52 protein-coding genes and 1 tRNA gene (2 of these 53 cut by a window edge) are annotated in these 57,050 nt (G+C 62.8%); 32 read left to right on the forward strand and 21 right to left on the reverse strand.

Features of this window, described 5'->3' with window-relative positions; all coding sequences use genetic code 11:
- A protein-coding gene (murJ, locus tag ACXAF5_RS15195; RefSeq protein ID WP_474947236.1) for a murein biosynthesis integral membrane protein MurJ crosses the window boundary here: on the forward strand, positions 1-843 show its 3' portion. The gene continues 705 nt to the left of window position 1, outside the view; 843 of the gene's 1,548 nt are visible here — the last part of the coding sequence; its start codon lies off the left edge, out of view; the stop codon is at positions 841-843.
- A gap of 18 nt (positions 844-861) precedes the next feature.
- On the opposite strand, the gene ACXAF5_RS15200 is transcribed toward murJ, so the two are convergent.
- On the reverse strand, positions 862-1,548 hold the full coding sequence (locus tag ACXAF5_RS15200; protein WP_474947237.1) for a rhomboid family intramembrane serine protease: 687 nt from the start codon (positions 1,546-1,548) through the stop codon (positions 862-864).
- A gap of 114 nt (positions 1,549-1,662) precedes the next feature.
- On the opposite strand from ACXAF5_RS15200, the gene trpS reads away from it, so the two are divergent.
- Together trpS and ACXAF5_RS15210 are read left to right on the forward strand one after the other, a co-directional pair.
- Positions 1,663-2,691: a tryptophan--tRNA ligase gene (gene trpS, locus ACXAF5_RS15205; RefSeq protein WP_239322775.1), complete on the forward strand. Its 1,029-nt coding sequence runs from the start codon at positions 1,663-1,665 to the stop codon at positions 2,689-2,691.
- A gap of 132 nt (positions 2,692-2,823) precedes the next feature.
- The gene (locus ACXAF5_RS15210; RefSeq protein ID WP_474947238.1) at positions 2,824-4,638 is read left to right on the forward strand and encodes an OmpA family protein; all 1,815 of its coding nucleotides are present in this window, start codon (positions 2,824-2,826) and stop codon (positions 4,636-4,638) included.
- A gap of 159 nt (positions 4,639-4,797) precedes the next feature.
- On the opposite strand, the gene ACXAF5_RS15215 is transcribed toward ACXAF5_RS15210, so the two are convergent.
- From ACXAF5_RS15215 to paaG, 5 genes are all read right to left on the reverse strand, one after another.
- Positions 4,798-5,058, reverse strand: coding sequence for a glycine zipper 2TM domain-containing protein (locus ACXAF5_RS15215; RefSeq protein WP_239322773.1), 261 nt, complete (start codon positions 5,056-5,058; stop codon positions 4,798-4,800).
- A gap of 199 nt (positions 5,059-5,257) precedes the next feature.
- Positions 5,258-5,854: a TetR/AcrR family transcriptional regulator gene (locus tag ACXAF5_RS15220; RefSeq protein WP_474947239.1), complete on the reverse strand. Its 597-nt coding sequence runs from the start codon at positions 5,852-5,854 to the stop codon at positions 5,258-5,260.
- Between the two features lie 6 nt (positions 5,855-5,860).
- Positions 5,861-7,171, reverse strand: a complete 1,311-nt coding sequence (gene paaK / locus ACXAF5_RS15225) for a phenylacetate--CoA ligase PaaK (protein WP_474947240.1) — start codon at positions 7,169-7,171, stop codon at positions 5,861-5,863.
- Positions 7,172-7,206: 35 nt separating this feature from the next.
- Complete coding sequence (paaI, locus tag ACXAF5_RS15230; RefSeq protein ID WP_474947840.1) at positions 7,207-7,656, reverse strand: hydroxyphenylacetyl-CoA thioesterase PaaI; 450 nt, start codon at positions 7,654-7,656, stop codon at positions 7,207-7,209.
- 9 nt (positions 7,657-7,665) lie between these two features.
- Positions 7,666-8,451, reverse strand: a complete 786-nt coding sequence (paaG, locus tag ACXAF5_RS15235) for a 2-(1,2-epoxy-1,2-dihydrophenyl)acetyl-CoA isomerase PaaG (protein ID WP_474947241.1) — start codon at positions 8,449-8,451, stop codon at positions 7,666-7,668.
- 158 nt (positions 8,452-8,609) lie between these two features.
- Here paaG and paaZ point away from each other — a divergent pair, with 158 nt between their 5' ends.
- The 12 genes from paaZ (at position 8,610) to galU (ending at position 23,217) form a co-directional block, all read left to right on the forward strand.
- A complete protein-coding gene (gene paaZ, locus ACXAF5_RS15240; protein WP_474947242.1) occupies positions 8,610-10,640 on the forward strand; it encodes a phenylacetic acid degradation bifunctional protein PaaZ in 2,031 nt (676 codons plus the stop codon).
- A 77-nt stretch (positions 10,641-10,717) separates the two neighbouring features.
- Positions 10,718-11,554 (forward strand): PaaX family transcriptional regulator C-terminal domain-containing protein, encoded by an 837-nt coding sequence (locus ACXAF5_RS15245; RefSeq protein WP_474947243.1) that lies wholly within the window; start codon positions 10,718-10,720, stop codon positions 11,552-11,554.
- Between the two features lie 126 nt (positions 11,555-11,680).
- Positions 11,681-11,757: transfer RNA gene (locus ACXAF5_RS15250), tRNA-Met, on the forward strand.
- 410 nt (positions 11,758-12,167) lie between these two features.
- Entirely contained in the window at positions 12,168-14,423 is a 2,256-nt protein-coding gene (locus ACXAF5_RS15255) for a methyl-accepting chemotaxis protein (protein WP_474947841.1), read from the forward strand.
- A gap of 165 nt (positions 14,424-14,588) precedes the next feature.
- Positions 14,589-15,620: a LacI family DNA-binding transcriptional regulator gene (locus ACXAF5_RS15260; RefSeq protein ID WP_239367370.1), complete on the forward strand. Its 1,032-nt coding sequence runs from the start codon at positions 14,589-14,591 to the stop codon at positions 15,618-15,620.
- A 129-nt stretch (positions 15,621-15,749) separates the two neighbouring features.
- On the forward strand, positions 15,750-17,060 hold the full coding sequence (locus tag ACXAF5_RS15265) for an ABC transporter substrate-binding protein (protein ID WP_239322766.1): 1,311 nt from the start codon (positions 15,750-15,752) through the stop codon (positions 17,058-17,060).
- Positions 17,061-17,165: 105 nt separating this feature from the next.
- Positions 17,166-18,032 carry a carbohydrate ABC transporter permease gene (locus ACXAF5_RS15270; RefSeq protein WP_474947244.1) on the forward strand — a complete coding sequence of 289 codons (867 nt, stop codon included), beginning with the start codon at positions 17,166-17,168 and terminating at the stop codon, positions 18,030-18,032.
- A 15-nt stretch (positions 18,033-18,047) separates the two neighbouring features.
- Complete coding sequence (locus tag ACXAF5_RS15275; protein WP_009176252.1) at positions 18,048-18,878, forward strand: carbohydrate ABC transporter permease; 831 nt, start codon at positions 18,048-18,050, stop codon at positions 18,876-18,878.
- Positions 18,879-18,890: 12 nt separating this feature from the next.
- Complete coding sequence (locus ACXAF5_RS15280) at positions 18,891-19,898, forward strand: ABC transporter ATP-binding protein (RefSeq protein ID WP_474947245.1); 1,008 nt, start codon at positions 18,891-18,893, stop codon at positions 19,896-19,898.
- A complete protein-coding gene (locus tag ACXAF5_RS15285; protein WP_239367373.1) occupies positions 19,895-20,665 on the forward strand; it encodes an L-iditol 2-dehydrogenase in 771 nt (256 codons plus the stop codon). Before ACXAF5_RS15280 ends, ACXAF5_RS15285 begins: the two co-directional genes overlap by 4 nt.
- Positions 20,665-22,140, forward strand: a complete 1,476-nt coding sequence (locus tag ACXAF5_RS15290; protein WP_474947246.1) for a mannitol dehydrogenase family protein — start codon at positions 20,665-20,667, stop codon at positions 22,138-22,140. Before ACXAF5_RS15285 ends, ACXAF5_RS15290 begins: the two co-directional genes overlap by 1 nt.
- 183 nt (positions 22,141-22,323) lie before the next feature.
- On the forward strand, positions 22,324-23,217 hold the full coding sequence (gene galU / locus ACXAF5_RS15295; protein ID WP_239322761.1) for a UTP--glucose-1-phosphate uridylyltransferase GalU: 894 nt from the start codon (positions 22,324-22,326) through the stop codon (positions 23,215-23,217).
- A 58-nt stretch (positions 23,218-23,275) separates the two neighbouring features.
- Here the strand turns inward: galU and ACXAF5_RS15300 are convergent, their stop codons facing one another.
- The 4 genes from ACXAF5_RS15300 to ACXAF5_RS15315 form a co-directional block, all read right to left on the reverse strand.
- The gene (locus tag ACXAF5_RS15300; protein ID WP_474947247.1) at positions 23,276-23,683 is read right to left on the reverse strand and encodes a hypothetical protein; all 408 of its coding nucleotides are present in this window, start codon (positions 23,681-23,683) and stop codon (positions 23,276-23,278) included.
- A gap of 171 nt (positions 23,684-23,854) precedes the next feature.
- Positions 23,855-25,312, reverse strand: coding sequence for an alkaline phosphatase D family protein (locus tag ACXAF5_RS15305; protein WP_474947248.1), 1,458 nt, complete (start codon positions 25,310-25,312; stop codon positions 23,855-23,857).
- Positions 25,313-25,709: 397 nt separating this feature from the next.
- Complete coding sequence (locus tag ACXAF5_RS15310) at positions 25,710-26,408, reverse strand: fumarylacetoacetate hydrolase family protein (protein WP_474947249.1); 699 nt, start codon at positions 26,406-26,408, stop codon at positions 25,710-25,712.
- A gap of 67 nt (positions 26,409-26,475) precedes the next feature.
- Entirely contained in the window at positions 26,476-27,381 is a 906-nt protein-coding gene (locus ACXAF5_RS15315) for a GlxA family transcriptional regulator (protein WP_474947250.1), read from the reverse strand.
- 152 nt (positions 27,382-27,533) lie between these two features.
- Between ACXAF5_RS15315 and ACXAF5_RS15320 the strand changes: the two genes are divergently transcribed.
- From ACXAF5_RS15320 to ACXAF5_RS15335, 4 genes are read left to right on the forward strand one after another with little or no spacing between them, the layout of a single operon-like run.
- Positions 27,534-28,784: a sarcosine oxidase subunit beta family protein gene (locus tag ACXAF5_RS15320; RefSeq protein WP_474947251.1), complete on the forward strand. Its 1,251-nt coding sequence runs from the start codon at positions 27,534-27,536 to the stop codon at positions 28,782-28,784.
- 34 nt (positions 28,785-28,818) lie between these two features.
- Positions 28,819-29,106: a sarcosine oxidase subunit delta gene (locus tag ACXAF5_RS15325; RefSeq protein ID WP_239322755.1), complete on the forward strand. Its 288-nt coding sequence runs from the start codon at positions 28,819-28,821 to the stop codon at positions 29,104-29,106.
- Positions 29,103-32,069, forward strand: a complete 2,967-nt coding sequence (locus ACXAF5_RS15330) for a sarcosine oxidase subunit alpha family protein (protein ID WP_474947252.1) — start codon at positions 29,103-29,105, stop codon at positions 32,067-32,069. Before ACXAF5_RS15325 ends, ACXAF5_RS15330 begins: the two co-directional genes overlap by 4 nt.
- A complete protein-coding gene (locus ACXAF5_RS15335; RefSeq protein WP_474947253.1) occupies positions 32,062-32,661 on the forward strand; it encodes a sarcosine oxidase subunit gamma in 600 nt (199 codons plus the stop codon). Before ACXAF5_RS15330 ends, ACXAF5_RS15335 begins: the two co-directional genes overlap by 8 nt.
- A gap of 123 nt (positions 32,662-32,784) precedes the next feature.
- On the opposite strand, the gene ACXAF5_RS15340 is transcribed toward ACXAF5_RS15335, so the two are convergent.
- Positions 32,785-34,452, reverse strand: a complete 1,668-nt coding sequence (locus ACXAF5_RS15340) for a BCCT family transporter (RefSeq protein ID WP_474947254.1) — start codon at positions 34,450-34,452, stop codon at positions 32,785-32,787.
- A 504-nt stretch (positions 34,453-34,956) separates the two neighbouring features.
- On the opposite strand from ACXAF5_RS15340, the gene ACXAF5_RS15345 reads away from it, so the two are divergent.
- Positions 34,957-35,736 (forward strand): HAD-IIB family hydrolase, encoded by a 780-nt coding sequence (locus ACXAF5_RS15345; RefSeq protein ID WP_474947255.1) that lies wholly within the window; start codon positions 34,957-34,959, stop codon positions 35,734-35,736.
- Positions 35,729-36,955 carry a glycosyltransferase family protein gene (locus tag ACXAF5_RS15350; RefSeq protein WP_239322750.1) on the forward strand — a complete coding sequence of 409 codons (1,227 nt, stop codon included), beginning with the start codon at positions 35,729-35,731 and terminating at the stop codon, positions 36,953-36,955. The genes ACXAF5_RS15345 and ACXAF5_RS15350 overlap by 8 nt, the downstream gene beginning before the upstream one ends.
- A 26-nt stretch (positions 36,956-36,981) precedes the next feature.
- Here ACXAF5_RS15350 and ACXAF5_RS15355 read toward each other — a convergent pair whose 3' ends face one another.
- Together ACXAF5_RS15355 and gap are read right to left on the reverse strand one after the other, a co-directional pair.
- On the reverse strand, positions 36,982-37,476 hold the full coding sequence (locus ACXAF5_RS15355) for a GNAT family N-acetyltransferase (protein ID WP_474947256.1): 495 nt from the start codon (positions 37,474-37,476) through the stop codon (positions 36,982-36,984).
- 160 nt (positions 37,477-37,636) lie between these two features.
- Positions 37,637-38,641, reverse strand: coding sequence for a type I glyceraldehyde-3-phosphate dehydrogenase (gene gap, locus ACXAF5_RS15360; RefSeq protein WP_474947257.1), 1,005 nt, complete (start codon positions 38,639-38,641; stop codon positions 37,637-37,639).
- 342 nt (positions 38,642-38,983) lie between these two features.
- On the opposite strand from gap, the gene ACXAF5_RS15365 reads away from it, so the two are divergent.
- Both ACXAF5_RS15365 and ACXAF5_RS15370 read left to right on the forward strand, forming a co-directional pair.
- Positions 38,984-40,726, forward strand: coding sequence for an alpha-amylase family glycosyl hydrolase (locus ACXAF5_RS15365; RefSeq protein ID WP_474947258.1), 1,743 nt, complete (start codon positions 38,984-38,986; stop codon positions 40,724-40,726).
- Between the two features lie 182 nt (positions 40,727-40,908).
- Positions 40,909-41,181, forward strand: a complete 273-nt coding sequence (locus tag ACXAF5_RS15370; RefSeq protein ID WP_474947259.1) for a YjhX family toxin — start codon at positions 40,909-40,911, stop codon at positions 41,179-41,181.
- On the opposite strand, the gene ACXAF5_RS15375 is transcribed toward ACXAF5_RS15370, so the two are convergent.
- Together ACXAF5_RS15375 and ACXAF5_RS15380 are read right to left on the reverse strand one after the other, a co-directional pair.
- Positions 41,160-41,795, reverse strand: coding sequence for a ChrR family anti-sigma-E factor (locus ACXAF5_RS15375; RefSeq protein WP_239368202.1), 636 nt, complete (start codon positions 41,793-41,795; stop codon positions 41,160-41,162). The two genes, ACXAF5_RS15370 and ACXAF5_RS15375, sit on opposite strands and share 22 nt — an antisense overlap.
- Positions 41,792-42,349 carry a sigma-70 family RNA polymerase sigma factor gene (locus ACXAF5_RS15380; protein WP_370645728.1) on the reverse strand — a complete coding sequence of 186 codons (558 nt, stop codon included), beginning with the start codon at positions 42,347-42,349 and terminating at the stop codon, positions 41,792-41,794. Before ACXAF5_RS15380 ends, ACXAF5_RS15375 begins: the two co-directional genes overlap by 4 nt.
- 246 nt (positions 42,350-42,595) lie before the next feature.
- Here ACXAF5_RS15380 and ACXAF5_RS15385 point away from each other — a divergent pair, with 246 nt between their 5' ends.
- The 9 genes from ACXAF5_RS15385 (at position 42,596) to ACXAF5_RS15425 (ending at position 51,785) form a co-directional block, all read left to right on the forward strand.
- Positions 42,596-43,906: an NAD(P)/FAD-dependent oxidoreductase gene (locus ACXAF5_RS15385; RefSeq protein ID WP_474947260.1), complete on the forward strand. Its 1,311-nt coding sequence runs from the start codon at positions 42,596-42,598 to the stop codon at positions 43,904-43,906.
- Positions 43,903-44,676, forward strand: coding sequence for a DUF1365 domain-containing protein (locus ACXAF5_RS15390; protein ID WP_474947261.1), 774 nt, complete (start codon positions 43,903-43,905; stop codon positions 44,674-44,676). Before ACXAF5_RS15385 ends, ACXAF5_RS15390 begins: the two co-directional genes overlap by 4 nt.
- Complete coding sequence (locus ACXAF5_RS15395; protein WP_239322742.1) at positions 44,676-45,836, forward strand: SAM-dependent methyltransferase; 1,161 nt, start codon at positions 44,676-44,678, stop codon at positions 45,834-45,836. Before ACXAF5_RS15390 ends, ACXAF5_RS15395 begins: the two co-directional genes overlap by 1 nt.
- On the forward strand, positions 45,826-46,368 hold the full coding sequence (locus tag ACXAF5_RS15400; protein WP_474947262.1) for a chalcone isomerase family protein: 543 nt from the start codon (positions 45,826-45,828) through the stop codon (positions 46,366-46,368). The genes ACXAF5_RS15395 and ACXAF5_RS15400 overlap by 11 nt, the downstream gene beginning before the upstream one ends.
- 2 nt (positions 46,369-46,370) lie before the next feature.
- A complete protein-coding gene (locus tag ACXAF5_RS15405) occupies positions 46,371-47,588 on the forward strand; it encodes an MFS transporter (protein WP_474947263.1) in 1,218 nt (405 codons plus the stop codon).
- Complete coding sequence (locus ACXAF5_RS15410; RefSeq protein ID WP_474947264.1) at positions 47,585-48,154, forward strand: DUF3833 domain-containing protein; 570 nt, start codon at positions 47,585-47,587, stop codon at positions 48,152-48,154. Before ACXAF5_RS15405 ends, ACXAF5_RS15410 begins: the two co-directional genes overlap by 4 nt.
- A complete protein-coding gene (locus ACXAF5_RS15415; RefSeq protein ID WP_474947265.1) occupies positions 48,151-48,873 on the forward strand; it encodes an SDR family NAD(P)-dependent oxidoreductase in 723 nt (240 codons plus the stop codon). Before ACXAF5_RS15410 ends, ACXAF5_RS15415 begins: the two co-directional genes overlap by 4 nt.
- Positions 48,870-49,610: an SDR family NAD(P)-dependent oxidoreductase gene (locus tag ACXAF5_RS15420; RefSeq protein ID WP_474947266.1), complete on the forward strand. Its 741-nt coding sequence runs from the start codon at positions 48,870-48,872 to the stop codon at positions 49,608-49,610. Before ACXAF5_RS15415 ends, ACXAF5_RS15420 begins: the two co-directional genes overlap by 4 nt.
- Positions 49,611-49,850: 240 nt before the next feature.
- Complete coding sequence (locus ACXAF5_RS15425) at positions 49,851-51,785, forward strand: cache domain-containing protein (RefSeq protein WP_474947842.1); 1,935 nt, start codon at positions 49,851-49,853, stop codon at positions 51,783-51,785.
- 41 nt (positions 51,786-51,826) lie between these two features.
- On the opposite strand, the gene ACXAF5_RS15430 is transcribed toward ACXAF5_RS15425, so the two are convergent.
- From ACXAF5_RS15430 to ACXAF5_RS15455, 6 genes are all read right to left on the reverse strand, one after another.
- The gene (locus ACXAF5_RS15430; protein ID WP_239322736.1) at positions 51,827-53,179 is read right to left on the reverse strand and encodes a sigma-54-dependent transcriptional regulator; all 1,353 of its coding nucleotides are present in this window, start codon (positions 53,177-53,179) and stop codon (positions 51,827-51,829) included.
- Positions 53,180-53,187: 8 nt separating this feature from the next.
- Positions 53,188-53,313, reverse strand: a complete 126-nt coding sequence (locus tag ACXAF5_RS15435; protein ID WP_009176220.1) for a hypothetical protein — start codon at positions 53,311-53,313, stop codon at positions 53,188-53,190.
- Position 53,314: 1 nt separating this feature from the next.
- Positions 53,315-54,601, reverse strand: a complete 1,287-nt coding sequence (locus tag ACXAF5_RS15440) for a c-type cytochrome (RefSeq protein ID WP_474947267.1) — start codon at positions 54,599-54,601, stop codon at positions 53,315-53,317.
- 4 nt (positions 54,602-54,605) lie between these two features.
- Positions 54,606-55,820 (reverse strand): formate dehydrogenase subunit gamma, encoded by a 1,215-nt coding sequence (locus ACXAF5_RS15445; protein ID WP_474947268.1) that lies wholly within the window; start codon positions 55,818-55,820, stop codon positions 54,606-54,608.
- A 113-nt stretch (positions 55,821-55,933) separates the two neighbouring features.
- A complete protein-coding gene (gene fdh3B, locus ACXAF5_RS15450) occupies positions 55,934-56,527 on the reverse strand; it encodes a formate dehydrogenase FDH3 subunit beta (RefSeq protein ID WP_005640291.1) in 594 nt (197 codons plus the stop codon).
- Positions 56,528-56,539: 12 nt separating this feature from the next.
- Positions 56,540-57,050, reverse strand: partial view of a formate dehydrogenase subunit alpha gene (locus ACXAF5_RS15455; protein ID WP_474947269.1) — the 3' end only. Its footprint extends 2,384 nt past the window's final position; the window shows 511 of its 2,895 coding nt (coding positions 2,385-2,895); its start codon lies beyond the right edge, outside the window; the stop codon is at positions 56,540-56,542.

A 57,050-nucleotide genomic window follows, 5' to 3' on the forward strand; every position in this document is an offset into this window, starting at 1 on the left:
GCCGCCCTCGCGATGGGGGTGACGCAGGTCAATCTGGTGGTGGGTCAGGCAGTTGCCTCTAGCTACGCCGGTGCGGTTTCCTGGCTTTCGCTGGCGGATCGGCTTTATCAATTGCCGCTTGGCGTGGTGGGCATCGCGGTGGGCATCGTCTTGCTGCCCGATCTGTCGCGCCGCCTGCGGGCCGGAGACGATCAGGGCGCGCAGGATGCGCTGTCGCGCGCGGGCGAGTTCTCCCTGCTGCTGACGATCCCATCCGCAGTTGCCTTTATCGCCATTCCGGTGCCGCTGGTCTCTGTCCTGTATGAGCGTGGCGCAACGGGGCCGCAGGATACGGCAGCGATTGCCATGGCCGTGGCCATCTACGGCGCAGGGCTGCCGGCGTTTGTGCTGCAAAAAGTGCTGCAACCGCTTTATTTTGCGCGCGAAGACACCCGCAGCCCGTTTCACTACGCGCTTGTGGCGATGGTGGTGAACGCGGTTCTTGCGGTGGGATTGCAACCTGTCTTTGGCTGGCTGGCCCCGGCCATCGCCGCCCCGGCGGCGGGCTGGGCGATGGTGCTTCAACTCTGGCTTGGCGCACGACGCATGGGCGCGGCAGCGCAGTTTGACGCGCGCTTTCAACGCCGCTGCTTGCGCATCGTGCTGGCCGCTGTCGCCATGGGCGCTGTGCTGTTCGCCGCCGCCGCGCTGCTCGGCCCCGCGTTGGCGACGGCCTATTGGCGCTACCTCGCCCTGCTGGCGCTGATCGTAATCGGTGCGGTGGCCTATTTCGCCATCGGCCAGATCATCGGGGCCTTCAGGCTGTCGGAGTTCAGATCGGCCCTGCGGCGCGGCAAAGCCTGACCGCGGGGCCCCACCCCATCACCGTTCCTGACGCAGTTTCTGCAAGATCCGCGCCCACCCGCCGGGCACCAGAAAGAACGACATCATAAATCCGGTGCCAAAGCCCGCGAGGTCGGCCACCCATTCGGGGCTGCCGCCAAAGATCAGGCCAAAGAGCAGCTGAATGCCCATCAAGAAGGCGATCAGGGAGAACGCCCGATATTGCTGCGCCCCCACGGTCGCAAGCGACAGCCATAATAGATGCGTAAACCCACCAATCAGCCCGTAGACCGCCGGAAAGCCCCCGATCAGCGCCACATTGCCCCCCACCAAGAGCGCATAGGCCAGCGCCCCGCCGATGGCAGAGCCGAGAAAGATCAGCACCACGGCAATCTCTCCCATCGCTTCGCCCACCATCTTGCCCATGGCCAGCAGGAACACGCAGACAAAGATCGTCTGGGTAAAAACCCCATGCACAAAAGCGTAGGTGACAAAGCGCTTTAGCAGGTCAAAGGGCCAGGTTCCGCTCTCCCACATCCACCAGAAATACTGCGCGCCAAAGCCGTATTCCTGCAGCGCGCTCAATCGCCAGCCGACCGCCTCCGGCCCGCCAATCAGGCCGCGCGCGCCGAGCGTGAACACCACTTCGATCCCGAGGATCACGATCACCAGCGCCACCACCACCGGTGGCAGCGCGTTGAAGGGGGATTGGTTTGGATCTTGCATTGGTCCTGCTCTCCGGCGCTCTCTCGCGCTCTCTGCGGGTCTAGGCCTGTTGACGATACTCTGCGCCATGGGTAAGCGACGATGGTGCATAATTCCAGACGGGAGTTTTCGACGATGAGCGAAACCAGCTTCACCCCGCGTGTCTTTTCAGGCATCCAGCCTTCGGGCAATCTGCATCTGGGGAATTACCTCGGTGCATTGAAGCGGTTCGTCGACTGGCAAGCGCGGGATGTGGAGTCCATCTACTGCATGGTCGACCTGCATGCGATCACCGTCTGGCAGGACCCGGCTGATCTGAAAAAGGCCACCCGTGAGCTGTGCGCCGGGTTTATCGCCGCCGGGCTTGATCCGGAAAAATCCATTCTGATCAACCAGAGCCAGGTACCGGAGCACGCGCAACTGGCATGGATCTTCAACTGTGTCGCCCGCATGGGCTGGATGCAGCGGATGACCCAGTGGAAGGACAAGGCCGGCAAGAACCAGCAGAATGCCTCGCTCGGCCTGCTGGCCTATCCAGCGCTGATGGCGGCGGATATCCTTGTCTATCACGCCACCCATGTGCCGGTGGGCGAGGACCAGAAACAGCACCTTGAGCTGACCCGTGACATCGCGATCAAGTTCAACCACGACTACGGTGTGAACTTCTTCCCAGAGACCGAGCCGGTGATCGAAGGCGCGGCCACTCGGGTGATGTCCCTGCGCGATGGGTCCAAGAAGATGTCGAAATCGGACCCCTCTGATGCGAGCCGCATCAACCTCACCGATGATGCCGACACCATCGCCAAGAAGATCCGCAAGGCCAAGACCGACCCCGAGGCCCTGCCTTCGGAAGCAAAAGGGCTGGAGGACCGCCCGGAGGCCCGCAACCTGGTCAACATCTACGCGGCCATGTCCGGCCAATCGGTGGATCAGGTTCTCGCAGATGTGGGGGGCAAGCAGTTCTCGGAATTCAAGCCGATGCTGGCCGATCTCGCGGTTGAAAAAATGGCGCCGATCACCACCGAAATGGCCCGGTTGATGGAAAATCAGGACGAAATCGACAAGATCCTCGCTCGGGGTTCGGAGCGCGCACGCGAGATCACCGTACCGATCCTGCGCAAGACCTACGACATCGTCGGCATGGTTGCGCCGGTCGAAATCTGACCCCGCAACACTGCCGTCCGAACACGCCAAGGGCCGCCCAGAGGGTGGCCCTTACGTTTATGTGATGCAACTTTTGTCCGGTTCCTGCGTTCTTCAGTAACAGTCATGTGCTGACACAGGAAAGGACGCGCAATGAAACCGGGATTATTCAGATCGGCCACCGCATTGGCCGTCATTACCTCGCTGGCGGCACCGATGCCGGTCGTGGCCCAAACTGAAGGCGACGCAGCATTCGATCTCAGCCAGATGAGCGAGACCGAAATCGCTGCACTTGTGGAGCGCTGCCGAGAAGGCGCCGAGGCGGATGCAGAGGCCGAAGGGACTGACCCGATTGCCGCGTTCTGCGCAGAATATGGTGAAGGCACCTATGATGAGGCGCTGCCGGTGGAGTTGCAGTCTGGCTCAATTCTGTCGGCCTTGGCACCGGCCGCTGAGGAAGTGAGCGACCTCGAACAGCAGCTGGAAGAGGCGGCAGAGGCCGCACCGGAAGCAGAGGCCGAGGGAGATGTGCAAGAAGCGCCCCTTGATGACGCCGCTACTGCGGAGGCTGAAGACACCACCGCCCCCGCCGAGACGACTGGCAGCACTGCTGAAACCGAGCCCGCAGAGGCAGAGCAATCTGCCGAGGCCGATCAAGCCGAAAGCGCTGCGACTGACGCCGAAGCCGCAGTTGAAGCAGAACCAACCACCGATGAGACCGCTGAAGCCCTAGCGGAGGAACTGGCGACTGAAAACACCGACGCCGCCACCGAGGCTGAGGCTGAGGCTGAGGCTGAGGCTGAGGCTGAGGTGGCCGAGAGTGCTCCGGTTGACAACCCCGAAGTCACCGAACGCAACAGTCAGGAACAAGCCGACGCATTGGCGGAAACCCAGACCGAAACCACCGCAGCAGCAGCCGCAGGGGATGACGCGGAGGCCGAGGTGATGGAAGAGACCGTGACCGAAGACACCGCGCGCAGCTCTGCGGAGGAATTCGACACCAAGGTGAACGAGACCGCCGCGACCGAAGACGCCGCCCCCGCCGCGCCAAGCGCAGAAGCCGATAAAGACGATGGCCTGTCCAAACTGGAAAAGGCCGCGCTCTTGGGGCTTGGCGCCTTTGCAGTTGGCCAATTGCTGAAATCCGGTGAAACCGTGGTCTCCAACAGCGGCGACCGCGCGGTCGTTGAACAGGACGGTCAGTATCGCGTCATCAAAAATGACGACGCCCTGCTGCGCCAACCCGGCTCCAACGTGAAGACCTACCAGTTCAAGGACGGCTCCACCCGCACCGTGGTCACGCGCGAGGACGGCATTGAGGTGGAAACCATCCGCGCCGCTGATGGCCGCGTGTTGCGCCGCAGCAAGACCCTGACCGATGGCCGCACGGTGGTGTTGTTCGATGACACGCAACAGGCCGAAAAGGTCGTGGTGACCGACCTGCCCGAGGCGGCACCGCGCCGGAGCGCCTTCGCAACCGATGGCAGTATCTCCGCCGAGGATCTCGCCGCAGCGCTTGCGGCACAACAGCCCGAAGGCGTTGACCGTCGTTTCTCGCTGGCACAGGTGCGCAACATTGATGCGGTGCGCCGGTTGGTGCCGGAGATCAATGTCGACAAGGTGACGTTTGAGACCGGCTCCTCGGTGATCCGCCCGGAGCAGGCCGAAGAGCTGACGGACCTTGGCAATGCGCTGCGCCAGATGGTCGAGAAGAATCCGACCGAGGTGTTCCTGATCGAGGGCCACACCGATGCGGTGGGGGCTGCGACCTACAACCTCGCGCTGTCAGATCGCCGGGCGGAAACCGTGGCGCTGGCGCTGACCGAGTATTTTGACGTGCCGCCGGAAAACATGGTCATTCAGGGCTATGGCGAAAGCGATCTGGCGGTGCCCGTGCTCGACGCGGAACGCGCCAACCGGCGTGTCACCGTGCGCCGCATTACACCGCTGCTGGCGTCCCGGCAGTAACCCCAGACAACCAGCCCCGAAAACGATCTGCCCCGGCACTGCGCCGGGGCTTTTTCTGTTGCAATCCTGTTCCGCTGCAATCGCCTTTGCATAGTGGGCGACAAAAAACAGCCGCCCCTGTCGGAGCGGCTGCTGTCATCTGGTCTTGGTCCAGACAGGTTACGGGCAGGCGGCCTTGTAGGTCTGACCTGCGCTGTTGCGATAGGTACATTGACGCGGCGCGTTTGCCCCCACCTGCGCGCCCACGGCGCCGCCGATCAAGGTCGCGGCGGTCTTGCCGCTGCCGGAGCCGACCTGATTGCCCACTGCTGCACCGGCCAAGGCGCCGGTCACCGCATTGATGTCCTGATTGTCGGAGCAGCCCGCCACAAACACGCTGGCCGCAAAGAGCGCCGCAAGAACGCCAGAAGTCTTAGACATAATCCCATCTCCTCTCTGATTTCCCGGGGAGACAGGGCCGAAACCACGCAGGGCCATCGCCGCCACATACGCCTCAACCCCACCCCTGTGATGGTTAATCGTCCTTGACTAAACGTAGGGCGGCGCGGAATGTTCCCAAGCTTTTGGCCAGAAGGGCCATGGCGCAAGCAAGCTCTTGCCGATGTGCTGCGACGGCAGCCTAAAGCCCCGCAACCCCTTCGAGCGTCAGGCGCGCGACAAGCTCGGCATAGCCTTTGCGGTCTTCGGTGTCGGCATCGGCATTCCACATGTAATGCCAGTTCAGCATGCCAAAGACGGACATGGTGACCGCGCGCAGCTTGCCTTTGTCCGCACCAAGCGTCTCGGGTGCGGCGTCGCGGATGGCGGCGCTCATGAATTTCACCATTTCACGCTGATAGGCGCGCAGATGCTCCTGTTGTGGGTCCGGCAGGGCCGAGATCGCGTTGAGCTGCACCTTGTGCTCGTGATCCGCCCCCTCATAGGCCAAGAGCACCTCTGTCAGGATACGTCTCAGCCGCGCCACCGGGTCCAGATCGCTCAGGTCCATCTGACAGACCCGATCCCGCAGCCTGCGCAGGTAGCTGTCCAGCAGGTCGAACAGCAGCGCGTCCTTGCCCTCGTAATAGTGGTAGATATTCGCCTTGGAGATCCCGCAGGCCCGCGCGATCTGGGTCATCGAGGCCCGGTCATAGCCTTCTTCGGCAAACAGCCGCGCTGAGGCCGACAGGATCAGCGCGCGCTTCTGGTCGTGGTCTTTGGCAATGGTCCGGGCCAAGGGCGCCTATCCTTTCTCGCGATTGTCGACGACGCGGCGCGCCTTGCCCTGCGAGCGTTCGACACTGCCGGGCTCGCCTACCGAAATCTCTGCCGAGATGCCAACGATATCCTTGATCCGCTTGGCCAGCTGCTTGGTGCAGGCCTCGCGCTGTTCGGGTGCGGTGGCCGCTGGCAAGACCTCGACATGGATGCGCATCGCGTCCATGCGGCCCTTGCTGTAAAGCTCGATCTGGTAGTAGGGCGCGAGCGCCTCCACCGTCAGCATCTGCTCTTCGATCTGGCTGGGGAACACGTTGACACCGCGCAGGATGATCATGTCATCCGACCGCCCGGTGATCTTGGCCATCCGCCGCATCGAACGCGCCGTGCCCGGCAGCAGGCGGGTCAGGTCGCGGGTACGGTAGCGCACCATCGGCAGGCCTTCCTTGGTCAGAGTGGTAAAGACCAGCTCACCCAACTCGCCATCCGGCAGCACCGCGCCGGTTTCCGGGTCGATGATTTCCGGCAGGAAGTGATCCTCCCAGACGACCGGCCCGTCCTTGGTCTCCACACATTCATTGGCAACGCCCGGCCCCATGATTTCCGAGAGGCCGTAGATATCGACCGCATGCATATCAAAGGCCGCCTCGACTTCGCGGCGCATGGCATCGGTCCAGGGTTCCGCGCCAAAGACGCCAACCTTCAGTGAAGAGCTGCGCGGATCGATCCCCATACGGTGATATTGCTCGAGGATGTTCAGCATGTAGGACGGCGTCACCATAATGCCGTCGGGGCGGAAATCCTCGATCAGCGTCACTTGCTTTTCGGTCTGGCCGCCCGACATCGGCACCACCGTCGCGCCGAGGCGCTCAATGCCGTAATGCGCACCAAGCCCGCCAGTAAACAGCCCGTAGCCATAGGCGTTATGCACCATATCGCCGCACCGCAGACCGGACGCACGCAAGGACCGCGCCAGAAGGTCCGCCCAGGTGTCGATGTCCTTTTGCGTGTAGCCCACCACCGTGGGCTTGCCCGTGGTGCCGGAAGACGCATGCACACGGAGGATCTGCTCGCGCGGGACGGCAAACATGCCGAAAGGATAGGCGTCGCGCAGATCACCCTTGGTAGTGAAGGGAAACTTCGCCAGATCCGACAGCTCTTGCAGATCGTCCGGGTGTACCCCGGCCGCATCGAACCGCGCTTTGTACATCGCCACATTGTCGTAGGCATGGCGCAGCGACCATTTCAGGCGCTCCAGCTGCAGGCTGCGGATCTCGTCGATGGACGCGATCTCGATCGGGTCAAGGTCTGACCGGTTGGGTGTCAAATCTATCATTGGCGTCCTCCGTCGCGGGATAGTCCTGGTGCCGCTTAATCGCGGGGCATAGGCGCATCGGTTTCCTCAAACAGATGCCCTTTGATGGCGCGCGAGCAGCCACGCATTTCTGCAATCAGCTGTCCGTCCTGATTTTTGACGCTCACGTCATAGATACCGCTGCGCCCAGTGAGCGAGACCTCGCGGGCCTCGGCCAGAAGCCGGTCACCTTTTCGTCCCGGCGCGATAAAGCTGATCATATTGTGCTGCGCCACCGTCGCCTGATTGCGGCTGTTGCAAGCAAAGGCAAAGGCGCTGTCGGCGAGCATGAAGATCACACCGCCATGGCAGATCCCATGGCCGTTGCAGTGATGCGCCTCGACGGTCAGGGCCAGCGCGGCACTGCCCTCGTCGACACGTTCGATGCCCATACCGGCCCATTTGGACGCCTGATCGTCGGCCCACATGGCAGCGGCGGATTTCTCGGCGCGGTTTTTTGCGGTCATGGTCATGGCTTATTCCCCTCGAAACACCGGCTGGCGCTTTTCAAGAAATGCCCGCACGCCTTCGGCGTAATCCGCGCTCTCGCCACAGGTTTTCATCGCATCCGCCTCGCGTTCCAGCTGCTCGGCCAGCGTATAGGCCCCCGAGGTCTGGATCAGCGATTTGGTCAGGCTCAGCCCCAGCGTCGGCCCATCGGCGAGTTTGGCCGTCAGGGCGCGCGCCTCGGTCATTAGCACATCATCGGCGACGCATTTCCAGATCAGCCCCCAGTCGGCGGCCTGTTCGGCGCTCAGAGGCTCTCCGGTCAGCGCCAGCGCCTTGGCGCGGGCCTCGCCCAGCAGGCGCGGCAGGTGGTAGCTGCCGGCGGTGTCGGGGATCAGCCCGACCTTGGCAAAGGACTGGATGAACTTCGCGCTCTGCGCTGCCAGCACGATGTCTGCGGCCAACGACAGGTTTGCCCCCGCCCCTGCCGCCGCGCCATTCACCGCGCAGACCACCGGAAACTCCAACGCGCGGATCAGGTTCACCAGCGGCGCATAAAACGTGCGCACCGTGTAGCCCAGATCCACCGGACCAGCCGCCGCATCCGGGTTACGCGCCGACAGATCCTGCCCCGCGCAAAAACCCCGCCCCGCGCCCGTCAGCAAGAGCGCCCGCTTGCCACTATCACGCGCCTCTTCCAGTGCGGCACGCAGGGCCAGATGCATCTCATCGGTAAACGCATTGAGCCGATCCGGGCGGTTCAGCGTGATCTCGCACCACGTCCCGTGATCCTGTGTCAGAATACTCTGCTCCATGATGCCTCCCCTCTCGCCCACGGCGGGCGATCCAGCGCCCGATTGGGAAAAGACTTGCATAAACCGACCGGACGGTCAATATATCTGATCAGGAAAATGGGCCGCCCCGAAACCGGGCGCAGGCACGTTGCACAACAGACTTCAGGGAGACCCGAGACATGTGCCCGAAAGATGTGGCGAGCTTTGCCGCCGGAGAATGGATCGCACCGGACAACAGCGCACGCGAGATTGCCTCTGCCATCACCGGAGAGGTGATCGCCCGCGCAGGCAATGCCACGCTCGATGTGCAAGCGATGCTCGATTACGCCCGCGAGACAGGCGGCCCCGCCCTGCGCGCCATGACCTTCCATGACCGCGCCCGCATGCTCAAGGCGCTGGCGCAGCATTTGGACGCCCACAAACAGGACTTGTATGACCTCAGCTTTGACACTGGCGCGACCCAAAAGGACCATCTGATCGACGTGGACGGCGGCATCGGCACGGTGTTTGTCTTTGCCTCCAAGGGGCGGCGCGAGATGCCCGACAGCACGGTTTATGCAGACGGCGCGGTCGAGCAACTGTCGCGCCACGGCAGCTTTATGGGCCAGCACATCTGCACCTCGCTTCCCGGTGTTGCGGTGCATATCAACGCCTTCAACTTCCCGGTCTGGGGCATGCTGGAAAAGCTCGCCCCCACCCTGCTCGCCGGTGTTCCGGCCATTGTAAAACCGGCCACCGCCACCTGCTACGTCACCGAGGCCGCCGTGCGCCTGATGCTGGACAGCGGCCTTCTGCCCAAGGGCGCGCTACAGCTGGTGAGCGGCGGCATTGGCGACATGCTGGACCGGCTGACCTGTCAGGATGTGGTGAGTTTTACCGGATCTGCCGCAACCGCGTTGAAGCTGCGCCAAACGCCTGCAATCGTTGAAAACTCCGTACGGTTCGTCGCGGAACAAGACAGCCTCAATGCGTCGATCCTCGGCCCCGACGCGGTCCCCGGTAGCGCGGAATTCGACCTGTTCCTCAAGGAAGTGCAGCGCGAAATGACCACCAAAGCGGGGCAGAAATGTACCGCCATCCGCCGCATCATCGTGCCCGACACACAGGTTGACGCCGTTATCGAAGGGCTGAGCACCGCGCTGGCAAAAATCACCATTGGCGACCCACGCGCCGACAGCACCCGTATGGGCGCTCTGGTCTCGGCCGCGCAGAAACGTGATGTGCTGGAGCAAGCCGCCAAGATCGCAACCGAAGCCACCCGCGTCTTTGGCGACCCCGATAATTTCACCGTTGAGGGCGCCGACAAGGACAAGGGTGCCTTCGTGCCGCCGATGCTGTTCCATTGCGCGCACCCCGACGCCGCGCGCCACGTGCACGACACCGAAGCCTTTGGCCCCGTCTCCACCGTGATGGGTTATCGCGACCTTGCGCATGCCGCTGAACTGGCCAATCGCGGCCAAGGCTCCCTCGTGGCCTCGCTCATCACTGCCAACCCTGCGGTGGCGCGTGAGGTGACGCTGAATATCGCGGCCTTCCATGGGCGGGTCTATATCAACAACGCCACCTCCATGAAGGAATCCACCGGCCACGGCTCTCCCCTGCCCCATATGGTGCACGGCGGCCCCGGTCGCGCGGGCGGCGGCGAGGAACTGGGCGGTGTGCGTGCGGTGAAACACTACATGCAACGCACCGCGGTACAGGGCTCGCCCGAGATCCTCTCGGCCATTACCGGCAAATGGGTGCCCGGCAGCCCAGAGACCACCGGCCCGGCGCATCCCTTCACCCGTCGCTTTGGCGACTTGGCCATTGGCGAGACGCTTCACACCGCACCGCGCACTGTGACCAGCGACGACATCGCGCATTTTGCGCAGTTCACGGGTGATACGTTCTATGCCCACATGGATGACGCCGCCGCCGAACGGAACCCGTTCTTCCCGGGCCGCGTCGCACATGGCTATCTGCTGTTGTCCTTTGCTGCGGGCATGTTCGTGCAGCCGGACGAGGGTCCGGTTCTGGCCAACACCGGCCTCGACAACCTGCGGTTCATGAAACCGGTGGTCCCCGGCGACAGCATCAAGGTGCGCCTCACTGTCAAGGCCAAGACCCCGCGCAACGAGGAATATGGCGAGATCCGCTGGCACGTGACGCTCACCAATCAGGACGACGAACTGGTGGCGGAATATGAGCTGCTGACGATGGTTGCGTTCTGAGCGCACCCGCCTGCATGTGAGGCCACCATGTTGTGATGGGGCTGGTGCTGCACCGCGCCAGCCCCTATCGTGATCCCATGACATTGGACGCACATGACTGGTTTTCCACTGCGCTGTCGGCGCTTGCAGAGCCGCAGGGCCAGAGGGTCTGGTCCATCATCATCTCCTTTCTCGGTGACATGGCGCAGGACGAGGACGCCGGTATCAGCAGCGCCGCGCTGACCCGGGTGATCACCCCGCTCGGCATCAAGCCTGAGGCCATCCGCGTCGCCCTGCACCGCTTGCGCAAGGATGGCTGGACCGACAGCGAGCGCAAGGGCCGCGGGTCTCGCCATGCGTTGACACCGCATGGTCGCGCCCAATCCGCACACGTCACGCCGCGCATCTATGCACGCACCCCCTGCAGCGCAAAGGACTGGCACCTTCTGGTCGCTGGCACCTCCGAAGGGCTGGAGCATCTGGACCACCTTTCGGAAACCTCGCCCGACCACCTGATCCGGGTCAATCGACAGGTTGGCCTTGCGTCCGGCGCCGACACCATGTCCCGGTCGGACATGCTTGTGGTACGGGCCGACATTGCGCAGGTGCCCGCCTGGCTTCAGGATGACCTGTTCCCTGCCCCCCTGCGCCGCAGCTGCGCGGCGCTGAACGCGGCGCTTTCACCGCTCGGCCAGCCGCCGGAGCTGGACCCCCTGCGCCGCGCCTGCCTGCGCACCCTGATCGTACATCGCTGGCGCCGCATCGCGCTGCGCCACCCGTGCCTGCCTCCGCGCTTTCATCCTGCCGATTGGGCCGGAGAGGCCTGCCGCCAGAAGGTCTTTGCCCTCCTTGATCGGCTCGACCGCCCGGACCTGAGTGATCTGGAGGCTGCAGACCCCTTGCCACCAACAGAACAACTGCGCGCAGCCCCATAGCCATCCTTTTGTAAAATATGAACAAAACACAGCGGCAATAAAAAAAACCTGCAAAAATCCGGTTCTGGCTGATTTCGCCCTTGACCCTCTCGGCGGCATTCCGTAAATCGCCTCCACACAGCGAGCGGCGGAGTAGCTCAGTTGGTTAGAGCAGCGGAATCATAATCCGCGTGTCGGGGGTTCAAGTCCCTCCTCCGCTACCACCCTTCCCAGATATATGGCATGGCAAAGGCGCAGCGGCGCCAAGACTGCTATGGCTGTGCATTCCCGACCTGAGCAACAGACCCCGCTGCCACAGTATCGCTGATCGCATTGCATCGATCATAGCTGGCATGATACGCTGCCCTCTCCTTGTGGTACCGCTGTTCGTGATCGCCACGGGCTTGCATGGCCCCCGCCCAGGTCTGCCTGTCGCAAAATGGCACGTCGCGCCCATCCGACACCCCGTAAAATCTCCATAAGCAGCTGAAATATATACAAAACGCCCTGCGAACACAAAATTAGCGTTTTTCCGGCATTAATAGTTGCGTCGTGCGCTGCCTTTTACGAAGGAGACCCCAACGTGGTGCCTAAATTCTCAACCGTGTCACTGAAGTTGAAACTGCCCTTGTTGATGGTGGCGCTTACGGTCGCCTTTGTGATCACGGTCTCTTTTCTGATCTACACACTGGCAGATCGCAGCATTCGCGAGAATGTCGCAACGGCGCAGGCCTCCAAGGCGCAAGCGGGGGCCCAGGCCCTGGCCTTCAGCATTGGCGCGGCGCAACGGGATGTCGCCAACCTTGCCGCCCAGCCGACGACCTTCCGCGCGATGAACAACTTCGAACGGGTCATCGGCATGATCGAGGATGACGACCCGATCGGCTTCCTCAAGCAGCACTATGTTGCCGACAACCCCAATGCCATTGAGCAGCGGGCAGATCTGGTCGATCCCGGCGATGGCTCCTATTACACGCAATCCCATGTGACCTATCACCCGACCTTTGTCCAAACCGCAGAGCTGAATGGCTATGCCGATATCTATCTGATCACGCCGGCCGGGCTTGTGGTCTATTCCACCCGCAAGCGGGCTGATTTTGCCGAAGACATCACGGGGGACGTGCTGTCAGGAAGCGCACTGTCCCGGGTGGCAGCCGCGGCCCTGGACGCCGAACCCGGCACCGTGGTGGCCGCAGACTTTGAACCCTACAGCCCGGTGGGCAGCAACGATGCCTTCCTGGCCTCGCCGGTTCTGAACAAACGCGGGGCATCGGTTGGTGTGATCGCGGTTCGGATCGCCACCGATATGGTGCAAGCCGCACTCACCGCAAACCTCAGTGATCGCGGGCATGAGAATATTTTCCTGGTCAGCCCGGATGGCGTCGCCCGCAGCCCAAGCGTGGTGCCGGACGCCTTCGAGATGCTGGCCCCCCTGCCCGACGCACCGCATATCGCCGCCGCGCGCGCCGGAACCGCCGGACAGTTCGAAGATGTCATCACCGCCTCCGGCGAGCATGCGACCGCGGTGGTCATCCCCATGGACCTCGAGGGGTTTGACTGGTCCCTGGTCATGGAGACCGATGCGGAAACCGCCTTTGCCATGGTGAATCGCATCCGCACCCTGGTGCTGACACTGATTGGTGCCTCGATCGTGGTGTCCATTGGCGTATCCTGGGCGGCTGCCAATCGGGTCACACGGCCGATCCACAGCCTGCGGGACGTCACCAACGCGCTTGCGAGTGAGGATTATGATGTCGAGATCACCGGCCTGCGACGCGGCGATGAGTTCGGGGATCTGGCCCGCAGCCTGGATACCTTCCGGGACAAGCTCAAATCAGCGGACGAGGCCAGCGCCCGCGAAATCGAAGCCCGGCAGGAGACCGACTTTGTTGTCGAGGAAATGAGCCAGGCCCTGTCGGACCTGCAAGACGGCAATCTTGTCTGTGAAATCCAGCGCCCCTTTGCCGCGCATTATGAAACCCTGCGGGAAAACTACAATCGCAGCCTGCAAAACCTGCGCCACTCCCTGCGCGAGGTGGTCGATGCGGCGCAGCACGTCGACCGGTTCTCGCAGGAGCAGCGCGCCGCCGCCAATGAGATGGCAGAACGCACGGAAAGCCAGGGCGCGACGCTGGAAAAGACCGCAACCGCAATGCAAGATCTGACCAAGCGCCTGCGCGACACGGCGGAAAAGGCCACCGAGGTCGATACCACCATGCGCGGCACCCGGCGCGAAGCGGAACAGAGCAACGAGGTCGTCCGCTCTGCCGTTGCGGCCATGGATCAGATCCAGCAGGCCTCTGCCGAGATTTCCAAGATCATCAACATGATCGACGATATTGCCTTTCAGACCAATCTCCTGGCGCTGAATGCCGGGGTGGAGGCCGCTCGGGCCGGATCTGCCGGGGCGGGGTTCGCGGTTGTGGCATCCGAGGTCCGCAATCTGGCGCGCCGCGCGTCGGAAGCCGCAGGCGAGATCAAGGCCCTCACCACGGCAAGCGAAGAACATGTGGCCAATGGGGTCTCGATGGTGGATCGCGCCGGCCACGCCCTGACCAGCATCATACAGCAGGTCACGGATGTGAGCGACCTGGTGTCCGAGATTGCCGGCGGTGTCCAGCACCAGTCTCAGGGGCTCGAGGATATCAACAGCGCCATGCGCGAGCTTGACGCCGTGACCCAGCAGAACACCGCCATGGCCGAAGAGGCCTCGGCCGCCAGCCAGCTGCTGCAGAGCGAGGCCAACACGCTGACGCAGGTGACAGCGCGGTTCCAGATCGACGCCCCCATGAGCGCGGACGCCCCCGCCACCTGGGAGGAGGCCGCAATGCCCCCCGCAGACGAAGACGACGCAGAGGCGGGTGCCGACACCCGCAGCGGCACCGGCTGACCCTCCGGGGTCACGCGCGGCTTGCGCTTTTTGCAGGAAAGGGACATCACCTTATACTAGATGCGCAACTTAAGTTTGCGCCCGTAAATATTTGTCGGCACTTTAAACGGGCATACAGCACAAAACTGCCCGAAAGAAGTGCGGCGTCCAGCGGGAGATGATGTCATGTCGGAGTCCAAAATCCGCAATATGGAAGAATTCGCCACGGTCAGCGGCATTTCCCGCCCAACCCTGTCGAAGTACTTCAATGACCCCGACAGTGTGCGTCCCTCCACGCGCAAAAAGATCGAGGCGGCGCTGGAAACGCACGACTACCGCCCGAACATCTACGCCATGAACCAGAACCGGCGGCTGACCAAGAACATCGGCATTGTAGTGCCATTCCTGGCTGATCCGTTTTTTGCCGAAATCGCCCGCGTGATCGAGAATCTGGTTATTGCGGGGGGCTTCCGCCCGATCCTGCTCAGCTCGCACGGCGAAACCGAACAGGAAAACGACAACCTGGAGTCGCTGCGCTCGATCCGCCCGGCAGGTGTGCTGCTGGCACCGCTGGGCCGCACCTCTGACGCGGAGGCGATCGAACGCTTTTGCGCCGATGTTCCGACCGTTCTCTTTGACAACTCCATTGGGGACCTCGGCGAGGCCTTTTTTGGCTTGGACAATCCGCAGAGCGTTGGAATGATGGTGAAATACCTGTGCGACACCGGAGAGCCGCCGGTGTTCTTCGAGATGCGGACCCCCACGAACCCAAACGCCTACAAACGGCGCAACACATATGTCGAAACGATGGAACGCCTGGGCGAGACGCCACAGCTGGTGCAGGTGGCTGGCGACACCTGGAACTTTGAGGACATCGGATATCAGGGCGGGTTGCAAGCCATACAAGGGCGCGAGCTGGGCACCAACACCGTGCTCTGCTCCAATGACCGCCTGGCCATCGGTTTCCTGGCTGCCGCCTATGAATGCGGGCTTCGGGTCGGGCGTGGCAACGGCAGCGCGCTTCGTGTGGCCGGACACGACGACCACCCCTACGCACGCTTCACCTGCCCGCCGCTGACCACCGTCGCGCAGGATTACGCCGCCATCGCGACCCGCAGCGTCGAGGCGATTCTGAACCTGATCGAATCGGGCGAGCGGGCCGAAACGCGGATCACGACCCTGTTCTCCGGTACTCTGATTCAACGCAGCTCAGCGTAATCATGCCGCTAAGCTGTTGAGAAATCGACCTCACCGCTTAATTTTTACGCGCGTAAAAATTTTATTGACGAAACCCGGACCTTCCCCCTACCGTATCTGCACAACATCCAGACACTAGGGAGGAAACGGATGTACCTGAGAAACGCACTTTGTGCGGCATCTGCACTTGCAGTCATGGCGGCTGGCGCCGTTCAGGCCGAAACCACGGTGACCATTGCCACCGTCAACAACGGCGACATGATCCGCATGCAGGGTCTGGCTGACGATTTCACCGCACAACACCCCGATATCAAACTGGAATGGGTCACGCTTGAGGAAAACGTGCTCCGTCAACGTGTCACCCAGGACATCGCCTCCAAGGGCGGTCAGTTCGACGTGATGACCATCGGCACCTATGAGGTTCCGATCTGGGCCAAGAATGACTGGCTGGTCTCGCTCAACGACATGCCATCGGACTGGGACGCCGACGACATCCTGCCCGCGATCCGCGGTGGTCTGACCGTTGACGGCGAGCTGTATGCCGCACCGTTCTACGGCGAAAGCTCCATGGTGATGTACCGCACCGACCTGATGGAAAAAGCGGGCCTCGAGATGCCCGAAGCCCCGACGTGGGAGTTCATCAGGGAAGCCGCCGCCGGGATGACCGACGAGGCCGAAGGCATCTACGGCATCTGCCTGCGCGGCAAGGCCGGCTGGGGCGAGAACATGGCCTTCCTGACCGCCATGTCCAACTCCTTTGGCGCCAAGTGGTTCGACGAGAACTGGACCCCGCAGTTCGACTCCGAGCCGTGGAAGGCCACCCTCGACTTCTACATGGACCTGATGACGAACTACGGCCCTCCGGGCGCGTCCACCAACGGGTTCAACGAAAACCTGTCGCTGTTCCAGCAGGGCAAATGCGGCATGTGGATCGACGCCACCGTGGCGGCATCCTTTGTGACCAACCCCAACGACTCCACCGTGGCCGACAAGGTCGGTTTTGCACTGGCACCGGACAACGGCCTGGGCAAACGCGGCAACTGGCTCTGGGCGTGGACGCTGGCGGTCCCGGCTGGGTCCGACGCCACCGATGAGGCCAAGACCTTTATCGAATGGGCCACCTCCAAGGGCTACACCGAGCTGGTCGCCTCCAAGGAAGGCTGGGCCAACGTGCCTCCGGGCACCCGCACCTCGCTCTATGAGAACCAGAAATATCTCGACGCAGCACCCTTTGCCGAGATGACCCTGAACTCGATCAACGCCGCTGACCCGACCAACCCCTCTGTGGACCCGGTCCCCTATACCGGCGTGCAATTTGTGGCGATCCCGGAGTTTGCGGGCATCGGCACGCAGGTCGGTCAGGAATTCTCGGCAGCGCTGGCCGGTCAGCAAACCGTGGATGAGGCGCTTGAAAAAGCACAGGCCCTCACCACCGACGAAATGGAAGCCGCAGGCTACTAACGTCACTCCTCCTCGGCCAGGGCTTTCGCACCCCGCGAACCCTGGCCCTTTTTTTCTCTATCGCAGTCTTCGGACGGGTGCCGCCTGTCTGATGAGGAGTCCCCCATGGCAACCCAGCATTCCCGCTCTGCCGCGCGCATCATGATGGCCCCGGCCGTCATCCTGCTGCTCGGCTGGATGCTCGTTCCGCTGACAATGACCCTTGTTTTTTCCTTCAAGAAGTATCTCCCCCTGCGGGGCGGCGATCTGGGTTGGGTCGGCTTTGACAATTACGTTCGTTTTGTCTCGTCCTCTGCCTTCTGGCCCAGCGTTCAGGCCACGCTTGTGATCGTCGGCGGTGTTCTGGCCATCACCGTCATCTTTGGCGTGTTGCTGGCGCTGCTTCTGGACCAGCCGATGTGGGGCCAAGGGATCGTGCGGATCCTTGTAATTGCACCCTTTTTCGTGATGCCAACCGTGTCGGCACTGGTCTGGAAAAACATGTTCATGGACCCCGTGAACGGGCTCTTTGCGCATCTTTGGACATTCTTCGGCGCGGAGCCGATCTCCTGGCTCTCCGAGGCGTCGATGCAGTCGATCATCCTGATCGTCAGCTGGCAGTGGCTGCCCTTTGCGACCCTGATCCTGCTGACCGCGATCCAGTCGCTCGACAGCGAGCAGCTGGAAGCGGCAGAGATGGATGGCGCCAGCCCCCTCGCCCGCTTTGGCTATATCATCCTGCCCCACCTTGGCCGGGCGATCACCGTTGTGGTTCTGATCCAGACGATCTTCCTGTTGTCGATCTTTGCCGAGATCTTCGTGACCACCCAAGGCTCCTTTGGCACCCGCACCCTGACCTATCTGATCTTCCAGCGTGTCCTGGAAAGCCAGAACGTCGGCCTCGGCTCTGCCGGCGGTGTCTATGCCATCATCCTTGCCAATATCGTTGCCGCATTCCTGATGCGCATCGTCGGCAAGAACCTCGACGCGTAAGGGAGGACCATTGATATGGCACGTTCCGTGACCCAACAACGCAAGGCGATCAACACCGTCGCCGCATGGGCGGTTGGTCTTTTGATCTTCTTCCCGATCCTCTGGACCATCCTGACCTCCTTCAAGACCGAGGCGCAGGCGATCAACGACCCGCCGCTGTTCTTCTTCTTTGACTGGACGCTGGAAAACTACGCCGTGGTGCAGGAGCGCTCCGACTACATGCGCTTTTTGTGGAATTCGATCGCGATTGCGGGCGGTTCCACCGTTCTGGGCATCATCATCGCGATCCCGGCGGCGTGGTCGATGGCCTTTGTGCCCTCCAAACGCACCAAGGATATCCTGCTGTGGATGCTCTCGACCAAGATGCTGCCTGCGGTGGGTGTGCTCTACCCGATCTATCTGATCTTCATCCGCCTTGGGATGCTCGACAGCCGCACCGGCCTCATCATCGTGCTGATGCTGTGCAACCTGCCGATCATCGTCTGGATGCTCTACACCTATTTCAAGGAAATCCCCGGCGAAATCCTCGAAGCGGCGCGGATGGATGGCGCCGGCCTCAAAGAAGAAATCCTCTATGTGCTGACGCCGATGGCGATCCCGGGCATCGCCTCCACGCTGCTCTTGAACATCATCCTCGCGTGGAACGAGGCCTTCTGGACGCTGAACCTGACGGCCGCCAAAGCCGCGCCTCTTACGGCCTTTATCGCCAGCTACTCCAGCCCCGAGGGCCTGTTTTACGCAAAACTCAGCGCGGCCTCCACCATGGCCATCGCGCCGATCCTGATCCTTGGCTGGTTCAGCCAGAAACAACTTGTGCGCGGCCTGACCTTTGGCGCTGTGAAATAAGGACGACGAATTATGGGACGTATTACACTCGACAAAGTCACCAAGAGCTTTGGTGCAACAGAGGTCATCCCGCCGCTGGACCTGACCATCGAAGACGGCGAATTCACAGTTTTCGTCGGCCCCTCGGGCTGCGGTAAATCCACGCTCCTGCGGCTGATTGCAGGGCTTGAGGATGTGACTTCCGGCCAGATCCGCATCGACGGTCAGGATGCCACCATGACGCCGCCCGCCAAACGCGGCCTTGCCATGGTGTTTCAATCCTATGCGCTCTATCCGCATATGTCGGTGCGCAAGAACATCGCCTTTCCGATGAAAATGGCAGGCATCGACGAAGCGGAACAGAACCGCCGGATCGAGTCCGCGGCCAAGGCGCTGAACCTCACCGATTATCTGGAACGCAAACCCGGTCAGCTTTCGGGCGGTCAGCGCCAGCGCGTCGCCATTGGCCGCGCCATTGTGCGCGAACCTGCGGCCTTCCTGTTTGACGAGCCGCTTTCCAACCTCGATGCGGCACTGCGTGTCGGCATGCGGCTGGAGATCTCCGAACTGCACGAGCGCCTGAAGACCACCATGATCTACGTGACCCACGATCAGGTGGAGGCGATGACGATGGCCGACAAGATCGTGGTGCTGCGTGCCGGGCATATCGAACAGGTCGGCAGCCCGCTGGAGCTTTATCACAGCCCGCGCAACCTCTTTGTCGCAGGCTTCATCGGCTCGCCCAAGATGAACTTCATCACCGGTCCCGAGGCGGCGAAACACGATGCCGACACCATCGGCGTGCGTCCCGAACATATCTCCATCAGCGATGGGGACGGGCCCTGGTCCGGTGTGGTCTCGGTGTCCGAGCACCTGGGATCGGACACGTTCTTTCACATCCACGACACGGGCCTGGCCGAAACCATCACCGTGCGCGCCGATGGCGAAGTCGGCTTTCGCCATGGTGACCGGGTCAGCCTGACCCCGCGCAGTGACGTGATCCACCGTTTCGACGCCCAGGGTCTGAGGATCGCGCAATGAGGCTGAATGGCAAGAAAGCCCTGATCACCGGCGCGGCGCGTGGCATCGGTCGCGCCTTTGCCGAGGCCTACCTCCGCGAAGGCGCCGAGGTCGCCATTGCCGATATCGACACCGCGCGTGCCCGCGAGACAGCCGCCGAGCTTGGCGACAAGGCCGTTGCGGTGGAGCTTGACGTGACCCGGCAGGAGAGCATCGACGCCTGTATCGCGCAGACGACGGAGGCGCTGGGGCGCATCGACATTCTGGTCAACAACGCGGCGATTTTCACCGCTGCCCCCCTGATCGAGATCACCCGCGCGGATTTTGCCCGCACCTTCGACATCAATGTGTCCGGCACGCTGTTCATGATGAAGGCGGTGGCGAAGCACATGATCGCCCGCGGTGGCGGCGGCAAGATCATCAATATGGCCAGCCAGGCCGGGCGCCGGGGCGAGCCGCTGGTGGCGGTCTATTGCGCCTCCAAGGCGGCGATCATCAGCCTGACGCAATCGGCGGGGCTGAACCTGATCCAGCACGGCATCAACGTGAACGCTATCGCCCCCGGCGTGGTGGACGGCGAACACTGGGACGGCGTCGATGCCTTTTTTGCCAAATATGAAAACAAGGCCCCCGGTCAGAAGAAACAAGAGGTCGGCGCCGCCGTTCCCTTCGGCCGCATGGGCACCGCAGACGATCTGACCGGCATGGCCATCTTTCTGGCCAGCCAGGACGCCGATTACGTGGTGGCCCAGACCTATAATGTCGACGGTGGGAACTGGATGAGCTGATGAACGCCCTGTCTCTTTCGAATGCAACGCTGGCCTCCCTCCCCGAGGCCATCGCCCGCCCCACCTACGACCGCACGGCCCTGACACCCGGTATCGTCCACATCGGGCTCGGCAATTTTCACCGCGCCCATCAGAGCTGGTATCTGCATCGGCTCATGCAGCAGGGGGCGGCCCATGACTGGGCGATCCTGGGTGCCGGCGTGCGCCCCTATGATGCGAACATGCGCGACCGTCTTCTGGCGCAGGACTGCCTGACCACGCTGATCGAACTGTCGCCCGACGCCACCTCGGCAGAGGTTGTGGGCTCGATGATCGACTACCTGCCGATCGAGGAGGGCAACGGCGCGCTGATCGCCGCCATGGCCCGGCCCGAGATCCGCATTGTCGCCCTGACGGTGACCGAAGGCGGCTATTATCAGGAGCCCGACGCCGGGGGCTTTGATCATGGCCACGCGGACATCCAGCATGACATCGCCAACCCGGCCACGCCGCGCACCGCCTTTGGTGCGATCGTCGCTGCGCTTGGCCACCGTCGCGCTGCGGGCCACGGCCCCTTCACCGTGCAGAGCTGCGACAACCTGCAAGGCAACGGGGACATCACCCGTCAGACCGTGCTTGGCCTTGCCCGCGTGATCGACGCCGACCTGGCCGACTGGATCGACGCGCAGTGCAGCTTTCCCAATTCCATGGTCGATTGCATCGTGCCGGCGACCGGCCCGGCCGAAATCGCCCGCGCTGCTGCGATGGGTGTTGCCGACAGGGCGCCGGTCACGCATGAGCCCTACCGCCAGTGGGTGATCGAGGATGATTTCTGCGCGGGCCGCCCCGATTGGGATGCGGTGGGCGCGACCTTCACCGATGCGGTGCACGCCTATGAAACCATGAAGATCCGCATTCTGAACGCAGGCCATCAGGTCATCGCCAATGCGGGCGAACTGCTGTCCTGTGCAACCATTGCGGACTGTATGAGGGATCCCGACATCGCCGCGCTTTTTCACAAGGTCCAGTCCGAGGAAATCGCCCCCTATGTGCATCCGGTGCCGGAGATCACGCCGACGGATTACGTAACCCTGATTGCTGCGCGGTTTTCCAATGCCGCAATCCACGACACCACCCGCCGGGTGGCGTTTGACGGATCGTCGCGCCACACCGGATTTATCCTGCCGGTGCTGCGTGATGCGCTCGATGCCGGTGGTTCGATCAGCGGGATCGCCTTGGTCGAGGCGCTGTGGGCGCGCATGTGCGCCGGCACCCGTGAAGACGGCAGCGACATTTCGCCCAATGATCCGCGGTGGGAGACGCTCGCCCTGAACGCTCAGGCCGCGCGCCAGGATCCTCGGGCGTGGCTGGCACAGCCCGGGCTCTACGGGGACCTGTCGCGGAATGACCGGTTCGCGGCCTGCTTTGCCGATTGGCTCCGGATGATCTGGGACCAGGGCACGCGCGACGCATTGCAGCATTACACTGCCCGTTAATTCATCATCTACACCCAGTTCTTTTGTATAGGCGGCTCACCCTTTGAGCCGCCTGCAATCTTTTGCCAGAGTGTTTGGAAGATCGGGATTTGCCACTATGCTGGTGGGAAGGGCCACGGTCTTGGACCAGAGGCGCACGAGGCAATTGCAGCGGCTGCATAAGAACATTGGTGGAGTGATTGAATGCGTAGAAAAGTAACCAAAGCCATTTTTCCGGTTGCGGGTCTCGGGACCCGGTTTCTGCCGGCCACCAAATCCGTTCCCAAGGAGATCATGACCCTGGTCGACCGGCCCCTGGTGCAATACGCCATCGACGAGGCGCGCGCGGCGGGGATCAAGGAATTCATCTTTGTCACCTCGCGCGGCAAGGGCGCGCTGGAGGATTACTTTGACCATGCGCCGGTGCTGGAGCAGGAGCTGCGCAAAAAGGGCAAGGACGAGCTGCTCTCGGTGTTGAAGAACACCAATATGGAGTCCGGCGCGATCGCCTATATCCGCCAGCATCAGGCGCTTGGTCTGGGGCACGCCGTATGGTGCGCGCGCCGGTTGATCGGTAATGAACCCTTTGCGGTCATGCTGCCCGACGATGTGATCGCGGCGGACAAACCCTGCCTGCAACAGATGGTCGAAGCCTATGAGGAAACCGGCGGCAATATGGTGGCGGCGATGGAAGTCGCGCCCGAGAAGACCTCCTCTTACGGTGTGCTCGATGTGAAAGAGGACATGGGCAAAGTGGTTTCGGCCAACGGGATGGTCGAAAAACCAAAGGCAGAGGATGCGCCCTCGAATCTCGCGGTGATCGGCCGGTATATCCTGTCCCCTTCGGTGATGAGAAACCTCCAACAGAAGAAGAAAGGCGCGGGCGGCGAGATCCAGCTGACCGACGCGATCGCCCAGGACATCGGCCAGGGTGAACCCGTCTATGGCTATCGCTTTGACGGCAAACGGTTCGATTGCGGCTCCAAGGCCGGGTTCCTGCGTGCGACGGTCGCCTTTGCCCTTGCCCGAGAGGATTTGCGCGACGATCTGATGGCCTATGTCAATCAGATCGCGCTGAACGCAAATGCGGCAGAGTAATTCCCCTGCGCCGGCCTGCGCTGGACTGGATGCCGGATAGACATAGCGCGCGCCCGCTCTAGCAGGTTGGGCGATCACGGCTCTCCAGCAGCCCGAGGTCACTGAGTGATTTCTGCGCTGGTTGCGCTTTTGACAGGTGATCGAGGCCCTGCCCCAAACCGCTCAAGCGTGGATCCGCAAGCATCAGGCAGGTCTGACGCAGACGCCCGGTCTCGTCACAGACCGCCTGACACCGCCAGCTCATCGACGTGCGCCGCAGTTGTTCTTGAACAGGGATGCGGAGCGGCGTGCGGATTTGCGCAGACTGCCGCAGCAACGGGCTGTCCCCCGACAGGCTGTCGGGCAGATGTGCCTCTCCCGGGGACAACAGCAGAAGGCTGGTGCACAGTATCGCAGCCCCCTTGAGGCACCATGCCGGGCCAGTCGCCCGTTGCAGCGTGATCGCAGTCCTGTTGTGCTGTGTCATCTCATGCCGCCGGTCCACTCGATCTGCGCATGGACAAGGCATCCCCGACGCCCCATCCACGCACAGTTTTCTTTCCACTCCGCCACCCCGGCGTTGCAGACAGAAGACCCCAGGAGCGTTAATCTTCGCCTTAACGAAAGCCGGGAGCGCAAGGAAAAGTTCAGACAAATTTCACAAAGGTGAAGAGGATCCGGCGCGGCCTGCTCCTTCGGCCAGCGCCATCGGCGCGGTACTGCCGCTGTCCTCCAGATGCCAGATGGCGCTCCAGGTTCCATTTTCGCGCTTCATTTCCAGGTAGTTCCGCTCTGCCGCGTAGCGATGCTTCTGCCCCGGCAGCGGGTGGATACGGATCGGATGGCCAGGAACCGGCGCGTCCCCCAGCCCCGCCAGCGTGCCCAATCCGCGCGCATAGGCTTGCGGCGGGGCCCGGTGGGCAATGCCGGAGGCCACAAGCTGTTGCACCGGCGCCTCCCGGGCCTGCATTTCGGCCCGCGTGGCCAGATGGATCTCGCCGGATACCACCGTCACCGGGCTGGTTTCATGCCATTTCAGAACCTGCTTCAGCATTCGAACCCATTCATCGCGGTGGGCCCGGCTCTGCCATTGATCGCGCAGGTCATCTTCGTATTTCTGCATCGTGGGGATCATCAGCATGAAACGTTCCACCAATGACAGGCGAGGCCCCAACAGCGGTACGCTGGAAATCAGGAACGTGTGTTCTGTCCCCGGCTGCATGGCTTCGGTGGCGGACCAGCCATAGGCCCCCATCACCTGACGCCGCCCGCGTTCTGCACGCAGATCGGGGGCCAGGAACTGCACCCCGGGCAAGGCGCGCTGCCAGGACAGGGAGGTGCCGGTCTTGTCCAGGAACAGATCCGGGATGTCCGCCTCCACCGCCGCATGCTGGAACAGCAGATACATCTCGCGGGCAACCCGGTAGAGGCATTGACCGACCTCGGAATGGGTCTTGCGACGATAGAGCGAGCCCCAGCCATCGCAGATGTCATGATCGTCCCAGATCGCAAGCGTCGGCACCCGCGCCATGATCCAGCTGGGGGCCGCGCCGAACAGGGCCTGCACATAGCGCGCGGCAAAGCGTCCACGCAGGTGATCGGCCAGATCCTCGAGCTCCTCTGCATTCCGGGGGCGCGGCACCTGATCCGGCCAGGCATCACTCAGAGGGTGGCCCTGTGTGGCCTCGTCGGCATAGATCTGGTCGCCGCCCTGCAACAACAGCGCAAAGGGAGCGCGTCGGTGCTCCTCGCACATATGCGCCCACATCTTGTTGCGCTCCTCCTGATCGCGGTCGAGATCGCCCTCTTCCTCGCCATTGCAGGAGGCGAAGGCGATCCGCAGGTCACCGTCGACCCTGGTCTGGACCGGGTAGGTCTCGCCGTCGAACTGATAGCCGCCCGCCTCCTGAGAAAGGGTGAAATCGTAGCGCCAGATCACATTCTCGCCGACCTGCCGCAGTCGAAGAGGATCATGCGCGCGCCCGTCGGCGAGCAGAGGACCGGGCTGCTCCCCCGCCGGCAGAAGAACCATCGCGGCCAGGCGCAAACCGCCCTGCTCCAACCCGCGATAATAGAGAATGGGCCCCAGACGCGCCGCATCAAATTCTGAAGTCATTTGCCCCTCATTTCCAGTCCGTCCGCCGCATTGGCCCCGATCAGACATAGGTTGTTTGTCGCCCCAAAAGAACCCGTGAAGACCGAGGTCCTGTCAAATACGGCAAGACCTGAGGATTTTGCCCGACAGGTGACCAACCCGGCCCCGGAGGACCCTGCGCGATCTCGTGCCATGGACAGAATGCCGTTGCTCCGCCGGTGGGGTGCAAGCTTAACGCTGAGGTCGCGGTTCTGTTCCGCATGCGTCGGAAAGAACGACCCCGTGTTGCGCCGGCAGACCCTGGACAAGCCGGAGAGCCAGGGCGGACGACCCGTCGCCAGGGTGCGGTGTTTCGGATGCTGACGCATCCGACCAGCGCGGGGGCGCGGCCTGACGGCCGCGCCCCCGCTGACAGGTTTCAGACCACCTCGACACGCAGGGGGGCCAGAGGAGGGCAGGACAGGTCCATCACGTCACCGCGCTGCACCGGCCCGACCCCGGCAGGTGTGCCGGTCAGGATCACATCCCCTGCCGCAAGCCGGTAATAGCGCGAGAGATGGGCGATGATCTCCGGGATCTTCCAGATCATCTGGTTGAGATTGCCCTGCTGCCGCAGGTCTCCGTTCACCGTCAGGCGCAAGTCCCCCTCGTGCGGGTGGCCGATCTCTGTGGCCGGCGAGAGCGGCGCCACCGGCGCTGCGTGTTCAAAGGATTTGCCGATCTCCCAGGGACGACCCGCAGCCTTGGCCTGCCCCTGTAGGTCGCGCCGCGTCATATCGAGCGCGAGCCCGTAGCCCCAGACATGCTCCAGCGCTTCTGCCTCGGCGATGTCCTGACCGCCCTGGCCCAGGGCCACGAGAAGCTCCGCCTCGTGGTGCACCTCCGCACTCATCACCGGGTAGGGAAATTCACCGGACGCATCGAGACTGTCCGGCGCTTTTTGAAAGAAGAACGGCGGCGCGCGCTCCGGGTCATGCCCCATTTCGACCGCGTGGGCGGCGTAGTTGCGGCCGATGCAATAGACGCGCCGCACCGGAAACAGCGCCTGCGACCCGAGGATGGGCAAGGCCGCTTGTGGCGGGGGCGATACAACATACGCGGGATGGGCGGCGGGCATGGGCAGTCCTTTCCTGATCATCAGAGACAGGGATAGCCATTTCGCGCCGCAGCGCCAAGTGGCCCGGTCACCCACGCGCCTCGGTACGGCGGACGCGCGGGCTGTGGCCGAAATGCGCGCCAAAGCTCTTGGCGAAATGCGCCTGGCTGACAAACCCCGTTGCCAATGCCACTTCCGACACCGGCAGGCGCGTCTGGCGCAGTAGGTCGTCGGCTTTTTCCAACCGTTGCACCAGATAGTGTCGCATCACGCTCTGGCCGATGTCGGCAGAAAACTGTCGCGAAAGACTGCGGGGGCTGAGCCCCACCAGCTGGGCCAGTTGCTCCAGTGTCAGGGGGTCGGCCAGATGCGTCTCCATCAGCGCCAGGGCGGCTGCCACAGCCCGGTGCAGCCCCTCCGTCTGATCCGAACGTTGTGGTGCATCCGCGTCGCGAATGCCGGTGTGGATGTACCAATCGCTGACCCTGCGGGCCAGCGCCGCCCCATGATCCGAGCGGATCAACGCATGCATCAGGTCCAGTGGCGCTACGCCCCCCGCGCAGGTATAGCGATCCCGGTCAATGACGAAGAGCCGCCGTTCCATCAGGTAGTCCTCCGACAGCGCACGCAGGGCGTCGAAGTGCTCCCAATGCACGGTGAAGCGGCGATTTGCCATCACGCCCGCGCGGGCCAACAGCACCGCACCGCCCGAAATGCCACCCAGCGGCACCCCCGCCGCTTGTAGTCGCCGCAGCCACGCCAGCACCAAAGGGTCCAGCGTTGCAAACGGATCCCCGCCCGCGATCACAAACACAAGGTCAAGCGGCCCTCCAGCCACCATGGCCCCGCTGCTGATCGGCTCCGTGTCGAACCCAGCGCCGCAGGATGCACAGACCCGCCCCCCCTGTCGCGACAGGAACGTGAGGCGGTAGAGGTCCGTCCCGCTCAGGAGATTTGCAGCCCTGAACGGTTCAACCGCGGAGGCAGCCGACATCAGCGCAAACCCGTCGACGAGCAAAAAGCCATAGCGGCGGGATGTCTTTGGATTGTCCATATATGACAAAAATTCGACCGAATTGGAAAAGTCAACACCCTTAAAGACGCCTAGTGTCACGCAAAGCAGTTGCCAAGGACCCGAGACACCACATGCGATACTCCGCGCTCCGCATCGCCAAGGAAGCCCTGACCGGACACAAGGGCTGGACTCCCGCCTGGCGCGACCCAGACCCTCAGCCCGCCTATGATTACATCATCATCGGCGGCGGCGGGCATGGGCTCGCCACCGCTCATTACCTGTCCAAGGTCTATGGCAAGGCCCGTATTGCGGTGCTTGAAAAGGGATGGATCGGCGGCGGCAACGTGGGACGCAATACCACCATCATCCGCTCCAACTACCTGCTGCCCGGCAATGAGCCGTTTTATGAGTTCTCACTGAAACTCTGGGAGGGGCTGGAACAGGACCTGAACTATAACGCGATGGTCAGCCAGCGCGGCATCATGAACCTGATCCATACCGACAGCCAGCGCGACGCCTATCGCCGCCGCGGCAATGCGATGATCCTGCAAGGCTCGGATGCGGAACTGCTGGATGCGGAACAGGTCCGCAAAGAAGCGCCATTCTTGAACTTCGACAATGCGCGCTTCCCGATCAAGGGTGCGCTGGTGCATCGCCGTGGCGGCACCGTGCGTCACGATGCGGTGGCCTGGGGCTATGCCCGGTCGGCGGACAGCCACGGCGTCGACATTATCCAGAATTGCGAGGTCACCGGCTTTGACATCGCACAGGGCCGCATCAAAGGGGTCGAGACCTCGCGCGGCTATATCGGTGCCACAAAGGTGGGCGTGGCGGTGGCGGGCAATTCCTCCAAGGTCATGGCGATGGCCGGGATGCGTCTGCCGATCGAGAGCCACGTGTTGCAGGCCTTTGTCTCTGAAGGGCTGAAACCGGTGATCCCCGGCGTCATCACCTTTGGGGCCGGGCATTTCTACGTCAGCCAGTCCGACAAGGGCGGTCTGGTCTTTGGCGGCGATATCGACGGCTACAATTCCTACGCCCAGCGCGGCAACTTGCCGGTGGTCGAGGATGTGGCCGAAGGCGGCATGGCGCTGATGCCGATGATCGGGCGCGCGCGTCTTTTGCGCATGTGGGGCGGCATCATGGATATGTCGATGGATGGCTCGCCCTTCATCGACCGCACGCCTGTCGACGGGCTCTATTTCAACGGCGGCTGGTGTTATGGCGGCTTCAAGGCAACGCCCGCGTCGGGTCATGCCTTTGCCCATCTCCTTGCCACCGACCAGCCGCATGACACGGCGGCGGCCTATCGCCTCGACCGCACCCTGACCGGGCGCATGATCGACGAAAAAGGCGTCGGCGCCCAGCCGAACCTGCACTGACCCGAAACGCCCACAGACAAACCCGGACAGAACGATGATCATTCCCCACCCGCTCCTCGGCCCCCGCGACGCGCAAGAATTCACCTATTTGGGCGATGCAGGGCTTATCAACCGGCCCTATTGGCTGTCGGAGGACGCTGCACGCGCCTTTCACGATTATCTCTACTTGCGCGACAACCCTGCCGGGCAGCACCGCGAATTGTGGTTCCATGAACAAGGCGACCGCTCATGGCTGGTGGTGACGCGCGACACCACCACGCATGAAATCCTGAAGGTGGAGCTTGCCCGCGATGTGGCTCTGGCCCGGAGGGGCGCGGCATGAGCCAGATCAACCGTCTCTCCGGCGGCCAGGTTGATCGCAGCCGGTCCCTGACGTTCACTTTCGACGGCAAATCTTACACGGGCCATCCCGGCGACACGCTGGCCTCGGCCCTGCTGGCCAATGGCGTGCGCCTGATGGGCCGCAGCTTCAAGTACCACCGCCCGCGCGGGCTGGTCTCGGCCGGGTCCGAAGAGCCCAACGCGCTGGTCGAGCTGCGCACCGGCGCGCGGCAGGAGCCCAACACCCGCGCCACCGTGGCGGAGTTGTACGACGGTTTGAGCGCGCAGAGCCAGAACCGCTGGCCGTCGCTCGCCTTTGATGCGCTTGGTGTGAACGATCTGTTCTCGAATGTCCTCACCGCCGGGTTCTACTACAAGACCTTCATGTGGCCCCGCGCCTTCTGGGAGAAATTCTACGAGCCGATCATCCGCCGCGCGGCGGGCCTCGGGTCGCTCTCGATGGAGGCGGATCCGGATGCCTATGACAAGGGGTTCCTGCATTGCGATCTGCTTGTCATCGGTGCTGGCCCCGCAGGTTTGGCCGCGGCGCTGACCGCCGGGCGCAATGGCGCGCAGGTGATCCTTGCGGATGAGGATTTCACCCTTGGCGGTCGCCTCAATGCCGAGGTCGAGGAGATCGACGGCACGCCCGCACATCTCTGGGCCGCAAATGCCGTCGCCGAACTGCAAACCCTGCCCAATGTGCGTCTCATGCATCGCACCACGGTGCTTGGCGCTTTTGACCACGGGACCTATGCGGCGCTGGAGCGCAACGCAGACCACGTCGCCGCGCCGGCGCCAGACATGCCGCGCCAGACGCTGTGGCGGATCTATGCGCGCCAGAGCCTCCTCTGTGCCGGGGCGACCGAACGCATGATCGCCTTTCAGAACAATGACCGCCCCGGCGTGATGATGGCTGGCGCGATGCGGGCCTATGCCAACCGCTGGGCGGTCACGGCGGGGCAGCAGGTGGCGGTTTTCACCAACACCGACAACGGTCACCGCACGGCACGCGATCTCGCCGCGCTGGGAGTGGACGTCGTCGGCGTGGTCGACAGTCGACCCAGCGCCACCGCGACCTCTGCGGCTCTGGGCGACTACCCGCTCTTTGCCGGGGCGCAGGTGGTGGACGCCAAGGGCAAGCTTGGCCTCACCGGCGTTACGATCCGCCGCGCAGACGGCAGCACCCGGACCCTGCCCTGTCAGGCGCTTGGTGTCTCCGGCGGCTGGAACCCCAATGTCTCTCTCACCTGCCACCAGCGTGGCCGCCCGGTCTGGAACGACCAGATCGCAAGCTTCGTGCCCGGCGCGCAGCTGCCGCAGGGGATGCGTGTGGCGGGCGCCGCAGCGGGTCTGTTCTCCACTGCGCAGGCCTTGCACTCCGGCATCGACGCCGCGCGTGCAGCGCTCGAGGCTCTCGACCTCAAGACCACCCCGCTCCCCTGCCCGCGCGCCGAAGATGGCGCCTATGACATCGCCCCCCTCTGGTATGTGGGCGAAGGCAAGGGCCGCAAATGGCTCGATTTCCAGAACGACGTCACCGTCAAGGATGTGAAGCTCGCCCATCAGGAGGGCTTCCGCTCGGTGGAGCATCTCAAGCGCTACACCACCCTTGGCATGGCCACCGATCAGGGCAAGACCTCCAACCTCGGCGGGCTTGCGGTGATGGCAGAGGCCACCGGCCAGAGCATCGCCGAAACCGGCACCACCATGTTCCGCCCGCCCTATACCCCCGTCGCGATGGGCACGCTGGCCGGGCGGGCTGCGGGCAAGGATTTCAAACCGACCCGCCTCACCCCCTCGCACCACTGGGCCGAGGAACAGGGTGCGGTCTTTGTCGAGGCCGGCCTGTGGCTGCGCGCGCAGTATTTCCCCCGCCAGGGCGAGACCCACTGGCGCCAGACGGTCGACCGCGAGGCCCTTGCCGTGCGCAGATCCGTCGGCGTCTGCGACGTCACCACACTGGGCAAGATCGATGTGCAGGGCAAGGACGCGGCGGCCTTCCTGAACCTTGTCTACGCCAATGGATTTGCCAAGCTGCCGATCGGCAAATGCCGCTACGGGGTGATGCTGCGCGAGGACGGGATCGCCATGGACGACGGCACCGCCGCGCGCCTGGCCGAGGATCACTTCGTCGTCACCACCACCACCGCCAATGCCGGTCCGGTCTACCGCCACATGGAGTTCGTCCGCCAATGCCTGGTGCCGGAGATGGACGTGCAGCTGATCTCCACCACCGACGCCTGGGCGCAATATGCGGTGGCGGGGCCCAATGCCCGGAAGCTGTTGCAAAAACTCGTCGATCCCGGTCATGACATCAGCAACGACGCCTTCCCCTTTATGGGCTGCGGCGAGATCACCATCTGCGGTGGCCTGCGCGCACGTCTGTTCCGGATCTCCTTTTCCGGCGAGCTGGCCTATGAGATCGCCGTGCCGACCCGCTATGGCGATGCGCTGATGCGCGAGTTGATGACGGAGGGCGCTGAACTCGACGTCACCCCCTATGGCACCGAAGCCCTCGGCGTGCTCCGGATCGAGAAAGGTCACGCCACCGCCAATGAGCTGAACGGCCAGACCTCGGCCGATCACCTCGGGATGGGGCGCATGGTGTCGACGAAGAAGGACTCCATCGGTGCGGTGCTGTCGCGGCGCGAGGGGCTGAACGCCCCCGAAGGCGTCCGGCTGATGGGGTTTGAGGCACTGGACGGAGAGACCACCCTGCCCGCGGGCAGCCACCTCTTTGCAACCACCGCAACCGCACAAGGGGCCAGCGAAGGCTGGTTGTCCTCCGCCGCTTATTCGCCACATCTGGGCAAATCCATCGCGCTTGGCTTCCTCGAACGCGGACAGGACCGCCTGGGCGAGGTCGTTACCGTCGCCAACCCGCTGCAAGGCCAGAGCCTGAAGGCCCGCGTGGTCAGCCCCCATTTCATCGATCCCGAAGGAGAGCGTCTGCGTGCCTGATCAAAGCCCCTCCCCCCGCCTCATCGCACGCACCGCATTTGGAGCCGACCATCCCTGCGTGGAGACCATCGGCCCCTGGACGCTGACCGAGTGTCCGAACCGCGCCATCGCCTCCGTCGCCGCGCGTCAGGGGCAGGAGGATGCAGTTGCCGCGACCCTCGCCACGCTTGCCTCCGGTCCTGTGGACCTCGGCACGCTTCGCAACGGTCCCTCTGTTGATGTGTTCGGAACAGCCCTTCAGCAATGGTTTGTCACCGCCGATCACACCGAACAGGAGCACCTCGCCCGGACGCTGGCGGACGACCTGGGCATGACCGCATCGGTGACAGAGCAGAATGATGGCTGGGTGGTCTTTACGCTCCAAGGTGACGGGGTGATCCGGGTGCTGGAGCGCTTGGTCATGACAGACCTCCAGGCCCTGAGCAACGGCAGCGCCCAGCGCCTGCTTCTGGAGCACATGAACGTCTTCCTGCTCTGCCGAGAGCAGGATCAGGCCTATGACATTCTTGTCCCGCGCTCTTTTGCGCTGTCGCTGCACCGCGCCCTGACCACAGCCATGCGCAGCACCGCTGCGCTGTCAACGATGTCCTGACCCGCTGCGATTCCGGTATTCCGAGCCGGCTTCCCCGGGACCAAAGCAAAATCGCCCGCCGGACAGCACGTCCGGCGGGCGATTTCAGTCTGACAACACCGAAACTGGTGTGGACCGCCGGGATTACTCTCCGGCGATCTCGTCCGCGGTCACGGGCAGGCCCGCGCGGCCACGGATGCTGTCATTGATGATCGCCTTGATGAGGGCAACGCCCATCAGCGCCATGACCACCGAGAACGGCAGTGCGCCAATCACCATGGCCGTCTGGATGGCCCCGAGGCCGCCCACGATCAGCAGCGCCCCGACCACCAGGGCCAGCGCCGCACCCCAGAAGATGATATGCGGACGTGCCTTTGGCCCTTCGTCACCGGCTGCGTTGATGGTGTTGATGATCAGCACCGCCGAGTCGGCCGAGGTCACCAGATAGGTCAGCAGCAGAACCGCAACCACGACGGAGAACACCCAGGCCAGACCATCGCTCAGCAACACCGCGAGGGTCGCATACAGTTGATCCGACAGGCCGGTTCCCAGAATTGCATTCTGCGCGACGCCGGACAGTTCCAGATCGATGGCGGTGCCGCCGACCAGTGCGAACCAGACGAAACACATCACCGATGGCACCAGCATGGCGCCAAAGACATACTCGCGAATGGTACGTCCCCGCGAAATCCGCGCCAGAAACAGGCCAACAAAGGGGGCAAATGCAATCCACCAGGCCCAGTAGAAGACGGTCCAGCCACCTTGCCAGCCTTCGAGCGCAGCCCCGACCTCGGTGCCATTGTCGCTCCAGACCGTGAACATCATGCTCGGGAGGGCCACGATATAGTCATAGATCCCCGTTGCCAGCGCATTCAGACCAAAGAACGTGGACCCGAACAGCAGGAAGAAGAACAGCAGAAAGAAGCTCAGCGCCATGTTGATATTGGAGAGCCACTTGATGCCTTTGCCGACACCGGACAGCGCGGACAGGGTCGAGGCCCCCATGATGACCACCAGCGACAGGATGACCGCCGCGACCGAAGCCTTTTGCGATCCGTCGGCGGCCGTCACCAGCAACCAGTCGCCAAGGCCGATACGGTTCAGACCGGCGACGAATTGTTCGACCCCATAGCCCAGCGTCTGCGACACCCCGAGGACCGTTGCGATCACCGCAACAACATCAACCGTGTGCCCGACATAGCCGGACAGGCGCCCGCCAAACAGCGGCGTCAGGGCGGAGCGGATGGTCAGCGGCAGACCGCGGCGATAGGCAAAGAACGCAAGCGCCAGCCCGGTCAACGCATAGGCCCCCCACGGGGACAGGCCCCAGTGCAGGAAGGACCATTTGTAGGCCGAGCGGACCGTCTCGGCGCTCGCTCCCTCGACCAGCCCCCGGATCACATCGGGGTTGTTCTGGAAGTGGTAGATCGGTTCGCCGGTGGCATAGGTCAGCACGCCGATCCCCATGCCCGCACCGAACATCATCGAGAACCAGGAAAAGGCCGAGAATTCGGGCTTTTCACCCTCGTTGCCCAGCCGCAGGTTGCCGGAACTGGGCCAGATGGCGAGCCCGAGGCAGACGATCACAAAAAAGGCGACGACGTAAATGTACCAGTAATTGAAGCTGGCAAGAATGAGAGTATTGAACCGCGACAACACGTCGGCGGCCTGGGTGGGAAAGGCAACGGCCCAGAGGATCAGCGCCGCGACGAGAATCTTGGCGGTGATGGTGACGTCTTTGGTGAACCCTTTGTAAAAACCGCTTTGTGCGGTTTTGATCTCGAGCTCCGTCAAAGGAGGTTTAAGAGACATAAAACTGACATTCCTCTCTGTTATTTTCTCGGCACATGAGGCAAGGAGTCGCATGCGCCGTTTGTGTTGCCACCGACCTGGGAAGCATGTGGTGGATTTGCGTAGCCTCCTGTTTCGCCACGTGAACCGCCAACGGCGATCCGACAGGAAATGACGGCAATACGTCACTGAATGTCGGCTTGTTTTCCGGAGAGGTCGCAATTCTGAAGGCCGCCGTCGCAAAGCAGATGCCACCCGCATTCGCCCCTCACGCGCGCTGCGCAAAGATGAGAATCCTCGCGCCCCGAAGACCTCTGTTGCGGGCTGTTGTTCCGGCGCGCCAATCCCTGCGCCGACCTGCCCGCGCAATTCGTGCTTGCCGCCTCACGCCGAAAGTCCTGCATAAAAAGCAGGCGCAATTCCGAAAACTGTGCGAATTAAAATAAAACCTGCATTAGCACTGATTGCCTGATCCGCGCTGCGACCTAAGCTCAGAACATGGCCCCTCTGACAAGGAGGCATGCAATGCGACGACTTCTGGTTTTCAGTGATCTGGATGGCAGCCTGCTGGATCACGACAGCTATGACTATACTCCGGCGCTGCCCGCCATCGCCGAGATCTACGCGCGCGGCGGGATACTGGTTCTTGCCAGTTCAAAGACCGCGGCAGAGATGCTGCCGCTTCATCATGATCTGGGCCTGGGCGATACGCCGATGATTGTCGAGAACGGCGCCGCCTGTGTCTCGCCCGAGGGCATTGGCAGCAAGACCGCCGATTATCGCGCCATTCGGCAGGTGCTGAGCACCCTGAACGCCCCGTTTCGCGGCTTTGGCGACATGAGTGTTGCCGAAGTCAGTGCCCAGACCGGCCTGTCCCATCTTCAGGCCGAGCGTGCCAAGGCCCGGCAATTCAGCGAACCCGGATTATGGCAGGGTGACGCCCATCAGCACGCCGCGTTTCTGGCCGCCCTGGCGCGGCACGGGATCAATGCCAGCCGGGGCGGGCGGTTCCTGACCCTGTCCTTTGGGGCGACCAAGGCCGATCAGATGATGAAACTGCGGCAGCGCTATCGCGGCTGTTTCACCATTGCGATCGGGGATGCACCCAATGATTTTGAAATGATCGCCGCGGCCGACCGAGGCGTGGTGATCCGCAACCCGCACAGCCCGGACCTGCCCCGGTTTCAACATGAACACCGCATTTTGCGCACAGAGCACTCCGGTCCCGACGGCTGGTACGCAGCGGTGATGCAACTTCTCTCAGACTGGGATCAGGAACAGAAAGGAACCGCCACGCATGGCTGACTTCCACCAGAACGGCAATATTGCCCAATTTCACGATCTGCGCTGCCGCCCGGTGGAAGAACTGGAATACGAACTGTCAACCTTTGCCCAGACCCGCAAGATCTCGTTGATCCTGCCCTGTCTGTATTCGGAGCTGGAAGGGCCAGCCCTGCGCCACATCCTGGATGAGCTGGCGCGGGTGCCGTATCTGCACCACATCGTGATCGGCCTCGACCGGGCCACAGAGGCGGAGTATCGCCACGCCCGGCAGTATTTTTCCTCGCTGCCGCAGAACCACAGGGTGCTCTGGAACGACAGCCCGCGGATGCGCGCGCTTGGTGCGCGGCTTGCCGAACAGGGGCTGGCACCGCCCGAACCTGGCAAGGGCAAGAATGTGTGGTCCTGCATCGGATACCTGCTGGCCCAGGCGGAAAGCTCTGTCGTGGCGATCCATGACTGCGATATCACCACCTATTCCAAGGAGATGCTGGCCCGCCTGGTCTATCCGGTGGCGCATCCGGCGTTCTCCTACCAGCTGTCCAAGGGGTTCTATGCCCGCGTCGGTGGCGGCAAGCTGAACGGTCGGGTGTCCCGCCTGTTGGTCTCGCCGCTGCTGATCGCGCTTAAGCGCACCATCGGGGATCGCGACTACATCGATTATCTGCGCAGCTTCCGCTATCCGCTCTCCGGCGAGATGGCCCTGCGGGCGCCGCTGTTGCCGGACCTGCGCATTCCTTCCGATTGGGGGCTGGAGATCGGCGTCTTGTCAGAGGCCTGGCGGAACCTCGGCCGCAAGGCCGTGTGCCAGGTGGAAATCGCCGACAACTACGATCACAAACACCAGTCCCTGAGCCCCGAGGATGCCTCTGCCGGTCTCAACCGTATGTCCACCGACATCTGCAAGGCCATTTTCCGCAAGCTCGCGGCGGACGGCACCGTGTTCACGCCCAATGTCTTTCGCACGCTCAAGGCGACCTACTATCGCTCGGCGCTGGACCTGCTGGAGGCCTATTCTCACGACGCGATCATGAACGGCCTGGAGATGGACCGCCATGGCGAGGAAAAGATGGTGGAGATGTTTGCCAACAACATCATGACCGCGGGGCAGGTCTTTCTCGAAAACCCGCACGAGACGCCCTTTATTCCCAACTGGAACCGCATCCATTCCGCCAACCCCAGCTTTCTCGGCGATCTGAAGGCGGCGGCGCTGGCGGATGAGGCCGAGTTTGTCCCGGAGTAACCGGGGGGCCGTGCGGAATGGGCGCTTCAGCTGCCAAAGGCCGCGTGATAGGCGACCTCGCCCGTTGGGTTCGGACCCTGCAAGGTGAGGGCCATGAAATAGTCGGCGGGGACATTCGGCAGCACCAAATCTGCGTGGCAGGCAAAGCCAAACCGGGTGTAATAGGCGGGATCCCCCAACAGAACGACACCCTTGGCCCCCAGCGCCGAAAGCCGGCTCAGACCGTCGCGGATCAACAGAGAGCCGATCCCCTGCCGCTGCCGATCCGGGGTGACCGAAATCGGCCCTAGGCTAAACCAGCCGCAGTTCGCGCCCTTGATCGTCACCGGAGAAAAGGCGACGTGACCGATCACCTCGTCCCGATCAACCGCGACCAGGGACAGGGACAATGCACCGGCGCTGCGCAAATCGGATATGATCCCGGGCTCCGTGCCGTCACTGTAGGGATGCCCGCTGAACGCAGCCACGGTAAGTGCGTGAATGGCGGCTTCATCCCCGCGTCTTTCTTCGCGTATGTTCATGGCTCCCCCTGCCCGGATCAACGCGGTCTCTGGCCTGATATCTCAGCAGAGACGCGCAGGGCATGTCCACAGTGTGCCGCGCCCACCCACAGAGCAGACAATAAAAAAGCCGCGGCTGATGCCGCGGCCTTTTGGTATCTCGTTTCAACTGCGCTGTGGCTCAGAGAAACTTGCCCATCGCACGACCGGTATCGATCATGCGGTTGGAGAAACCCCACTCGTTGTCATACCAGCTGACAACACGCACCAGCCCTTCCGAGGTGACTGCGGTCTGCGGTGCAGCAAAGATCGACGACCGGCGATCATGGTTGAAGTCGATCGAGACGAGCGGCTCGTCTTCGTATCCCAGAATGCCTTTCAGAGGGCCATCTGTCGCGGCCGCCTGGATCGCTGCATTGATCGACTCGACCGAAGCCGCCTTCTCCGGCTGGAAGGTCAGGTCCACAACCGAAACATTCGGTGTCGGCACCCGGATTGCAGACCCTTCGAGGCGGCCTTTCAGATGCGGCAACACTTCGGAGATCGCACGGGCCGCGCCGGTGGACGTCGGGATCATCGACAGCGCCGCAGCGCGGGCCCGGTACAAGTCCTTGTGGGTGGTGTCGTGAGTCGGCTGATCGCCGGTATAGGCATGAATGGTGGTCATGTAGCCGGTCTTGATGCCAAAGGCATCATCCAGAACCTTGGCCACAGGCGCCAGGCAGTTTGTGGTGCAGGAGGCATTGGACACGATCACGTCATCCGCGGTCAGGTCACCGTCGTTGACACCGAACACCACGGTCCGGTCGACTTCCTTACCGGGCGCGGAGATCAGCACCCGCTGCGCGCCGTTCTCCAGATGGCGGGCCGCAGCCTCGCGGGTGGTGAAGAGGCCGGTGCACTCATAGGCGATGTCCACATCGGACCAGGGCAGCTCTTCGGGATTGCGGATCGCGGTCAGGCGGATCTCGTGACGGCCCACTTTCATGGTATCGCCTTCGACAACCACATCCGCCCCAAGGCGGCCATGCACGCTGTCATATTTCAGCAGATGGACCTGGGTGGCCGGCGGGGCCAGGTCGTTGATGGCCACGACTTCCACATCCGTGGTGTCATTCTCCAGCAGGGCACGCAGCACGTTGCGGCCAATCCGGCCAAATCCATTGATCGCGATCTTAAGGGTCATTTGCCAATAACTCCGGTTCGGTTTCCGGGCACGGCACCCTGATGGTACCGCTATCACTCGCGGCAATCGTTATCGCTAACGACGCTGACGATCAAGCCCCGTCGCACCAGAGGTGACCTGCATGCGCGACGGAACTCCGATATCTCAAGATAGCGCGGGCCCGCCCCATGTCGCGCATCTGCCCGTTAAATGGTCATTTCAGCCGGGGTCCAGGCCGTGGACACGGCTCGGCGGTTTACGCCCCTGCACCGACGCGGATAGGCTGATCCTCGAACCACCCGGGCGCGAAGCAATTGACGGCAAAGCGGAAATCAATCCGCACAGGTGAGGGAGTGTAGCCAGATGGCGCAAGGAAGCGCATCTTTCGGAGCCCGTCTGTCGCGGCTCCTGACCGGGATCTACCCGGACGTCGATTGCGAAATCCTCGGCTCGCAGGTCGTGGAGGCCTTCTGGCCGGATGGCACACACCGGCGCAAACGGCCGCGGGTGCCCGGAAACACGCTCTGGTCGGAGCGCGATGCGCTGATGATCACCTATGGCAACACGCTGATCGACGGCACGCACAAGCCGCTCGACCTGCTGCATGACTTCCTGCTCACCCATATGCAGGGCGTGGTGGACGGCGTGCATATCCTGCCGTTCTTTCCCTATACCTCTGACGACGGGTTTGCGGTCACCGACTATCGCAAGGTCAACCCGGAACTGGGGGACTGGGCCGACATTCGACGGATCGGCGAGGCTTTTCACCTGATGTCGGACATGGTGCTCAATCATGTTTCGTCACAGAGCCCCTGGTTCAACGCCTACCGCCAGGGCCAGGCGCCCTATGATCGTTTTTTCTATGAGGCCAGTCCCGAAGACGACCTCTCGGATGTGGTGCGCCCCAGAACCACGCCGCTGTTGCAGCTGGTCGATACGGCAAACGGACCCAAACATGTCTGGTGCACTTTCAGCCACGATCAGGTGGATCTGAATTTCGAAAACCCGGACGTGCTGCTGGAAATCCTGCGGATCATCCGCCTGCACATCGATCAGGGGGTGCGGATCATCCGGCTTGATGCGGTGGCCTTCATCTGGAAACGGGCTGGGACCGCCTCCATCCACCTGCCGGAGACGCATGCGATCGTGCAGCTCTTGCGGCTTTTGGCGGATTACGCGACCGAAACCGTGGTGGTGTTGACCGAAACCAATGTCCCGCGGACCGAGAACCTGAGTTATTTCGGCAACCGCAACGAGGCGCATGTTGTCTATAACTTCCCGCTGCCGCCGCTGATCCTGCACGCGATGCTGGCCGGGTCGGCGCGTTTTCTGCTGAAATGGGCGCGTGCAATGCCCCCTGCCCCGCTGGGCTGTGCCTATCTGAACTTTACCGCCAGCCATGACGGCATCGGCATGCGCCCCGCCGAGGGGGTTCTGCCACAACAGGAGATCGACGGAATGATCGCCTGCGTCAGGGAAAGCGGCGGGCTGGTGTCCATGCGCTCGCTTCCGGGGGGCGGCGAGGCCCCCTACGAGGTGAACTGCACCTTCTTTGATGCCATGACCCGGACGCTGCGGGGCGCGGACGACCAAAAGATCGCGCGGTTTGTCTGCTCGCAAACCATCCCGATGAGCCTGGAGGGAATTCCTGCCTTCTACATTCATGCGCTGCTGGCAACCGCCAACGATCACGCCGCCGTGGCGCGCCGGGGCATGAACCGTGCGATCAACCGCCACCGCTGGGATTACCCGGAGCTGACCCGGCGATTGGCCGATCCCGAAACGGAACAGGCGCAGGTGTTCTCGGCATTGTCGTCGCGCTTGAAAATCAGGGCGCAACAGGCGGCGTTCCACCCGAACGCCACCCAATTCACGCTGCATCTGGATGATCGGGTCTTTGCGCTCTGGCGCCAGTCTCTGGATCGCGCGCAATCGATCTTTGCCCTGCATAATGTCAGCGGCGACAGCGTGACCCTGCCCCCGGGCGCGCTGAACCTGATCGAAGGCGAGACCTGGCACGATCTGCTGTCGGGCGAGGCGTTCCAGGGCGATCTGGAAATCACACTTACGCCTTATCAGTGCCGCTGGATCACGAACCGTGATTGAAACCATCCAGCCAGAGTGATAAGCACAGGCACCCGTCCATTCAGACAATGGAATTGTTGATGTTGGAGATTGCAACCACGCAGTGACAGGTTCGGCGGTCCCGAAACCTGTCCCCCCGCGCAAGCGCGGCCGTTTGGCATGCGCGTGCCGGTTTGACATGGTTCAATCACAGGCAATATCCAATGAATATCTCGAAGAACGAACAGCGCGTGCTGCACGCGCTGGCACAGGGCGGTCGTGTCCTCTATGAACGCGCGCCCAACGGCCGGATCACCTCGGTGACCTGCTACACCCACGACGGGATGATCCTGTCCAATTGCACGCTGGAAATCTTTCAACGTCTAAGACGCAAGCGACTGATCCAGAGCCGGTTCTCAAGCCCCTATCAGATCTCGCAAAAAGGGCGGCAGACCGTGCGGGCACAGTTGGACAATCAGATCCGGAAAAGAGGCTGAAGCAACCGGGGGACAAACGACCGGAACCGCAGTGATGCATCCGTCGCCGCCAGGCAAATGCAGGCGGGACCAACCTCGGCAATCGGTTCATGCTCGAGATCGCCATCGGCGATCTCGAGATCCCCCACCCCAAAGCGCCCGGTCTCGTCACGAAAGGCGCCCTGCAAGACCAGCGTCAGCTCCAGGCCATTGTGGCCATGATCCGGAACCCCTTGGCCGCCGGGGATATACAGCAACCGCACGCTGCCGCTGCGGTCATGATCCAGGATCATCTGCCGCACCCCCAGTCCCAGCGGGGTCCATTTCGGCGGCAGACCGCCCAGCGCCTCCATGACAGGCGCCGGGAAAATCCCCGCACGATCATAGCGTTGCTCGACCGAGATCGGATCGTCCAAGGCATCGAACAGCCGCCCCTTTAGGTCCGACGACACATCCGTCGCCGGCATGTCATCCAGCAGCGCGCCGCCCAGAGCCTCATGCGCGCCGAGCCGGGCGCGGCACTCGTCGCACATGGACACATGCGCGGCCACCACCAGCGAAAAAGCCTTTGGCAGATTGCCTGCCGCATAGGCGATCAGCAACTCATCAGGGATGTGGTGCGTAATGCCCGTCATGTGCGTTCCGTTCCCTTCAACTCGTGACGCAGCTTCTCCAGCCCCAGCCGGATGCGCGATTTGATGGTGCCCAGCGGCAGGCCGGTCTCGGCCTTGATCTCCGCATGGGTCAGCTCGCCCAGATAGGCGCGTTCCACCATTTCGCGCTGCGCGGGTTTCAGCGTCTTGAGCGCCGCGCGCAAAGCCTGCGTTTCCTGTTCCAGCGCCACCACCTGTGACGCGTCTTCCTCTGTGTCCTCGACCGGCTTCAGTTCTTCCGGCACCGGCCGCTTTTCCTTGCGCAAGATGTCGATCTGCCGGTTGCGGGCGATCTGGTAGATCCACGCAGAGACCTGCGCCCGCCCGGGATCGAACATATGCGCCTTGCGCCAGACCGTAAGCATCACGTCCTGCACGATGTCCTCCGCCTGCGCAGGCGGCAGCCCCGAGCGGCAGATGACGCCCTTGAGCCGAGGTGCAAAGTGATCAAACAGGCGACCAAAGGCCACTTTGTCGCGCTGATCCCGCACTGCCAGCATCCAGACCGTCGTCTCGGAATATGCCTCACCTGTCACTCTGTCGCTCTCCCGGCAACTGCCTGCGCCCCCGCTCACCCTAGCGGGCGCGACGGGGGCTTCAAGGCTGTCATCGCAGAGAACGGCAGGAGCTTCAAACATGACCGGGGTACGCAGCGTTGGGTCCGGTGGATCACAAAAAATGCCGCTGGATCGCAAAAACCCGTCATTGTCTCGGGAATTTCCACTTTTTTGATCCGTTCTCGCCCGTCGCCTCGTAAGCTTATGAAAACCGATGGAGAATACATGTCATTTGATGCCCTGCCCTCTCAGCGCCGCCGGATCGCCATTGTCGGCGGTGGCATATCCGGTCTGGCTGCCGCATGGCTCCTTGGTCCACGTCATGATGTGACCCTGTTTGAGGCCTCGGCGCGGCTTGGCGGGCATGCACGCACGGTGACGGCAGGCATTCGCGGCGATCAGCCGGTGGATACCGGGTTCATCGTGTTCAACTATGTGAACTACCCGCATCTGACGCGCATGTTCAACGCGCTGGATGTGCCGGTGGTGCGCAGTGACATGTCCTTTGGCGCAACCATCCAGAACGGTGCGGTGGAATACGGGCTGAAGGACATCGCCGCGCTGTTTGGTCAGCGCCGCAACCTTGGCCGGCCCGCATTTTTTGGCATGGTGCGCGACATTCTGCGCTTCAACGCCCGCGCCGAGGGCGTGGCCCATGATGACAGCACCACCATTGGCGAGATGGTGCAGGAACTGTCTCTGGGCGACTGGTTCCAGCGCTATTACCTGATGCCGATATGTGGCGCGATCTGGTCCACCCCACCCGAAGAGATCCGCGAATTCCCGGCACGCTCTCTGGTGCGGTTCTTTCGCAATCACGCGCTGCTCTCGGCCTCGGGTCAGCATCAGTGGTGGACGGTCAAAGGCGGCAGCCGCGAATATGTCCGCCGTCTGACCCAGCATCTGCAAAAGATCGGCGTGGACCTGCGCGCAGCCTGCCCGGTGCAATCGGTCGAGCGCACTGAGGAGGGCGTCACCCTGCGGCTGCCGGATGCGCAGGCTGAGGGTTATGACGAGGTGATCTTTGCCTGCCATTCGGATGATGCCCTGCGCCTGCTGGCCCGTCCCACGCCCCAGGAACAGGCGACCCTTGGGGTGATGCGTTATCAGGACAATCACATGATCCTGCACCGGGATGCGGGCCAGATGCCCCGCCGCCGCGCCTGCTGGTCGTCTTGGGTTTATAAGGCAGATCAGCGTGACAACCGCCCGGCGATCGGCGTGACCTATTGGATGAACCGCTTGCAAAACCTGCCGGAAAACGATCCGCTGTTTGTCTCTCTCAACCCGGTGCAGGACGTAAACCCGCAGCTGATCTATGACGACAAGACCTTTCGCCACCCGGTGTTTGATCGCGCCGCGATCCGGGCACAGGGGGCGGTACAGGCGATGCAGGGGCAGAACCACACATGGTTTGCCGGGGCCTATCTGCGCCACGGTTTCCATGAGGACGGCTTTGCCAGCGCAGTACGGGTGGCACGTGGCATCGACGCCCGCTATCACAGCAACCGCGACGCGGCAGAGCTACTCGCATGAGCACGCCCGGCGACCATACCGCGCGCTGGCCGCAATATTTGGCGGGCACCACCACCCATGCGCGACGTGGCGGCATCCAAAATGCCTTTCGCTACGGGGTGGACTATGTGCTGCTCGACCCGAACTCGACCCGGGGGCCACTGCTGTTTTCACGCAATCGCTGGAATCTCGCCTCCGTCATGGATCGCAATCACGGCGGCGCCCCAAAACAAGGGCGCGGGCTGGCGTGGGCGAAAGAGGTCTTTGAACGCGCAGGGCTTGCCCCGGACGGGCTAACCATCCTGCTGCTGACGCAACCGAGTTTCCTTGGCTATATCTTCAACCCCGTGAGCTTTTGGCTCGCCTATGACGGCGATGATCTGCGCGCGGTGATCGCAGAGGTCTCAAACACCTTTGGGGATCGTCACAGTTATCTCTGTGCGCGACCCGATTTTGTGCCCATCACGGCCAAAACCTGCCTGACGGCGCAGAAAATCTTTCACGTCTCGCCCTTTCAGGAGGTCGCGGGCGCGTATCGGTTTACTTTTGATATAACAAGGACACGGATCGCCATCCGCATCGCCCATGAAAATGGCGCGGAAGGCGTGATCGCCACTTTGGTGGGCGATGTGCACGACCTGAACAACGCCCGCCTGATCAAAGCCAGCCTGCGCCGCCCGCTCGGCGCGCTGCGCACCGTTGCGCTGATCTACTGGCAGGCCCTGAAACTCAAACTCAAGGGCGCGCGCTACAGAAGACGCCCGCTTCCGCCCGAACAGGAGGTAAGCTGATGCTGTTCATTACCAACCGCGTGAAACGCGATTTTCTCGACAGTTGCGCCCGGATCCGACGAGGCAGCCTGCGGCTGATCACCCCCGAAGGCGAAGTGCATGATTTTGGCCAGGGCGAACCTGCGGCCGAGATGCAGATCAACGACTGGGGCGTGGTGACCGCGCTGGCCTCTCGCGGGGACATCGGGTTGGGGGAAACCTATGTGGCCGGGTTGTGGGACACACCGTCGATCGAGGCCGTGACGCAAGTGGCGCTCCTGAACCTCGACTATCTTGAGGCCTTTGCCTACCCGAGTCGCCTTGCCACGCTGAAGTTTCGCCTCGTGGACCGCATCCTGCGCGCCAATTCCCGCGCCGGGGCCAGCCGCAACATCAAGGCGCATTATGACGTCGGCAATGAGTTCTACCAACTCTGGCTCGATGAAAGCATGACCTATTCCTCGGCCCTGTTTGCCCCCGGTGATAAGACGCTCGAGGATGCGCAATACCGCAAATACGACCGCATCCTGAACCGCGCCAGCGATGCCGAACGCATCCTGGAGGTCGGGTGCGGCTGGGGCGGGTTTGCGGAGCGCGCCGCGGATCGCGGACGCCATGTGACCGGGATCACCATCTCCCCGAGCCAACACGGGTTTGCCGATGCACGCCTGGACGGGCGCGCGGAAATCCAGCTCTGTGACTATCGCGATACCAAGGGCAAATTCGACGGCATCGTCTCGATCGAGATGATCGAAGCCGTGGGCGAACGGTACTGGCCGCAGTATTTCGAGATGCTGAAGGATCGTCTGGCCGAGGGTGGTCGGGCCGTGGTGCAGGCAATCACCGTGCCGGATGCCTATTTCGACATCTACCGCAAGGGATCGGACTATATCCGGCAATATACCTTTCCCGGCGGCATGCTGTTGTCGGATGCCATGATCGCGCATCACGCCGCCAGGGCGGGGCTGAAGGTCACCGACAACTTTGGCTTTGGTCAGGACTATGCCCGCACCTGCCGGATGTGGTCAGAACGCCTTAGTGCGGCCTCGGACAAGGTGATGGGGCTCGGCTATGATCAGGGGTTCCTGCGCAACTGGCAGTTCTACCTGCAGATTTGCGCGGCATCCTTTGAGACCCGCCAGACCGATGTGGTGCAGGTGGAGCTAACCCATGCGACCTGAAACAAGCCTTGCCACTGTTCTCTCGCTGATCGCGGGGCTGTCGCTGCTGGCCGCCCTGTCGCTGGCGCCGCCCTTATTGGCAAGCTCCAGCGCCACCGGCCTCAAGGCGCCGGTGCAACTGGGTCAGGCCACACTGCGTTTTCTGGGGTTCGAGGTCTACACGGCGACGCTTCATACAGAAGGCGCGCAGCGGTTCAGCTGGGATCAGCCTCTGTCGCTGCGCCTGGATTACGCGCGCAGCTTTTCCAATCAGGAACTCCTGCAAGGCACGCAGAAGGAATTGCAGCGCATCGAGGGCACGCAGCCCGACTTGCCCGAGATGTTGCAAAAACTGGCCACCTGTTACCGCCCTGTCCAGCAGGGCGATAGTTACGTGGCCATCGCGACCGATCCAGATACGGTGGAAATGCGCCTGAATGGCCAACGCACCTGCCGGGTGTCGCATCCTGATCTGCGCAGGCGGTTCCTCGGCATCTGGCTGTCCCCCAACAGCCGTTCCGCGCGCCTGTCGGCACAGTTGCGGGGCGAGTGAACATGCACTGGCGGGTCAGCACATATGCGCTGATGCTGGCTGCGGCTGGCCTGCCGCTCTATATCCATCTGCCGCGCTACGCGACCGGCGAGCTGGGGATGAGCCTTGCGACCCTGGGCGTGATCCTTGCGGGCATTCGGGTGATGGATTTTGCGCAAGACCCCGCATTGGGCTGGCTGGTGGATCGCTACCCGGACAAAAAAACCGCCTTTGCGACCTGCGCCGCCCTGGGAATGGCGCTGGGATTTCTGATGCTCTACACGTTGCGCCCTGAAGGCGGCGGCTTATGGTGGTTCATCGCGGCCCTTGTTCTGGTGTTCACCTCCTATAGCCTTGGCACCATTCTGTTTTATGGCCAAAGCGCGGCCCTTGCGGCACAAACCGATGGGCTGATCCATCTGGCCGGCTGCCGCGAGGCGGGCACATTGGGCGGGATCATCCTCGCGGCCAGCGCCCCCGCCGTGCTGGTGATGCTGGGGGCCACGGGCAGCGGCTATGCGGCCTTTGGCGGAGTGCTGGCCGGTGTGTGCCTGATCGCGCTCTGGGTTAGCCGCCCGCTGTGGCGTGTCTCATCGCCTGCGCAGTCTCCACTGTCGCTTGAAGAGTTGCGGGCCTCTGGCGGGCTGGGCCTTTTGGCGCTGGCCTTTGTCAACGCATTGCCGGTGGCGATCACCTCGACGCTGTTTCTGTTCTTTGTCGAGGACCGGCTTGGGCTGCCGGACCTGGCCGGGCCGTTTCTGATCCTGTTCTTTGTGGCGGCAGGGGTTTCTGTGCCCTTCTGGACCCGCGCTGCGACGCGGCACGGCGCTGCGCGGACCCTGATCCTTGCGATGTGCCTGGCGATCCTTGCCTTTATCGGCGCCGCGCTGCTGCCTGCGGGGGCCGCGATCGGCTTTGCCCTGATCTGTGTCGGCTCTGGTGCCGCCCTGGGCGCGGATATGGTGATCCTGCCCGCACTCTTTGCAGGCGCTCTGGACCGCGCAGGGCTCCAGGCGGGGCGCGCCTTCGGGCTTTGGTCCTTTGCCGCGAAACTTGCCTTGGCGAGCGCCGCGATCCTGCTGCTGCCGCTGCTCGAACTAAGCGGCTATCGCCCCGGTGCCGAAAACTCCGAGGCCGCGCTCACAACCCTCACCCTCGGGTATGCGGTTCTTCCTTGTCTCATCAAATGCGCCGCCATCGCGCTGGCGCTGCAACTCCCCCGTGAAGAGGTCCATGTATGAAACTGCTCCTCGGCATCACCATCCTCGTGCTGCTCCTGGCGCTGTTGCGCCCCGGTTTCGGGTTCCGCGCACAGCGCCCGTCAGACTATGGCAACACCGATCCCGCCTTTGACATTCGCAAGCACCTGAACGGGCGCTTCATTTCCGAGGGCATGATCTATGGGCCCACCGGGCGCGTAGTGTCCCGGTTCGTGGCCGAGATGAACGGCAGCTGGGAGGGCACCACGGGCACGCTCACGGAGGATTTTGCCTACGAGGGCGGCGGCACACAGGCCCGCCAATGGATGCTGGAGGTCGGCGAGAACGGCCGGTTCACCGCCACTGCCGAGGATATTATCGGCACCGGCACGGGACAGCACACAGGCGCGACGGTACAGCTTCGCTACCGGCTGCGCCTGCCGGAGGATGCCGGCGGGCATGTGCTGGATGTCACCGACTGGATGTACCTGATGGAAAACGGCACCATCATGAACCGTTCCGAGATGCGCAAATTCGGCATCAAGGTGGCCGAGCTGATCGCCACCATCCGCCCTGCCCCGGATGGCGCATCCGAGGCGCAGCCATGAGTTTCAATGGCCAGACATGGTGGATCATCGGCGCCAGCGAAGGTCTCGGGCGGGCGCTTGCAGAGGCGCTGGACAAGGAGGGCGCATCCCTGATCCTGTCGGCACGCGGCGCAGACCGGCTGAACGCGCTCTGCGAGACATTGCGCGATGCGCAGGCGCTGCCGATGGATGTCACCGATCCGGGGTCCGTGGTGGCGGCCTCAAGGCAGGCAAATGACGCCGATGGCGTCATTTATTGTGCGGGTCTTTATGATCCGATGACGGTGCAGGACTGGGAGCCGGAGGCGGCTGAGGCGATTTGCGAGGTCAATTTCATGGGCGCGATGCGGGTGATGGGCCGGGTTGCCCCACGCATGGCGCGCCGCGGACAGGGGCATATCGTGCTGATCGGCTCTCTGGCTGGGTTTACCGGCCTGCCCGGCGCCATTGGCTATGGCGCGTCCAAGGCCGCCGTCATGCATCTGGGCGAGAACCTGCACCGCGACCTGCGCGACACCGATGTGAAGGTGCAGGTGATCAACCCGGGCTTTATCAAGACCCGGCTCACGGCCAAGAACGATTTCAAGATGCCGATGATCCAAACCCCGGAACAGGCCGCCGCCTGCTGCATGAAGGCGCTGCGCTCGAACCGCTTTCAGAGCTCCTTTCCCGCGCCGTTTTCCTGGGTGTTCCGCATCGCCGCGCATCTGCCCCGCAAATGGATTACGAGGCTGATATGACTGAACCGCGCAACGTGTTGATCTTTGGTGCGTCCGGCGGCATTGGCCGCGCTCTGGTCGAGGCTTATGCCGGGATGGCGGCTGTCGAGCGGGTTCATGCTGTTGCACGCCGTGGAAACCTTGCCTTTTCGGGCGGTGAGGCAGCGCTGGCCAAGATCCAGCAGCATCGGGCAGACATCACATCCGAAGCCGACATCGAGGCCCTGTCCACGCAGGTCGGCGCGCCGGATCTGGTGATCCTCGCCACCGGCCTGCTGACCGATCCGGAAACCGGGCTCGCCCCCGAAAAAAGCTACCGCCATCAGGATATGGCTGCGTTCGAGCAGGTGTTTCGCATCAACACCTTCGGACCCGCACTGGTCGCAAAACACATCCTCGGCCGGATGCCCCGCGAAGGGCGCAGCGTGTTTGCCGCGCTGGCGGCGCGGGTGGGATCGATCAGCGACAACCAGCTGGGCGGCTGGCATGCCTATCGCGCCTCAAAGGCGGCGCTGTGCATGCTGATGCGCAACTACGCCATCGAGGTTGCACGCAAGAACCGCGACGCGATCTGTGTCTGCCTGCATCCCGGAACCGTGGACACCGCCCTTTCTGCGCCGTTTCAGGCCAATGTGCCGGACGGTAAACTGTTCACCGCGCACTATGCAGCGGACCGCCTGGTATCGGTCCTTGCCGGATTGGGGCCGGCGGACAGCGGCAAACAGTTTGATTGGGCTGGCACAGAGGTGCCGGCCTGAGCGGCGGCGACGTGCCGCCAGCGCGCATTCCCCCGCCCGTGATTGCGCCCCCGACGGCGTGCTGCAATTGCAGGTCATCCCAATTGCCCACTGTCTGGGACCTTGCACCCGGATCGAGAACCGGCGACATTGGGCGGCAGACATGCCCCTTATCCGGCGCCAGGAGGGAGGCCGCCAGACGTGCTCAAATCTGTCCGCCTGCGCCTGCTGCTGCTTGCGCTCCTGCCGCTCATCGTTTTGATGCCGCTGCTGATGGTGCTGGCCATGGCGCGCTGGAACGCCGATTACGACAAGGTTCTGATCGCCAATGTCGAAAGCGATCTGCGTATTGCCGAGCAATATCTGGGCCAGCTGCAGGCCAATTCCGCGCGCGCCCTGCAAGAGCTTGCCAGTTCCGCGCGCCTGGCCCGGGTCCTGTCTGACGGCGCTCCGCCAGCGCGGTTTCTCGACACCCAGCGCGAGGCGCTGCAATTAGATTTTCTCTACCTGTTGCAAGGCGATGCCCTGACTCGGGAAAAGGCCAAATGGCCCGTGGTCCACGAGGCTGCCGCGGGTCGGATGGCCTCCGAGATCGACATCTTTCCAGCCGCCGAGCTGGAGGCGATTTCCCCCGCGCTGGCAGCCCGTGCCCGCATCGAGCTGATCGAAACCGAAGCCGCCGCGCCGACCGACCGCCGCGTCGAGGATCGCGGCATGGTGGTGCATTCCGCCGCGCCCATCCGGGTCGAGGGGCACCGGGGGGTGCTGGTCGGTGGCATGCTGCTGAACCGGAACCTCGATTTCATCGATACCATCAACGCGCTGGTCTATCTGCATGGGCAATCCGATGTCAGTCGCCAGGGCACCGCAACGCTGTTTCTGGACGACACCCGGGTGTCCACCAACGTGCGTCTGTTCGAAGATGTCCGCGCGCTGGGGACCCGGGTCTCTGCCGCGGTGCGTGAGGCGGTTCTGGGTCAGGGCAAAACCTGGCTGGATCGCGCCTTTGTGGTCGATGACTGGTATATTTCGGGCTATCTGCCGTTGACCAACAGCTTTGGCACACGTGTCGGCATGCTCTACGTCGGGTTTCTGGAGGCCCCCTATCAAACCGCAAAACGAGAAGCCTACTGGATTGTCGTTGGCGCATTTGCGCTGGTGATTGCCCTGTCCGCGCCATTGTTCCTGTGGCTGGCAAAGGGGATCTTTGCCCCGCTTGAACGCATGACCCGCACCATGGCGCGGGTGGAACGCGGCGACCTCACCGCGCGAAATGGCACCATCGGGCGCCACGACGAAATCGGCCAGGTTGCCGATCACCTCGATACGCTGCTCGATCAGGTTCAGGAACGGGACCGGCGGTTGCGAAACTGGGCGGATGAACTGAACACCCGTGTCGAGGAACGCACCCGCGAGCTGAAGATCGCCAATGAAAAACTCGAAGAGACCTTTCGCCAGCTGGTGATGAGCGAAAAGCTCGCCTCGATCGGCGAAATCACCGCCGGGGTCGCGCATGAAATCAACAACCCGGTAGCGGTGATCCAGGGCAATGTCGATGTGATGCGGATGACGCTGGGTGACGGGGCAGAGCCTGTGCGAACCGAGCTTGACCTGATCGACAATCAGGTGATGCGGATCGGGGCCATTGTGGGCAAACTGTTGCAATTCGCCCGCCCGTCGGAATTCGGCACCTTTGCGGAACATGTGGATGTGGCGGCCGTGGTCCGTGACTGCCTGGTGCTGGTGGACCATGTGATCTCCAAACAGGAAATCCGCGTGCTGACGCAGTTTGATGACGCGCCCTGTGTGCGTATCGACCCCGGCGAGCTGCAACAGGTCATCATCAATCTCATCATCAACGCAAGTCAGGCGATGGAAGGACAAGGCACGCTTGCGCTCTCTGTCGCGGGAGAGAGCAGGAATGGCCAGGCAGGCGTCGCCCTGCGCATCGCAGATACCGGACCGGGCATTCCCGCCGACCGGATTGGCCAGATCTTCGATCCGTTCTTCACAACCAAACAGGGCGAAGGGACCGGATTGGGACTGTCGATCAGCCAAACCCTGATACAAAGAGCAGGCGGCCACATCAGCGTCCGGAACCGGCGCGCCCGTGGCGCCGAGTTCCTGATCTGGCTGCCCGGACCGGATGAGGCATCTGACGCCCCCGGCGCCGCGTCCGCAGCAGCGCCAGTCTGATGCGCGCATGCGTCCCGGGGATCAGCCCGCGCGACCGCGGATCACACGCCCCAGCTGGCACATTTGCGGTCAATGGTCTTGCGCGACACCCCAAGCCGGCGCGCCGCCTCGGCACGGTTGCCATCGCAGGCGTCAAGCACATGCATGATATGGCGCTGCATCACCAGATCCAGATTCTCGACCGCAGCCACGCCCGTCACCGAGCCGGTACCGGAAAAGGCCTCCGGAAACGCGCCCAGGATCACTGAACGTTCGATCAGGTTGCGCAGTTCCCGCACATTGCCCGGCCAGTCGTATCGGGCAAATTTCAACAGCGTCTCTTCGTCCATTTCAAGCGCCGGCATGCCCAGACTGAGCGAGAACTGCTCCATGAATTGCGCGGCCAGTTCGACAATATCCTCGACCCGCTCCTTCAGCGGCGGCATCTCGATATTGACGACATTGATGCGGTGGTAGAGATCCGCGCGAAAGCGCCCCTCCGCCACTGCCTGCTGCAGATCCATGTTGGTGGCAAAGAAAAAGCGCAGGTTCAGCGGGATGTCGCGCTCTGCCCCCACGGGGCGCACTTTCTGATCTTCGAGCACCCGCAGCAGCGCCGCCTGCACCTGTTCCGGCATCTGCGCGACCTCGTCGAGGAACAATGTGCCGCCATCCGCATGCAGAAACAGACCGTCGCGCCGACGCTCGTGCTCCTCGATCACCCCGAACAGCTCTTCCGCCAGCCGCTCCGGCGACAGGCTGGCGCAGTTCACAGCGACAAAGGGTTTTTCCGCCCGGTCCGAGAGCGAATGCAACGTGCGGGCGGCGATTTCCTTGCCCGTACCAGACGCGCCGGTAAACAGCACCGGCGTCGGCAAGGGGGCCAACCGCTGCAACATCTGGCGCACTTTTTCGATGGCGGCGGACTTGCCCAGAAGGCGGCCACGCGCGCCGGATTGCTCGGCTGAAAGCTCGTGTTTCAGCAGGTAGTTTTCCCGCCGCAGATATTTGCGGTCGAGCGCGCGCGCCACCGCGTTGAGGATCTGATTGGCGCGAAAGGGCTTGAGCACAAAATCCGCAATCCCGATCCTGAGTGCCTGAATGGCCGTATCGAGATCCGCATAGGCGGTCACAAGAATAGTGTCGGCAAACAGCCCTACCCGGCGCTGTTCAGCCACCCAGTCCAGACCGGTTTTCCCCGGCATGATGTTATCCAGCACGATCAGGTCGAAATGGGCCTTGTCGAGAATATCAGAGGCGTCTGCCGCGGAGGCCGCCTGTTCCACGCGTTTGCAGCGGGGTTCCAGGATCTTTGTCATGAAGTGACGCATGCCGGGTTCGTCATCAATCACGAGGATCGATGCGGACGACAGCGATTCTGAGTATTCATCGCGGATGGTGGCGGAGACGTTCATCTGGCGCGTCAGTTCAGGCGCACGGCAGCACCGGAGTTCTGGTCCTGCGCGGAAAATCCTGCACGCTCCAACGCAAAGTCAGCGCCCACCGCGATTGCGGCAATGAGGGCAAAGCCTGTCAGCATGGCTTTCATTTCAGTCGTCCTCCGGAAGTTTTGTCGCGGTTTTCAGATAGTCTATCAGATCCTGACGATCCGTGGGGGCGGTGATGCGTTGCATCGGCATCTTGGACCCCGGAATATAGTGGTCAGGCCCCTGGTCGAACAGGGCATCAATGGTCTCGTCCGTCCAGATCAGGTCGGATTGCAGCAATGTCCGGGAATAGCGGTAGCCCGGCAGGCTGCCCGCCGCGCGCCCGAACAGACCTGCCAGATGCGGCCCGGCCCGGCGCTGCCCGGCATCGTTCAAATCGTGACAGATGGAGCATTTGCGCATGAACTGGCGCTCGCCGTTGCTCATGGTTTCAGGGGCTTGCAGAAAACTGCGTGTCTCGTTTCCGGCAGCCTGATGGCTGTCCATCAGCGCAATCGGCCAGCCATAGATTACATCGTGAATGCCCCCGGCCCAGATGCGGCTGCCATCGCGCGAAAACGCCAGCGCCCAGACCGGCCCCTCGCGCATCGCCCTGAAATCGCGGGCAATGGACCAATTGCGGGTGTCGATCATCATGATGTAGCCATGACCGTCGCCAACCGCGATCTGCTGGCTTTGCGCATGATAGGCCAAGGCGAGGATCGGACGGCGGTCGAGCGTGAAATCGGCAATCTGAGCGCCGGTTTCCATATCGATCACCCGTGTGCCGCCATCCACCGCGCCATAGGCAAGCCAGCCCTCTTGCGACAACACCAGACGGTTGATGCCAAAGCCCTGTTCGGCCAACAGCCGGGGTGTTGCGTCGGGCGTATCATAGACCTGCACCTGCCCGGCCATGGTCGCGGTAAACAAGCGCCCTTTGGCATCCAAGCGCACATCGTTGACACCTGCGCCCACCTTGATCTGCTGCCCGCCACCGCCGTTCAGCGACCAAAGACCGATGGTGCCGTCCCAACTGGCCGAGGCCAGAAACGCCCCATCCGACGAGACATCCAGCGCGCGGATCTTACCCGCATGACGCCCGATGTCCTGCGGCTGTCCCTGCTGCCAGCGATAGATCGCAAAATCATCGCCACCGCTGAACAGCGCCCCGCGCGGGCCAAAGGTCACCGCGGTGGTGGCCGCGTCATGGGCCTCCAGCCACGAAGGTCTGCCCTCCTGCCAAATGGCCGCGGTATTGTCGAAACTGGCGCTGGCCACGCGATCCTCATCATCCACGGCAAGCGCCATGATCGGCCCACCGTGTCCTTTGAGGGTCACAAATTCCTCCGCGCCCGCGCCCCAGACGGGCGCAGCACAGAGGACAAGGCTGAGCGCCAGTCGCCGCATCACGTCACTCCGCCGGGGTGGCGCCTGTGTTTTCAGCCTTGGCGCGTTCTTTCTCCTGAACTTCCTCGAGCCAGATCGAGTGGTGCTGATGTGCCCAGGCCTCATCCACCTCGCCAGAGCCCATGGCGTCATACGCGCCTTCCATTCCAACCGAGCCGATATAGATATGCGCGATGATGATCGCCATCAGCACAAAGGCGACGATCGCGTGCCAGAGTTGGGCAAGCTGCATCTCCTCTTGCGGGGCAAGCTCGGTCGGCAAGACGCCATAGCCAAGCCACTGCGGGATGCCGGTGTCATTGAGAATGGCAAAGGTCTTGGCAAAGAGCGGCAGTTCAAACGGGAACAGCAGCGACAGGCCGGAGACGGAGATCGAGGCCCCAAACAGGATGACCGACCAGAAAATCACCTTTTGACCGGCGTTGAACTTCTTTGCGGGGGGGTGTTTCTTGCCGATGATGCCACCGAATTGCTTGATCCAGACCAGATCGAGCTTGTTCGGGATGTTATGTGCAACCCACATGACAAACACCAAGATGAGCGCCAGCATGAAGGCCCAGGAGACGGAATTGTGAATCCATTTGGAGCCGATGAGCAGCACCGAATTCACGTCCTTGCCCAGATACGGCTGGATCGCCACCCGACCAAAGAGTGTCAGAAGCCCCGTCAGACCAAGCAGGATGAAAGATCCGGCAAGGGTCCAGTGGGTCATCCGCTCGACAAAGGCAAAACGGGTCACCGTGCGCCCGGTCTTTTCCCCGTCGACACGGATACGGCCCCGCAGCAGGAAGAACACCGCCAGCGCGGCAATCGTGCCCAGCAGGAGCCAGCCACCATATTGCCGCAACGGGCCCGCCCGAACGGACAGCCAGTTCATACCGCCGTCCTGCACCAGGACCGTGGCCACATCGCCCCCGGCAGAGACGCGAATATCGGCGGAATTGTAGCGCAACGCCCGCCAGAGTTCGGGATCGGACTGGCCACCCAGGGTGCCCAGCTGCTGTGCAATCCCGGCGGCACTGTCAGGATCGCCCGTCGCATCGCTGCGGAACCCCTCGTCCAGCGCCTCGCCACGTTGCCGCGCGAGAATGTCCTCCAGTGTCTGCGCCCCACCGGTGGCGGAGCGATCAGGTGCCACGGGGGGTGCGTCCTGCGCATGGGCAGACAGGCCACAGAGCAGGGCCAGTTTAAGGACGAATACGAAAATCAGGCGCGGCATGGATGGACCTCCCGTTGAGCCGGATTTGAGAAAGGAAACGTGCGCATAGAAGGAGGGGCCCGCCGCAATGGCGGGCCGCCTCATAGTCGGCGTCTTGGGATCAAAAGTGGGCGTCAGCCGCCCTTTTGATCGTAAGCGGTTCCCCAGCCCCAGGCGCCGGAGCCAAAGCCACGGGCCACCACACGCTCGCGGTAGACAGCGGAGACAGTGTCGCCATCGCCGGCCAAAAGCGCTTTGGTGGAGCACATCTCGGCGCAGATCGGCAATTTGCCTTCTGCGATCCGGTTGCGCCCGTACTTCTGGAACTCGGCCTGAGAGTTGTTCTCCTCAGGACCACCGGCGCAGAAGGTACATTTGTCCATCTTGCCGCGAGAGCCGAAGTTGCCCGCCTGCGGATACTGCGGTGCCCCAAAGGGACAGGCGTAGAAGCAGTAGCCACAGCCGATGCAGAGGTCCTTGGAGTGCAGAACCACCCCATCCTCGGTCTGGTAGAAACAGTCCACCGGGCAGACCGCCATGCAGGGTGCATCGGAACAATGCATGCAGGCGACCGAGATCGACCGTTCGCCGGGCTTGCCATCATTGATGGTCACAACACGGCGACGGTTGATGCCCCAGGGGACTTCGTGCTCGTTCTTACAAGCGGTGACGCAGGCGTTGCACTCGATGCAGCGTTCGGCGTCGCACAGGAATTTAGCTCGTGCCATATGTCCGTCTCCTTACGCTGGCATGATTTTGCAGAGGGTGGCTTTGGTCTCTTGCATCTGAGTGACCGAGTCATAGCCATATGTCTGCGCGGTGTTGGTGCTTTCGCCCAGCACATAGGGGTCCGCACCGTCGGGATATTTGTCCCGCAGGTCCTTGCCCTGGAAGTGCCCGCCAAAGTGGAACGGCATGAAGGCAACGCCCTCACCCACCCGTTCTGTCACCATGGCCATCACCTTGACCTTGCCGCCTTCCGGGCCTTCGACCCAGACCTGAGCCCCATCCCGCACGCCGATGTCATTGGCATCCCGCGGGTGGATCTCGACGAACATGTCCTGCTGCAATTCCGCAAGCCATGGGTTCGAACGGGTCTCGTCACCGCCGCCCTCATATTCGACCAGACGGCCGGAGGTGAGGATGATCGGATACTCCTTGGAGACGTCATTCTTCTGGATCGAGGCATACATGGTGGGCAGACGGTAGAACTTCCGATCCTCATAAGTCGGATAATCCGCCACCAGATCC

The organism is Epibacterium sp. ABV4_022 (assembly GCF_056159345.1).

Excerpts from the sequence above, each read along its gene's own strand:
- ACXAF5_RS15200 (WP_474947237.1), bottom strand. The coding sequence starts at position 1,548 with ATGCAAGATCCAAACCAATCCCCCTTCAACGCGCTGCCACCGGTGGTG.
- trpS (WP_239322775.1), top strand. The coding sequence starts at position 1,663 with ATGAGCGAAACCAGCTTCACCCCGCGTGTCTTTTCAGGCATCCAGCCT.
- ACXAF5_RS15210 (WP_474947238.1), top strand. The coding sequence starts at position 2,824 with ATGAAACCGGGATTATTCAGATCGGCCACCGCATTGGCCGTCATTACC.
- ACXAF5_RS15215 (WP_239322773.1), bottom strand. The coding sequence starts at position 5,058 with ATGTCTAAGACTTCTGGCGTTCTTGCGGCGCTCTTTGCGGCCAGCGTG.
- paaK (WP_474947240.1), bottom strand. The coding sequence starts at position 7,171 with ATGATAGATTTGACACCCAACCGGTCAGACCTTGACCCGATCGAGATC.
- paaI (WP_474947840.1), bottom strand. The coding sequence starts at position 7,656 with ATGACCGCAAAAAACCGCGCCGAGAAATCCGCCGCTGCCATGTGGGCC.
- paaG (WP_474947241.1), bottom strand. The coding sequence starts at position 8,451 with ATGGAGCAGAGTATTCTGACACAGGATCACGGGACGTGGTGCGAGATC.
- paaZ (WP_474947242.1), top strand. The coding sequence starts at position 8,610 with ATGTGCCCGAAAGATGTGGCGAGCTTTGCCGCCGGAGAATGGATCGCA.
- ACXAF5_RS15245 (WP_474947243.1), top strand. The coding sequence starts at position 10,718 with ATGACATTGGACGCACATGACTGGTTTTCCACTGCGCTGTCGGCGCTT.
- ACXAF5_RS15255 (WP_474947841.1), top strand. The coding sequence starts at position 12,168 with ATGGTGGCGCTTACGGTCGCCTTTGTGATCACGGTCTCTTTTCTGATC.
- ACXAF5_RS15260 (WP_239367370.1), top strand. The coding sequence starts at position 14,589 with ATGTCGGAGTCCAAAATCCGCAATATGGAAGAATTCGCCACGGTCAGC.
- ACXAF5_RS15265 (WP_239322766.1), top strand. The coding sequence starts at position 15,750 with ATGTACCTGAGAAACGCACTTTGTGCGGCATCTGCACTTGCAGTCATG.
- ACXAF5_RS15270 (WP_474947244.1), top strand. The coding sequence starts at position 17,166 with ATGGCAACCCAGCATTCCCGCTCTGCCGCGCGCATCATGATGGCCCCG.
- ACXAF5_RS15275 (WP_009176252.1), top strand. The coding sequence starts at position 18,048 with ATGGCACGTTCCGTGACCCAACAACGCAAGGCGATCAACACCGTCGCC.
- ACXAF5_RS15280 (WP_474947245.1), top strand. The coding sequence starts at position 18,891 with ATGGGACGTATTACACTCGACAAAGTCACCAAGAGCTTTGGTGCAACA.
- ACXAF5_RS15285 (WP_239367373.1), top strand. The coding sequence starts at position 19,895 with ATGAGGCTGAATGGCAAGAAAGCCCTGATCACCGGCGCGGCGCGTGGC.
- ACXAF5_RS15290 (WP_474947246.1), top strand. The coding sequence starts at position 20,665 with ATGAACGCCCTGTCTCTTTCGAATGCAACGCTGGCCTCCCTCCCCGAG.
- galU (WP_239322761.1), top strand. The coding sequence starts at position 22,324 with ATGCGTAGAAAAGTAACCAAAGCCATTTTTCCGGTTGCGGGTCTCGGG.
- ACXAF5_RS15300 (WP_474947247.1), bottom strand. The coding sequence starts at position 23,683 with ATGACACAGCACAACAGGACTGCGATCACGCTGCAACGGGCGACTGGC.
- ACXAF5_RS15305 (WP_474947248.1), bottom strand. The coding sequence starts at position 25,312 with ATGACTTCAGAATTTGATGCGGCGCGTCTGGGGCCCATTCTCTATTAT.
- ACXAF5_RS15310 (WP_474947249.1), bottom strand. The coding sequence starts at position 26,408 with ATGCCCGCCGCCCATCCCGCGTATGTTGTATCGCCCCCGCCACAAGCG.
- ACXAF5_RS15315 (WP_474947250.1), bottom strand. The coding sequence starts at position 27,381 with ATGTCGGCTGCCTCCGCGGTTGAACCGTTCAGGGCTGCAAATCTCCTG.
- ACXAF5_RS15320 (WP_474947251.1), top strand. The coding sequence starts at position 27,534 with ATGCGATACTCCGCGCTCCGCATCGCCAAGGAAGCCCTGACCGGACAC.
- ACXAF5_RS15325 (WP_239322755.1), top strand. The coding sequence starts at position 28,819 with ATGATCATTCCCCACCCGCTCCTCGGCCCCCGCGACGCGCAAGAATTC.
- ACXAF5_RS15330 (WP_474947252.1), top strand. The coding sequence starts at position 29,103 with ATGAGCCAGATCAACCGTCTCTCCGGCGGCCAGGTTGATCGCAGCCGG.
- ACXAF5_RS15340 (WP_474947254.1), bottom strand. The coding sequence starts at position 34,452 with ATGTCTCTTAAACCTCCTTTGACGGAGCTCGAGATCAAAACCGCACAA.
- ACXAF5_RS15345 (WP_474947255.1), top strand. The coding sequence starts at position 34,957 with ATGCGACGACTTCTGGTTTTCAGTGATCTGGATGGCAGCCTGCTGGAT.
- ACXAF5_RS15350 (WP_239322750.1), top strand. The coding sequence starts at position 35,729 with ATGGCTGACTTCCACCAGAACGGCAATATTGCCCAATTTCACGATCTG.
- ACXAF5_RS15355 (WP_474947256.1), bottom strand. The coding sequence starts at position 37,476 with ATGAACATACGCGAAGAAAGACGCGGGGATGAAGCCGCCATTCACGCA.
- gap (WP_474947257.1), bottom strand. The coding sequence starts at position 38,641 with ATGACCCTTAAGATCGCGATCAATGGATTTGGCCGGATTGGCCGCAAC.
- ACXAF5_RS15365 (WP_474947258.1), top strand. The coding sequence starts at position 38,984 with ATGGCGCAAGGAAGCGCATCTTTCGGAGCCCGTCTGTCGCGGCTCCTG.
- ACXAF5_RS15370 (WP_474947259.1), top strand. The coding sequence starts at position 40,909 with ATGAATATCTCGAAGAACGAACAGCGCGTGCTGCACGCGCTGGCACAG.
- ACXAF5_RS15375 (WP_239368202.1), bottom strand. The coding sequence starts at position 41,795 with ATGACGGGCATTACGCACCACATCCCTGATGAGTTGCTGATCGCCTAT.
- ACXAF5_RS15385 (WP_474947260.1), top strand. The coding sequence starts at position 42,596 with ATGTCATTTGATGCCCTGCCCTCTCAGCGCCGCCGGATCGCCATTGTC.
- ACXAF5_RS15390 (WP_474947261.1), top strand. The coding sequence starts at position 43,903 with ATGAGCACGCCCGGCGACCATACCGCGCGCTGGCCGCAATATTTGGCG.
- ACXAF5_RS15395 (WP_239322742.1), top strand. The coding sequence starts at position 44,676 with ATGCTGTTCATTACCAACCGCGTGAAACGCGATTTTCTCGACAGTTGC.
- ACXAF5_RS15400 (WP_474947262.1), top strand. The coding sequence starts at position 45,826 with ATGCGACCTGAAACAAGCCTTGCCACTGTTCTCTCGCTGATCGCGGGG.
- ACXAF5_RS15405 (WP_474947263.1), top strand. The coding sequence starts at position 46,371 with ATGCACTGGCGGGTCAGCACATATGCGCTGATGCTGGCTGCGGCTGGC.
- ACXAF5_RS15410 (WP_474947264.1), top strand. The coding sequence starts at position 47,585 with ATGAAACTGCTCCTCGGCATCACCATCCTCGTGCTGCTCCTGGCGCTG.
- ACXAF5_RS15415 (WP_474947265.1), top strand. The coding sequence starts at position 48,151 with ATGAGTTTCAATGGCCAGACATGGTGGATCATCGGCGCCAGCGAAGGT.
- ACXAF5_RS15420 (WP_474947266.1), top strand. The coding sequence starts at position 48,870 with ATGACTGAACCGCGCAACGTGTTGATCTTTGGTGCGTCCGGCGGCATT.
- ACXAF5_RS15425 (WP_474947842.1), top strand. The coding sequence starts at position 49,851 with ATGCCGCTGCTGATGGTGCTGGCCATGGCGCGCTGGAACGCCGATTAC.
- ACXAF5_RS15430 (WP_239322736.1), bottom strand. The coding sequence starts at position 53,179 with ATGAACGTCTCCGCCACCATCCGCGATGAATACTCAGAATCGCTGTCG.
- ACXAF5_RS15435 (WP_009176220.1), bottom strand. The coding sequence starts at position 53,313 with ATGAAAGCCATGCTGACAGGCTTTGCCCTCATTGCCGCAATCGCGGTG.
- ACXAF5_RS15440 (WP_474947267.1), bottom strand. The coding sequence starts at position 54,601 with ATGCGGCGACTGGCGCTCAGCCTTGTCCTCTGTGCTGCGCCCGTCTGG.
- ACXAF5_RS15445 (WP_474947268.1), bottom strand. The coding sequence starts at position 55,820 with ATGCCGCGCCTGATTTTCGTATTCGTCCTTAAACTGGCCCTGCTCTGT.
- fdh3B (WP_005640291.1), bottom strand. The coding sequence starts at position 56,527 with ATGGCACGAGCTAAATTCCTGTGCGACGCCGAACGCTGCATCGAGTGC.